General features: G+C 67.3%; 51 protein-coding genes and 6 pseudogenes (1 of these 57 running past the window's edge). 24 read left to right on the forward strand and 33 right to left on the reverse strand.

Translation table 11 applies throughout. The annotated features are described in order from the left end of the window. Positions 1–598: 598 nt before the first annotated feature. The 4 genes from ltrA to ACIQE0_RS00020 all read left to right on the forward strand — a co-directional run bounded on the left by ltrA (position 599) and on the right by ACIQE0_RS00020 (position 4,667). A complete protein-coding gene (gene ltrA / locus ACIQE0_RS00005; RefSeq protein WP_402327838.1) occupies positions 599–2,401 on the forward strand; it encodes a group II intron reverse transcriptase/maturase in 1,803 nt (600 codons plus the stop codon). 80 nt (positions 2,402–2,481) lie between these two features. After that, complete coding sequence (locus ACIQE0_RS00010) at positions 2,482–3,846, forward strand: IS1380 family transposase (RefSeq protein ID WP_402328608.1); 1,365 nt, start codon at positions 2,482–2,484, stop codon at positions 3,844–3,846. Between the two features lie 45 nt (positions 3,847–3,891). Beyond that, positions 3,892–4,329, forward strand: a complete 438-nt coding sequence (locus ACIQE0_RS00015; RefSeq protein ID WP_402327840.1) for a hypothetical protein — start codon at positions 3,892–3,894, stop codon at positions 4,327–4,329. Positions 4,330–4,334: 5 nt separating this feature from the next. Beyond that, positions 4,335–4,667, forward strand: a complete 333-nt coding sequence (locus ACIQE0_RS00020) for a hypothetical protein (RefSeq protein WP_402327842.1) — start codon at positions 4,335–4,337, stop codon at positions 4,665–4,667. A gap of 139 nt (positions 4,668–4,806) precedes the next feature. On the opposite strand, the gene ACIQE0_RS00025 is transcribed toward ACIQE0_RS00020, so the two are convergent. Further along, the gene (locus tag ACIQE0_RS00025) at positions 4,807–4,956 is read right to left on the reverse strand and encodes a hypothetical protein (RefSeq protein WP_402327843.1); all 150 of its coding nucleotides are present in this window, start codon (positions 4,954–4,956) and stop codon (positions 4,807–4,809) included. Positions 4,957–4,967: 11 nt separating this feature from the next. Between ACIQE0_RS00025 and ACIQE0_RS00030 the strand changes: the two are divergent. Then, a pseudogene (locus tag ACIQE0_RS00030) lies at positions 4,968–5,201 on the forward strand (transposase); the annotation flags it as partial. A 548-nt stretch (positions 5,202–5,749) separates the two neighbouring features. Here ACIQE0_RS00030 and ACIQE0_RS00035 read toward each other — a convergent pair. Further along, positions 5,750–6,121, reverse strand: a complete 372-nt coding sequence (locus ACIQE0_RS00035) for a transposase (protein WP_402327845.1) — start codon at positions 6,119–6,121, stop codon at positions 5,750–5,752. Positions 6,122–6,260: 139 nt separating this feature from the next. Between ACIQE0_RS00035 and ACIQE0_RS00040 the strand changes: the two are divergent. Continuing rightward, positions 6,261–6,700: pseudogene (locus ACIQE0_RS00040) on the forward strand (transposase); the annotation flags it as partial. A gap of 70 nt (positions 6,701–6,770) precedes the next feature. Here ACIQE0_RS00040 and ACIQE0_RS00045 read toward each other — a convergent pair. The 9 genes from ACIQE0_RS00045 to lxmA all read right to left on the reverse strand — a co-directional run bounded on the left by ACIQE0_RS00045 (position 6,771) and on the right by lxmA (position 15,525). Continuing rightward, complete coding sequence (locus tag ACIQE0_RS00045; RefSeq protein ID WP_402327846.1) at positions 6,771–7,772, reverse strand: LLM class flavin-dependent oxidoreductase; 1,002 nt, start codon at positions 7,770–7,772, stop codon at positions 6,771–6,773. 42 nt (positions 7,773–7,814) lie between these two features. After that, complete coding sequence (locus tag ACIQE0_RS00050) at positions 7,815–9,098, reverse strand: M16 family metallopeptidase (RefSeq protein ID WP_402327848.1); 1,284 nt, start codon at positions 9,096–9,098, stop codon at positions 7,815–7,817. Next, a complete protein-coding gene (locus tag ACIQE0_RS00055; protein ID WP_402327850.1) occupies positions 9,095–10,351 on the reverse strand; it encodes a M16 family metallopeptidase in 1,257 nt (418 codons plus the stop codon). The genes ACIQE0_RS00050 and ACIQE0_RS00055 overlap by 4 nt, the downstream gene beginning before the upstream one ends. Further along, the gene (locus ACIQE0_RS00060; protein ID WP_402327852.1) at positions 10,348–11,163 is read right to left on the reverse strand and encodes a class I SAM-dependent methyltransferase; all 816 of its coding nucleotides are present in this window, start codon (positions 11,161–11,163) and stop codon (positions 10,348–10,350) included. Before ACIQE0_RS00060 ends, ACIQE0_RS00055 begins: the two co-directional genes overlap by 4 nt. Before the next feature lies 1 nt (position 11,164). Next, positions 11,165–12,202, reverse strand: a complete 1,038-nt coding sequence (locus tag ACIQE0_RS00065; RefSeq protein WP_402327854.1) for a T3SS effector HopA1 family protein — start codon at positions 12,200–12,202, stop codon at positions 11,165–11,167. After that, positions 12,199–13,401: a class V lanthionine synthetase subunit LxmK gene (gene lxmK, locus ACIQE0_RS00070; protein ID WP_402327855.1), complete on the reverse strand. Its 1,203-nt coding sequence runs from the start codon at positions 13,399–13,401 to the stop codon at positions 12,199–12,201. The genes ACIQE0_RS00065 and lxmK overlap by 4 nt, the downstream gene beginning before the upstream one ends. Then, a complete protein-coding gene (locus ACIQE0_RS00075; protein ID WP_402327856.1) occupies positions 13,398–14,381 on the reverse strand; it encodes a hypothetical protein in 984 nt (327 codons plus the stop codon). The genes lxmK and ACIQE0_RS00075 overlap by 4 nt, the downstream gene beginning before the upstream one ends. Then, a complete protein-coding gene (gene lxmD / locus ACIQE0_RS00080) occupies positions 14,378–15,040 on the reverse strand; it encodes a peptide terminal cysteine decarboxylase LxmD (RefSeq protein ID WP_402327858.1) in 663 nt (220 codons plus the stop codon). Before lxmD ends, ACIQE0_RS00075 begins: the two co-directional genes overlap by 4 nt. A gap of 269 nt (positions 15,041–15,309) precedes the next feature. Continuing rightward, the gene (gene lxmA / locus ACIQE0_RS00085) at positions 15,310–15,525 is read right to left on the reverse strand and encodes a lexapeptide family class V lantibiotic (protein WP_402327859.1); all 216 of its coding nucleotides are present in this window, start codon (positions 15,523–15,525) and stop codon (positions 15,310–15,312) included. 282 nt (positions 15,526–15,807) lie between these two features. On the opposite strand from lxmA, the gene ACIQE0_RS00090 reads away from it, so the two are divergent. Next, positions 15,808–17,565, forward strand: a complete 1,758-nt coding sequence (locus tag ACIQE0_RS00090; RefSeq protein ID WP_402327861.1) for an ABC transporter ATP-binding protein — start codon at positions 15,808–15,810, stop codon at positions 17,563–17,565. A gap of 27 nt (positions 17,566–17,592) precedes the next feature. Next, positions 17,593–18,108, forward strand: coding sequence for a hypothetical protein (locus ACIQE0_RS00095; RefSeq protein ID WP_402327863.1), 516 nt, complete (start codon positions 17,593–17,595; stop codon positions 18,106–18,108). Between the two features lie 145 nt (positions 18,109–18,253). On the opposite strand, the gene ACIQE0_RS00100 is transcribed toward ACIQE0_RS00095, so the two are convergent. Next, complete coding sequence (locus ACIQE0_RS00100) at positions 18,254–18,571, reverse strand: response regulator transcription factor (RefSeq protein ID WP_402327865.1); 318 nt, start codon at positions 18,569–18,571, stop codon at positions 18,254–18,256. Positions 18,572–19,029: 458 nt separating this feature from the next. On the opposite strand from ACIQE0_RS00100, the gene ACIQE0_RS00105 reads away from it, so the two are divergent. The 5 genes from ACIQE0_RS00105 to ACIQE0_RS00125 all read left to right on the forward strand — a co-directional run bounded on the left by ACIQE0_RS00105 (position 19,030) and on the right by ACIQE0_RS00125 (position 22,972). Then, positions 19,030–19,479, forward strand: coding sequence for an XRE family transcriptional regulator (locus ACIQE0_RS00105; RefSeq protein ID WP_366330206.1), 450 nt, complete (start codon positions 19,030–19,032; stop codon positions 19,477–19,479). Between the two features lie 126 nt (positions 19,480–19,605). Continuing rightward, the gene (locus ACIQE0_RS00110) at positions 19,606–20,100 is read left to right on the forward strand and encodes an ImmA/IrrE family metallo-endopeptidase (protein WP_402327867.1); all 495 of its coding nucleotides are present in this window, start codon (positions 19,606–19,608) and stop codon (positions 20,098–20,100) included. Continuing rightward, a complete protein-coding gene (locus ACIQE0_RS00115; protein ID WP_366330203.1) occupies positions 20,097–21,446 on the forward strand; it encodes an MAB_1171c family putative transporter in 1,350 nt (449 codons plus the stop codon). The genes ACIQE0_RS00110 and ACIQE0_RS00115 overlap by 4 nt, the downstream gene beginning before the upstream one ends. A 133-nt stretch (positions 21,447–21,579) precedes the next feature. Further along, positions 21,580–21,930, forward strand: coding sequence for a hypothetical protein (locus ACIQE0_RS00120; RefSeq protein ID WP_366330202.1), 351 nt, complete (start codon positions 21,580–21,582; stop codon positions 21,928–21,930). A gap of 121 nt (positions 21,931–22,051) precedes the next feature. Then, positions 22,052–22,972 (forward strand): phytoene/squalene synthase family protein, encoded by a 921-nt coding sequence (locus tag ACIQE0_RS00125; RefSeq protein WP_402327870.1) that lies wholly within the window; start codon positions 22,052–22,054, stop codon positions 22,970–22,972. 391 nt (positions 22,973–23,363) lie between these two features. Here ACIQE0_RS00125 and ACIQE0_RS00130 read toward each other — a convergent pair whose 3' ends face one another. The 4 genes and pseudogenes from ACIQE0_RS00130 to ACIQE0_RS00145 all read right to left on the reverse strand — a co-directional run bounded on the left by ACIQE0_RS00130 (position 23,364) and on the right by ACIQE0_RS00145 (position 26,589). Continuing rightward, positions 23,364–23,642, reverse strand: coding sequence for a hypothetical protein (locus tag ACIQE0_RS00130; RefSeq protein ID WP_402327872.1), 279 nt, complete (start codon positions 23,640–23,642; stop codon positions 23,364–23,366). A gap of 331 nt (positions 23,643–23,973) precedes the next feature. After that, positions 23,974–24,540, reverse strand: a pseudogene (locus ACIQE0_RS00135) (site-specific DNA-methyltransferase); the annotation flags it as partial. 616 nt (positions 24,541–25,156) lie between these two features. Continuing rightward, positions 25,157–26,203: a hypothetical protein gene (locus ACIQE0_RS00140; protein WP_402327873.1), complete on the reverse strand. Its 1,047-nt coding sequence runs from the start codon at positions 26,201–26,203 to the stop codon at positions 25,157–25,159. 11 nt (positions 26,204–26,214) lie between these two features. Then, entirely contained in the window at positions 26,215–26,589 is a 375-nt protein-coding gene (locus tag ACIQE0_RS00145; RefSeq protein WP_402327875.1) for a WXG100 family type VII secretion target, read from the reverse strand. A 397-nt stretch (positions 26,590–26,986) separates the two neighbouring features. Here ACIQE0_RS00145 and ACIQE0_RS00150 point away from each other — a divergent pair, with 397 nt between their 5' ends. Beyond that, positions 26,987–27,295, forward strand: a complete 309-nt coding sequence (locus ACIQE0_RS00150; protein WP_402327877.1) for a hypothetical protein — start codon at positions 26,987–26,989, stop codon at positions 27,293–27,295. 92 nt (positions 27,296–27,387) lie between these two features. Here ACIQE0_RS00150 and ACIQE0_RS00155 read toward each other — a convergent pair whose 3' ends face one another. Beyond that, complete coding sequence (locus tag ACIQE0_RS00155; protein WP_402327879.1) at positions 27,388–27,927, reverse strand: hypothetical protein; 540 nt, start codon at positions 27,925–27,927, stop codon at positions 27,388–27,390. Positions 27,928–29,003: 1,076 nt separating this feature from the next. On the opposite strand from ACIQE0_RS00155, the gene mycP reads away from it, so the two are divergent. The 4 genes and pseudogenes from mycP to ACIQE0_RS00175 all read left to right on the forward strand — a co-directional run. Continuing rightward, positions 29,004–30,287: a type VII secretion-associated serine protease mycosin gene (gene mycP, locus ACIQE0_RS00160; RefSeq protein ID WP_402327880.1), complete on the forward strand. Its 1,284-nt coding sequence runs from the start codon at positions 29,004–29,006 to the stop codon at positions 30,285–30,287. 12 nt (positions 30,288–30,299) lie between these two features. Further along, on the forward strand, positions 30,300–34,253 hold the full coding sequence (gene eccCa, locus ACIQE0_RS00165) for a type VII secretion protein EccCa (RefSeq protein WP_402327882.1): 3,954 nt from the start codon (positions 30,300–30,302) through the stop codon (positions 34,251–34,253). A 1,580-nt stretch (positions 34,254–35,833) separates the two neighbouring features. Continuing rightward, positions 35,834–36,082 (forward strand): integrase core domain-containing protein, encoded by a 249-nt coding sequence (locus ACIQE0_RS00170; RefSeq protein ID WP_402327884.1) that lies wholly within the window; start codon positions 35,834–35,836, stop codon positions 36,080–36,082. A 40-nt stretch (positions 36,083–36,122) separates the two neighbouring features. Beyond that, a pseudogene (locus tag ACIQE0_RS00175) lies at positions 36,123–36,293 on the forward strand (AAA family ATPase); the annotation flags it as partial. Positions 36,294–36,604: 311 nt separating this feature from the next. Here the strand turns inward: ACIQE0_RS00175 and ACIQE0_RS00180 are convergent. Then, complete coding sequence (locus tag ACIQE0_RS00180; RefSeq protein ID WP_402327886.1) at positions 36,605–38,125, reverse strand: peptide MFS transporter; 1,521 nt, start codon at positions 38,123–38,125, stop codon at positions 36,605–36,607. A 394-nt stretch (positions 38,126–38,519) separates the two neighbouring features. Here ACIQE0_RS00180 and ACIQE0_RS00185 point away from each other — a divergent pair. Continuing rightward, a pseudogene (locus ACIQE0_RS00185) lies at positions 38,520–39,062 on the forward strand (TauD/TfdA dioxygenase family protein); the annotation flags it as partial. 415 nt (positions 39,063–39,477) lie between these two features. Here the strand turns inward: ACIQE0_RS00185 and ACIQE0_RS00190 are convergent. The 4 genes from ACIQE0_RS00190 to ACIQE0_RS00205 all read right to left on the reverse strand — a co-directional run bounded on the left by ACIQE0_RS00190 (position 39,478) and on the right by ACIQE0_RS00205 (position 42,914). Continuing rightward, entirely contained in the window at positions 39,478–40,881 is a 1,404-nt protein-coding gene (locus tag ACIQE0_RS00190) for an NAD(P)-binding protein (RefSeq protein ID WP_402327888.1), read from the reverse strand. A 302-nt stretch (positions 40,882–41,183) separates the two neighbouring features. Next, complete coding sequence (locus tag ACIQE0_RS00195; RefSeq protein ID WP_366330188.1) at positions 41,184–41,855, reverse strand: helix-turn-helix domain-containing protein; 672 nt, start codon at positions 41,853–41,855, stop codon at positions 41,184–41,186. 157 nt (positions 41,856–42,012) lie between these two features. Then, complete coding sequence (locus ACIQE0_RS00200) at positions 42,013–42,261, reverse strand: hypothetical protein (protein ID WP_402327890.1); 249 nt, start codon at positions 42,259–42,261, stop codon at positions 42,013–42,015. A 260-nt stretch (positions 42,262–42,521) separates the two neighbouring features. Continuing rightward, the gene (locus ACIQE0_RS00205; RefSeq protein WP_402327892.1) at positions 42,522–42,914 is read right to left on the reverse strand and encodes a nuclear transport factor 2 family protein; all 393 of its coding nucleotides are present in this window, start codon (positions 42,912–42,914) and stop codon (positions 42,522–42,524) included. 121 nt (positions 42,915–43,035) lie between these two features. On the opposite strand from ACIQE0_RS00205, the gene ACIQE0_RS00210 reads away from it, so the two are divergent. Next, positions 43,036–43,500, forward strand: coding sequence for a MarR family winged helix-turn-helix transcriptional regulator (locus ACIQE0_RS00210; protein WP_402327894.1), 465 nt, complete (start codon positions 43,036–43,038; stop codon positions 43,498–43,500). Here ACIQE0_RS00210 and ACIQE0_RS00215 read toward each other — a convergent pair. From ACIQE0_RS00215 to ACIQE0_RS00265, 11 genes and pseudogenes are all read right to left on the reverse strand, one after another. Then, positions 43,500–43,613: pseudogene (locus tag ACIQE0_RS00215) on the reverse strand (IS5/IS1182 family transposase); the annotation flags it as partial. The gene ACIQE0_RS00210 and the pseudogene ACIQE0_RS00215 overlap by 1 nt on opposite strands. 104 nt (positions 43,614–43,717) lie before the next feature. Beyond that, the gene (locus ACIQE0_RS00220; RefSeq protein ID WP_402327896.1) at positions 43,718–45,151 is read right to left on the reverse strand and encodes an FGGY-family carbohydrate kinase; all 1,434 of its coding nucleotides are present in this window, start codon (positions 45,149–45,151) and stop codon (positions 43,718–43,720) included. A gap of 119 nt (positions 45,152–45,270) precedes the next feature. Beyond that, positions 45,271–46,734: an FAD-binding oxidoreductase gene (locus ACIQE0_RS00225; RefSeq protein WP_366330184.1), complete on the reverse strand. Its 1,464-nt coding sequence runs from the start codon at positions 46,732–46,734 to the stop codon at positions 45,271–45,273. A 62-nt stretch (positions 46,735–46,796) separates the two neighbouring features. After that, positions 46,797–47,573 carry an SDR family oxidoreductase gene (locus ACIQE0_RS00230; protein ID WP_366330183.1) on the reverse strand — a complete coding sequence of 259 codons (777 nt, stop codon included), beginning with the start codon at positions 47,571–47,573 and terminating at the stop codon, positions 46,797–46,799. 50 nt (positions 47,574–47,623) lie between these two features. Beyond that, complete coding sequence (locus tag ACIQE0_RS00235) at positions 47,624–48,892, reverse strand: nitrate/nitrite transporter (protein ID WP_402327898.1); 1,269 nt, start codon at positions 48,890–48,892, stop codon at positions 47,624–47,626. Positions 48,893–49,159: 267 nt separating this feature from the next. Continuing rightward, positions 49,160–49,726, reverse strand: coding sequence for a glycerol-3-phosphate responsive antiterminator (locus ACIQE0_RS00240; protein WP_366330181.1), 567 nt, complete (start codon positions 49,724–49,726; stop codon positions 49,160–49,162). Positions 49,727–49,885: 159 nt separating this feature from the next. After that, positions 49,886–50,338 carry a DDE-type integrase/transposase/recombinase gene (locus tag ACIQE0_RS00245; RefSeq protein ID WP_402327900.1) on the reverse strand — a complete coding sequence of 151 codons (453 nt, stop codon included), beginning with the start codon at positions 50,336–50,338 and terminating at the stop codon, positions 49,886–49,888. 58 nt (positions 50,339–50,396) lie between these two features. After that, the gene (locus tag ACIQE0_RS00250) at positions 50,397–51,017 is read right to left on the reverse strand and encodes a hypothetical protein (RefSeq protein ID WP_402327902.1); all 621 of its coding nucleotides are present in this window, start codon (positions 51,015–51,017) and stop codon (positions 50,397–50,399) included. A gap of 6 nt (positions 51,018–51,023) precedes the next feature. Then, on the reverse strand, positions 51,024–52,112 hold the full coding sequence (locus ACIQE0_RS00255) for a WXG100 family type VII secretion target (protein WP_402327904.1): 1,089 nt from the start codon (positions 52,110–52,112) through the stop codon (positions 51,024–51,026). Between the two features lies 1 nt (position 52,113). Then, the gene (locus ACIQE0_RS00260; RefSeq protein ID WP_384094526.1) at positions 52,114–52,428 is read right to left on the reverse strand and encodes an ESX-1 secretion-associated protein; all 315 of its coding nucleotides are present in this window, start codon (positions 52,426–52,428) and stop codon (positions 52,114–52,116) included. 818 nt (positions 52,429–53,246) lie between these two features. Next, entirely contained in the window at positions 53,247–53,660 is a 414-nt protein-coding gene (locus tag ACIQE0_RS00265) for a hypothetical protein (protein WP_402327906.1), read from the reverse strand. Positions 53,661–53,705: 45 nt separating this feature from the next. Here ACIQE0_RS00265 and ACIQE0_RS00270 point away from each other — a divergent pair, with 45 nt between their 5' ends. From ACIQE0_RS00270 to ACIQE0_RS00285, 4 genes are all read left to right on the forward strand, one after another. Next, positions 53,706–54,155, forward strand: a complete 450-nt coding sequence (locus ACIQE0_RS00270) for a hypothetical protein (RefSeq protein WP_402327908.1) — start codon at positions 53,706–53,708, stop codon at positions 54,153–54,155. Next, positions 54,152–54,379 carry a transcriptional regulator gene (locus tag ACIQE0_RS00275; RefSeq protein ID WP_402327910.1) on the forward strand — a complete coding sequence of 76 codons (228 nt, stop codon included), beginning with the start codon at positions 54,152–54,154 and terminating at the stop codon, positions 54,377–54,379. The genes ACIQE0_RS00270 and ACIQE0_RS00275 overlap by 4 nt, the downstream gene beginning before the upstream one ends. 253 nt (positions 54,380–54,632) lie before the next feature. Then, positions 54,633–55,577, forward strand: a complete 945-nt coding sequence (locus ACIQE0_RS00280) for a phosphorothioated DNA-binding restriction endonuclease (RefSeq protein ID WP_402327912.1) — start codon at positions 54,633–54,635, stop codon at positions 55,575–55,577. Between the two features lie 417 nt (positions 55,578–55,994). Continuing rightward, positions 55,995–56,384: the 5' portion of a hypothetical protein gene (locus tag ACIQE0_RS00285; RefSeq protein WP_402327914.1), read on the forward strand. The gene runs 225 nt beyond the window's last position; 390 of the gene's 615 nt are visible here — the first part of the coding sequence; the start codon lies at positions 55,995–55,997; its stop codon lies beyond the right edge, outside the window.

Here is a 56,384-nt window from a genome sequence, read left to right on the forward strand (position 1 = left end):
AGCGAGTACTTTCTGGGGGCGGCCATGGTCAAAGGTCCTCTCATGAGTCCCATCTGACCCTCTGTCAACATCCTCCGCATCTCGGGGGAACCTCAGGGGGAAAGCCCAAGGGCCTTCGTTCCACCCGAGGGCAACAGGCAAGGGGAAGACCGGACGGGTGAACAACCGTGAACCCTCGATGACGTCTCGTGAGAGAAAGCCCCGCCGGTGGGAAGTGACAGCGGGGTGCAGGGCAGGCCGCTGGAACGCGGCAGGCGCCGGGCGGATGCTTCACGTCGCCCGGGAGGACACCGCCGCCCCGGGATATAGAGGGCACCCAACCCGGTCGCAGCTTAGGCACGCGGAACGTGGAAACCCCGACGGAAGCCGCCCGTCCATACCGGACGTGCGGTGGGCTGACCGTGAGGAAGGCTGATGTTTCCGGCGGGAAAGGACGGCTCAAGAAGCGAAGGCCGGCACGCCGAAAGGCCGGAGGAAACCAAGGCAGTTACGGGCGGTGGACTCTCCGCCGCCGCTTTGGTCAACTCGCCGGATACGGACCGATGTCCGAGTCCGAAAGGACGCTGACGTGAGCCGGGTGAGCCTGTGAGGAGGGGTGATGACAGCAGCGACAGCACCGAAGGACAAGTTGGACGCCCCGGCCCCGGCCGGGGTGAACGGACCGGAGGGCGGCTTCGTGGACTGGCCCGGCATCGACTGGGACCAGGCGGAGAAAGACGTACGCCGTCTGCGCCAACGCATCTTCACGGCATCGAAGGAAGGGGACCTGGCGAAGGTCAGGAACCTGCAGAAGTTGATGCTCCGGAGCCTGAGCAACACGCTGGTCAGCGTGCGGCGGGTGACGGAGATCAACGCCGGACGCAAAACAGCGGGGATCGACGATCAGGTCGTACTCACCGCCTCGGGCAAGTCGGAACTGGTGCGCTTCATCCAGCAGCGCGGCAGTAACTGGCAGGCCCGCGCGGTCCGGCGGGTGTTCATCCCGAAGGCGGGAGGACGCAAGCGGCGCCCGCTCGGCATCCCCGTCATCGTCGACCGGGCTCATCAAGCCCGTGTCTCGGCGGCGCTGGAGCCTGAGTGGGAGGCCCGGTTCGAGGCGAGGTCGTACGGCTTCCGCCCGGGCCGGGGCTGCCATGACGCGATCGGGGTCATCTTCAATACGCTCAGCGGCAAGAACCCGCAGCGCGTGTGGATCCTGGACGCGGACCTGGCGGCGGCATTCGACCGCATCGATCACGACCAGCTTCTGGCCGGGCTCGGTACTTTCCCCGCCCGGGGACTGGTCCGGCAATGGCTGAAGGCCGGGGTCGTGGAACGCGGGAGGTTCACACCGACCGAGGAGGGGACTCCCCAGGGCGGCGTGATCAGCCCCGTGCTGCTGAATATCGCTCTGCATGGGATGGAGATGGCTGCGGGCGTGCGGTATTACCCTTCGGGCCGACGGGCCGGAGAAATCATGCCGAACGCTCCTGTGCTGGTCAGATACGCTGACGACCTCGTGGCGATGTGCCACAGCCGCGCTGCGGCTGAGCAGGTCAAGGCACGGCTTGCCGAGTGGCTCGCGCCCCGGGGGCTGGTCTTCAACGAGGACAAGACTCAAATCGTCCACGCGGAAACCGGCTTCGATTTCCTCGGGTTCAACGTGCGCCGCTACCGAAGCGGCAAGCTGCTGATCAAGCCCAGCAAAGCGGCCGTCAAGCGGATCCGGGGCAGACTGCGGGAGGAAATCCGGGCCCTTCGCGGCGCGGAGCCTGCGGCAGTACTGCGGACGCTCAATCCGATCATTCGCGGATGGGCGGCCTACTACCGGACGGTGGTGTCCAAAGAGGTCTTCGCCTCGCTGGACGCCTGCCTATGGCAGCTCACCTACCGGTGGACGCTGCCCAGGCACCCGAAGAAGCCGAGGCGCTGGATCATGAGGCGGTACTTCGGCCGCTTCAATCCTGCACGTCAGGACAATTGGGTGTTCGGTGACCGCGACAGCGGCGCCTACCTGGTCCGGTTCGCCTGGACGAAAATCATCCGGCATCAGCTGGTCAAGGGCGGGGCGTCCCCGGATGACCCTGCCCTGGCCGACTACTGGGCCGACCGCCGTCGCAAGGGCGCCCCACTGCCGCTGGACCGGGCCACCATGCGTCTACTGAAGACGCAGACCGGCCGCTGCCATCGGTGCCGGCAACTGCTCCTGCACGCAAACAGGTCCCCGCAGTCCCCAGGAGAGTGGGAGCAGTGGCTCCGCACCACCCGGAAAGCGATCAAGACCCAACACATCGCTTACCAGGGGACGAAGACGCCGGATGGGGTTCAACTCCGCCTCACCCACGCCTCATGCCGCCAACGCCCATACGTGGACGGCGGCGAGGAAACCCTGCACACCGGAGAGCCTTTGGGGCTTGCTTGAGCCGTATGCGCGGATGACGTGCACGTACGGTTCTGAGGGGGCCGGGGTCCAGCAATGGACTCCGGCTACCCGACAAGCGTATCGGGTCCTATCCACGCGTTCGTGTTGAGGGCGGCGGTCATGCGGTGGTGTCCCAGGCCGGGGCTGTGCTGCTGGTCGAGACGGTCAGCAAGGCCGGGCTGGACCAGGCGATATCGGCGGCGCTTGCGCCGTGGCGCCGTCCGAGGGCGGTGCACGACCCGGGCAAGATCCTGCTGGATCTGGCCCTCGCGGTCGCGCTGGGCGGGGACTGTCTGGCCGATGTGGGCATGCTGCGGGCCGAGCCGGCCGTGTTCGGGCCGGTTGCCTCCGACCCAACGGTCTCGCGGCTGGTTGGCAAGCTGGCGTCGAGCGGAAAGCGGGCCTTGGCCGCGCTCCGCGCCGCCCGCGCCGAAGTACGTGAACAGGTCTGGCGGTTGGCCGGGAACGCGGCGCCGGACGCGGACAGGCAAGTGATCGTGGACATCGACGGCGTCCTCGTCCTGGCGCACTCCGAAAAGCAGGACGCCACCGCGACCTGGAAGAAGACGTTCGGGCATCACCCGCTGATGGGGTTCGTCGACCACGGTCACGGCGGGTCCGGCGAGCCGGTCGTGGGCCTGCTGCGGCCCGGCAACGCGGGCTCCAACACCGCCGCCGACCACATCGAGGCCACCAGGCTGGCCCTGTCCCAGCTGCCGAAACACCTCCGGCGGGGGCGTCAGACGCTGATCCGCACCGACTCCGGCGGCGGCACTCACGAGTTCGTCGCCTGGCTCACCCGGCGCGGGCGGTGGCTGTCGTACTCGGTAGGCATGACCATCACCGACGCCATCCACCAGGCTGTCCTGAAGATCCCGGCCTCGGCCTGGACGCCCGCCGTCGAACCCGACGGCGACATCCGCGACGGCGCCTGGGTCGCCGAACTCGCCGGCGACTGCCTGACGGGCTGGCCCAAGGGCCTTCGGCTGATCGTGCGCAAGGAAAGGCCGCACCCCGGAGCCCAGTTGCGCTTCACCGACGCCGACGGCATGCGCCTTACCTGCTTCGCGACCAACACGGCCGTCGAGGCGATCGCCGACCTCGAACTGCGCCACCGCCAGCGGGCCCGGGCCGAGGACCGCATCCGCGCCGCCCGTGCCACCGGCCTGCGCAACCTCCCTCTCCACGACACCGCGCAGAACCAGATCTGGCTCGAGATCATCCAGATCGCCCTGGACCTTCTGGCCTGGATGCCCCTACTCGCCCTGACCGGCGCCACCCGGCTCTGGGAACCCCGCCGCCTACGGCTCCGTCTCTTCTCCGCCGCCGCCCAACTCGTCACCACCGGCCGCCGCCGCTACCTCCGCCTCGCCAGGCACTGGCCCTGGACCGACGTGATCACCGGCGCCCTGGAACGTCTCCACGCTCTACCGAACCCCGGCTGACCAGCACCTTCCCGTCCCTGCGAGCAGCACCAGCCCACCGGAGCCGTGGAACCCGGCGCTCACCCGACGCGACAGCCGGGCCCTCAACCTGCCAAGACTCCGAAAATCCCCGTCAGAACCCATCACAAAGGGTCCGTCAGCAAGCTGACGGACCCTCATGAACGATCGAGGCTAAAGGACGGAAAGCCCCTCGGACGGGAAGACCAGAAGGGCGTTTTCCTGATCAGCGAAGAGCAGATCGAAACGATTCAGCAGGCAATTCGTAAAAAATTCGGCCCTCCGGACACCGTCTCTACGGTTCCAGGAAAGGGTACAGTGGAGACCTGGACGCTTGAGGGCGGCGGAAAAATCAACTACCGAAAGTTTAGCTCCTCAGGGAAAGAAGCCGGGCGCACGGTGGACCCGACGATCGACTTCAATAAGCCCCTGCAGAAAGAATACGGTTTCAAGCGCTACCACGTCGACCGCGAGGGGAGTGAGTGATATTCATGGAAGACGCTGAAGAATATGCCGAAGAAGTCGAATACCTGGTCGACTACGCCAGGATGACCCTCCTGAACTTTCATCCAGTTTGGGACTCGGCGGAAGGGCTAGCTGGCGACGGGGCATCTGTCGAAGTGGTGATGGATGTGACCCTCCGACTGATCTCGGACATGCTCGATCATGGGGTCATCCTGGGGGATATGAGCTCACGCCCAGACGAAGGTTTCATGCCCTGGGATACAGCCAAGGATGAATCACTTCGGAGGGTTTCCGAAAGAATGAGACGGCACCCAAACCGCTCCGATTTCCTGAAGGTCTGTTGGTTTAGTTTCTCCTGACTACCCTCAATAGGAAATAGAAGAGGTGAGGTAATATGAGCCGAAAGGCCCGCCAGTGAAGGCTGGCGGGCCTTTCCTGTCAGTGGCGCCCCACTTTGAGGGGCTCCGCGGTTTTCGGACAGGGATCCGGCTGTCTATTTCACGCGGCTGCTTGCAACTTCGCGTACTCGGCGTGGACTTCTTGTGGGGGGCGGTAACCAACCGCCGAGTGAAGCCGCTTGCGATTGTACCAGAATTCGATGTATCGGGTGACGTCCTCCCGGGCGGCTTCACGGGTCAGGTAAGTCACGCGGGAAACATGATGATGACTCCATGCGCATCTCGCACGAGGCGATCTACCAGGCCCTCTACATCCAGGGGCGCGGAGCCCTCAATCGTGAGCTGGTCGCCTGCCTGCGCACCGGGCGTGCGCTGCGGGTCCCGCGAGCACGCTCCCGGCAGCGCGCAAGCGGTCATGTCACCCCCGACGTCATCATCAGCGAGAGGCCCGCCGAAGCCGAGGACCGCGCGGTCCCAGGCCACTGGGAGGGCGACCGTGCGACACGAAGTTGCACGAATTTGAGTGGACTGACCGATTGGAGAGGCAGTTGATGAAGCTGTAGGTGCAGTCACGGGTCCGTGTCCGTATGACCCGTCCCCGCCCTTGACGTGCGATTCCGGTAACGGAGTGGTGCGAAGCTCAGGGGAAAGCCCAAGGACTTCGGTTCCATCCGGAAGTTACCGTCAAGGGGAAGACCGGACGGGTGAAGTACATGAACTCCCGATGATGCCTCGTGATCCCAAGCCCCGTCGATGGAATGCGTGAGTGGGGTGCATGGCTAGCCGTTGAGGAGCGGCAGGCGCTGGCCGGCAGAGGTCACTCCGGCCAGGTGGACACCGCCGCCTCGGGGTAAAGGGAGCACCCACCCCGGTCGTATCTCATTCGTGTTACGGGGCGTCCACCACTGGTTCGCTCTCGCTACACCTTCTGACCTCGCTGAACGGGCCCGCGCCGTCTGGCGGTTCCGGCACGTCCCGCCTTCGTCGGGGCCGCTTGCCACCCTCACCGGCGTTCCCCGGATCGAGCTGCCCCCAAGCTGCAGTCAGGCCGCTACGACGGCCCAACGGAAGTGGTCTTCCACCACCTCTCGATCAACATCGCGCCTCGTGGCGCACAGCTCCGCGGCGAAGAAAGCCGAGGCGCACTTCAATATCGCGTTCGCCCGCCGCAGTTCCTTCACCTCCCGCTCCAGCTCCGCGATCCGGGCAGCCTCCGCGCGGGTGGTCCCGGGCACGGCACCCTCGTCGATCTCGGCCCGTTTCACCAAGCCCCGCAGGGCCTCGGGGTGCACGTCCAGCTGTTCGGCGATGCGCTTGATCGCGCCGGCCCGGCCGGCCGGGTCCTTGCGGGCCTCGACGGCCAGACGCGTCGCGCGTTCACGCAGTTCGTCGGGGTACTTACGGGGAGCAGCCATGATCGGCATCCTTCCGGGGCTTGATGATCTCCATCAAACCCGGGGCGGTTCACCTCGTCGGCGGCCTACTTCACGCGGGAGGCGGCTCGGGAAAGCCCACCGACGGAAACGTCGGCAGGGCGCCCGGGGCCGACCTCACCTGGTCCCCACACGCGACCACACCGTCGCCGAGCAGTCGAAGAACCACCGGTACTCCACCAACCACAAGGTCGACATCGACGCCGACACCCGGCTCGTCGTCGCCATCGGCCGGCCTCTGCCCGGCAACCGCAACGACTGCAAAGCGTGGGAGCTGTCCGGCGCCAAGGCCGCTGTCGGCCAGACCACCGTCATTGCGGACGGCGGCTACCGAGGAACCGGCCTGGTCATCCCGCACCGCCGCGAACGCGGCCAGTCCGAACTCCCGGCCTGGAAGAGGAACACAACACCTCCCACCGCAAAGTCCGTGCCCGCGTCGAGCATGCCTTCGCCCGCATGAAGAGCTGGAAGATCCTCCGCGACTGCCGTCTCAAAGGCGACGGTGTCCACCACGCCATCCTCGGCATCGCCCGCCTGCACAACCTGACCCTCGCCGGATGACGGCGAAGACGCAGGTCATCGAGCCAGCCCTAGATCATTTACGGGACTACCCTTTGCCAGCCGGCATTTCTCAACTGTGCATGGTGCAGTAGGCGGAGATGATCTCCTCAAGATCGGCCACGGCCGCCGGGGTGCCCTCGGTGAGCAGCACGCCGGCTGGGTTGAGGACCACTTCGTCAACTCCCGCTTTCGCGTGGCGGGCGAGGCCGGCGGCGATGTCGGTCGGTGTGCCCGTCAGGAAGACGTTGTGGTCCACTAGGGCCGCAGCGCCGGCCTCGGGATCGGAGGGGTGAGCCGGGACGCCGGCTCGGCGGAGCATGTCCGTGTAGGCGGCGGCGGTCAGGTGTGTGTGAGCGCCGGCCATGGCCGCTCGCTTCGTGTTGCGGCCCGGTCGGGCGATGGCGGCGTGGACGACGGTGACGAACCGGGGGCGGGGGCACGGGACTTGGTGCGGGGCGTCGGTACCGGCTTCGGCGGCGGGCAGAAGAGTGTTCCTGATGTAGACGGGCGGGGTGAGCCAGGTGATCGCCGTATCGGCCGCGGCGCCGGCGACGCGGGCCATGCCTGGTCGCAGTACGCCCGCGCCGACCTCTACCGGAGGGTGGCCGAGTGGTGGCAGGCGGGCGTGCAGGTGGTGGTAGTCGCCCCGATGCTCGACGGGGCCACCGTCGAGCAACGCCCGTACGGAGGCCAGGTATTCGCGGGCCGCTGTGAGCGGGCTGGGGTACGGGCCGCGGCGTAGGCCGCTCACGAAGTCGGATGATCCGGTGCCGTAGCCCACCACGACTGGTTCGTCGGTGATCAGGGCCAGGGAGCGGGCTTGCAGTGCGGCCTCGTATGGGTGGCGCAGTGGCATCAGCGTCACGCTGATGCCGAACGGGATGCGGGGGCCTTTGGCAGCTAGGTAGGTGATGGTCTGGTGGGTCTCTGCGCCCAGTGACTGGCACAACCACAGCCTGCGGGCGCCGGTCCGGGCGACCAGGTCCACGAAAGGGAGCACGAGGGAGGGGTGGTCCGGCTGGAGCGGGAAGAGCACGGAGAGCTTCGGGGGGCGTGCGGACAGGGGGGTCATATGTGGTCCGATTGTGGTTGTTGAGGGTGGGGGATTTCCGGGTCATGGGCGGCGGCTGGGATGGTGGTGCGGGGGGGTGTCGAGGATGCCGAACGTGGCCTTGGTGGGCGTCAGATGACGGGCGGCGGCTTCGGTGATGTCGGAGCGGTGGGTGTTGGCCAGGCGGGCGGCGTAGGTGGTGAGCCAGCCGGGGGCGAGGCCCTGTGCGACGAATCCGGCGTAGGCGCTGGCGGCCTCGGCGCGCGTGGCGAGGCCGAAGCGGGTGAAGCCGATCGCGTACTGCCTGGCCCGGTCGGTCTCGACCGCGGTCGGGCCTGTTTCGGACAGTTCGTGCAGCGTGTCCACGATGTCGCGGGTGATGCGGTCGGCGGTGCCGGGGGCGCCCGCGCACTCGGTTTCGAGCCAGGCTCCAGCGCGGGTGTCGCGGATCGTCGTGGAGACCCCGTACGCGAGGCCGCGGCGGGTCCGAAGCCGGTCCATGAGCCGGGACGAGCCGTATCCGCCGAGCACGAGCTGAGCGAGGTGGAGGGCGGGGTGGGAGGGGGAGTGGCTGGGGACGGCTGGGCTAAGGGCCATGACGAGGGCCTGTGTCGGGTCCGGGTTAGCGTCGGTGAGGATCAGTGAATGGTCCGGTGGTGTGCGGTGGTTGAGGGGTGGGAGGACCAGGCCCGAGGGGCCGCCGGTCCAGCCGGCGAGGCGATCGGCCAGCAGGGTGTGCAGTCGGTCGGTGTCGGGTCCGGTGTCGGCCATGACCAGGAGGACTGAGCCGTACGGCACGATCGCGTCGCGGTGCAGGGCGTGCAGGTCATCGGTGGTGATGGCCTGGAGACTGCCGGTGGAGGGAGGTGCGGCCGTGAGGGGGCCCGGGCCGAAACGGTGGTGCAGCAGGCCCCGGTGTAGTCGGGTACGTGGGCCGTTGGCGGTGGTCCTCGCTCGTGCACGGGAGCGTACGAGGTCGAGTTCGTCGGCGCGGTAGGCGGGGTTCAGGAGCACCTCGGCCAGCAACTCCACTGCTTCCGGGAAGCGTTTGGCCAGCACGCTGACGGAGAGGAGCAGTGACTCCGCGGTGACCACCGTGCTCAGTTCGGCACCGATGTCGGCCGCGTGCTCGACGATGCCTTGGCGGTTGCGCCGGACCGTGCCCGTAGCCAGGCAGGCGGGCAGCAGTTCCTGGACGGGGAGGGCGAACCGGCCGGTACGGGCGTACGGGATGAGGAGTCGGATCTCGGCGACCGGCGCACCGGGGTCGGGGACGACGACGGTGTGCAGGCCTTGGGCCGAGCGGTCGTGGGTGGCGGCTGCGGGTCGGTGGCCGGTGTCCTTCATGCGGTGTTTCCTGGGGGCGCGAGCACGATCCATTCCTGGGCCAGCAGCCGGCGGGCGGCGACGGCCATGTCGTCAGGGGTGAGACCGGTGAACAGTGCGGGGAGCCCGGTCAGGCCAGGGCGGTCGGGGAAGAGGGTGGCGAACCGTCCGTGAGCGATAGCCCGTCCCAGAGGCGAGTCCATGTGTCTGAAGTGCTGCAGAAGGAAGGTGTTGCGCGTGCGGCGCAGCTCCTCGGGGGATGGCGGGCTGTCCGCCAGCTCTCGGAGCGGCTGTTGCCAGGCGTTGGCCGCGCTCGCCGGGGCGTCCGGGCGCAGCAGCACCGCGGCGAGCAGCAGGTCCGGGGAAATCGAGTTGAGCCACTGGCCGTGGTGGCCGCAGTGCAGTTCGGCGGAGAGCACCGAGGGGGTGCGGCGCACCAGGTACGGCATACGGCTGTTGTTGAGGAGGTGAGTGAGCAGCACATGGGCGGCGTAGTGGTGCAGTTCGGCGCGTGGATCGGGCATGGGGGTGGCGCGGATGGTGACAGGGCTATCGGTCTGTGCGGGGCCTGTGGGGTGCGCGGGTTGCACGGTGCGAGCTGCCGAGCACTGGGCGGCGGTGTCCATGGGGGGCCGGGTTGACCCCGCGGGCAGTGCACCGAAGAGGTTGTCGACGGTGTCGGCGACGGCTTGGGGGGTGGCGTCGGCGACGACGGACAGCACGAGGCTGTCCGTGGTGTAGTGGTCGTCGAAGAAGGCGCGAGCCTGCTGGGGCGAGATGTTCCGCAGCTGCGCGATGTCGCCGATGCCGTCCCGGCTGCCGGGGAACAGCGCCGCGAGGGCCGCCTCCCAGGGCAGGGCGCCGGCTTCCGCCCTCGCCTCGCGGATCTCCTGGGCCACCGCGCCGAGTTCGGTCCGCAGCACCGGTTCGGTGGGGGTGAAGGCGGTCAGTCTCCGGGCTTCCCAGGCAAGGACGGTGTCGAGCATTTCGGCCGGGACGATGCTGTGGTAGCTCGTGTAGTCGCGGTGCGTGGTGGCGTTGCATACGCCGCCGGCTCCCTCGATCCGCTCGACGTGGCCGCTGTCGGCGGGGCCACGGCCGCGCGGGAACATCAGGTGCTCGACGATGTGGGCCAGGCCGGAGACGTCCGACGGATCGTTGCGGGAGCCGGTGCCGACGGTGACTGCGACGGCCGCCAACTTCCGCCCGGGAAGCGGCTCGAAGAGGAGACGCAGCCCATTGGCGAGCCGGAACGCGTGGGGTGGTGCCGTCATCGCAGCGGGCGGTACGTGGACACGCACATCTTGCGGCTGTCGCCGCCGTCGAAGGGCTGCTGCCGCCAGCCCGCGTACCGGCTGACGAGTTCCAGGCCGGCGGCTCCGGCGAGCAGGTCCAGTTCGCTGGGCCACAGGTAGCGCATGATCGTCGAGGCCGACAGCGGCGGCTTCCCGTCCAGGAACAGGGTGTTGAGCATCATCATGTTCTGCGAGACGGGCAGCACATTGACCGTTTCGATCATGGCACCGCCGATGAGCGGGTAGGTGGTCACCTCGTTGCGCTTTTGGACGTGGTAGTCGCTCGGGTCGAAGGTCTCGACCACGACATGGCCGTCCGGGGCGGTGTGGCGCGCCATGGCGTGCGCCATCGCGATCTGCTCGTCCACGGTCATCGCGCAGCACAGTGCGTTGAAGGGGGCGAGGACGACGTCGAAGGTGCGCCCGAGATCGAGGGTGGTGAAGTCACCGAGGGTACTGGTGACGCGCTGATGCGGGTCCTTGGCGGTGAGCCGGGCGAGCATCTGCTCGGAGGCGTCCACGCCGTGCACCGCGAATCCGCACTCGACGAGCGGGAGGGCGATGCGGCCGGTGCCGACGCCGAGTTCGAGGACGTCGGCACCGGGGTGGGTGAGGGTCAGGAGGTGGTCGGCGATGTCGTCCAGGTCCGGGGTGGAGGGGTAGATCTCGTCGTACACGCCCGCGAGCGCGTCGCTGTAGGCGGCGGTCATGGTGGCGGTCGTGAAGCCATCCGAAGCATCGGGTGCGCCGGTGGCGGTGTCGGTTGCGGTGGGGGGAGTGGTGTCGGGCATGTCAGTGTCCTGGGGTGTCGGTGAGGTTGCGTGCTGGCCGTAGCGGGTCGATGTTCGCGGCGCGGAAGGATTCCGTGATCCGTTCCGCGACGCTTCCGGCGCCGTCGAGGGCGTGCTCGACCAGAGCGGTGGCCAGTGCGAGGCAGCGGTGCTGGCCGAAGCTGAGGCCGCGTTGGCCGGGGCGCGGGTCCTGGGGGTCCCAGGACGCCGCGATGCCCGGGGCGATCTCCTCGGTGAACACCGAGGTGTCGGTGGCGAGTCCGGGCATTTCGACGACGGCGTCCGCCAGGGCGCGCTCGCTGAGGGCGTGGTCCCCGTGGAGGTAGCAGACCAGGGCGTCGCGCCGTGGGTAGTCCTGCGGGTCGGACAGGACCTTCGCGTGGTAACGGGCTCCGGTCCGTTCCAGCACGGACAGGGCGGCGGCCCAGATGGCGACGGCGCTGTCCTGGTCCTTGAGGTGGAGAAAGATCCGGCGGATGGGACCGGCAGGGCGGGGCAGCGGACGGGATCCCATGACGTAGCAGAAGCCGGGGGAGAGCGCGGGTCGGGCCGCGTCAAGGGAGAGTTCGACGGTGTCACCGGGTGTCGGATCGCCGGCGGAGCACAGTCGGCCAGCGGAGATGCGGGCCGTGATGTCCGGGAGCCGGACGAGAAGTTGGCGACCGGCGTCGGTGTCCTCCACCGCGCGCAGCAGACCGCGCACTGGCGCGGTGCGGTGGGGAACCGCCGCGGTCAGCCGTCGTTCCACCTCAGGGTCCCGCAGGGTCCGCTTGAGGAGCGGAGCGGCCGCGTCGGCCCCGTGCGTGGTGTCCTGTAACTGGCGCCCAGCGTGCAGCCATTCATAGAGGGCCGTCGAGAGCTGACCCCGTAGGTCGCGCGGGCTGTTGGCCGTCAGGGTGCGGCCCGCGACCGAGGCATGCCGAGCGTCGGCCCGCAAGGTCACCGCGGTCAGGGCGTGGACCAGACGCGGCGCCAACTCATCGTCAGAGGAGGCGTGTTGGGTACCGATGGACTGTGCTGCCATCTGGTGCGTAGTCATCGGGGCACTCCTGGTTGCAGGTCGGGGGCCAGCCCGATCGCGGGCGCGGTGAGGTGCGGGGCGAGGAGGCAAATGCGTCCGATGCCGGCGGCGGCCCGCGCGAGGGGGTTGAGCTGGGCGTGGCACTGGGCGGTAGCGATGAGCCGGTCGAACATGTGCCAGCCGGCGAAGGACGTGGCCCGGACTGCCAGTTCGGGATCAGGGGTGCGCTGCCGGCAGTAGGCGTTCCAGAAGGCGGTGATGCGGGGCACGAAGCGGCGCAGGCTCTGCGCGCCGCGTTCGACGATCTCCTCGTGGCTGACGCCGAACTCGGTGAAGGCGTCGGCTTCGCCGTTCCGGGCGGGCGCGAAGACCGAGTAGATGGCGTGGAAGAGCCATTCGCCGGCGAAGGCGCCCACGTCCCGGGCCGGGTCGGCCAGCCGGAACTCCTCCCAGTCGCAGAGATAGAGCGAGTTGTGGTGACGTACGAACTGGTCGAACCGTAGATCGCAGTGCACCGGTGTCTTGGGCGCGTACTGCTCACAAGACCGCAACTGGCGCAGCGCGGTCATGACTTCGGCATCATCCTGCGTCAGTCGCCATGCCTCGATCTGGGCCATGCTCTGGTCGCGTACCACATGCCAGGGCAGAGCTTCGAGCCAGCGCAGTGGCGGCAGTGGCGGTTCCTCAAGCGCGTGGCCGTGGCGTTCGACGGCCTCGTGCGGTAGCGCGTGCAGTGCACCGACGGCATGGCCTGCCTCGGTGCAGAGATCCTCGTCGAAGGCTCCGTCCAGGGCGAGTTCGGAGCCCGAGTGGGAATCCTGAAGCAGTTCGAAGGCTATCAGCGCCGCGTCCCTGTCAGCGCCGAGGAGGGCCGGTGCCATGAGAGGAGAGCCGAGGGGCAGGTGTGCGGTGGCCCGCTGGAAGGACAGGCTGCGGTCGAGTTCGGGGACCGAGCCGTCGGACGCGCGCCGTACGGCCTTGACGAAGACATGCGTGCCGGATGTTGTCGGGCCGGCCCAGTTGTCGTTGCGGCCGCCGAAGGAGACAGTACGGGCCGGGTCGAGCGGTCCCAGCCCGAGGCGCGCCAGCAGGGCGTCGACCTGCGGGGCGCTGCTGAGGTCGGTCGGGCGGTAGCGCTGAAGGGCGGGCTCGACGGGCGTGCCCTCGGCGGAGTTGGCCTGCGCTGCGTGCTGCGTCGTTGGGTGCAGTGCGTTCATCCCGCCGCTCCCGGCAGGGCGTTGGCGCCCTCGCTGTCGATGAGCTCCGCCGCGAAGGCGCTGTAGGCGAGCAATTCGTCGGTCCAATCCATGTAGGCCGCGAAGTCGTGCAGATGGGTGATGACGCGGAGCACCGCCGCCCGAGCCACGGCCGGGCCGTCGTGCTCGGGCCCGTAGGCGTCGAGCAGCACGCGTTGCAGTGCTGTGTGGTCGTGCGGGACAAACTGGTCGAGCCCCGTGCGCCTGCCGTTCCAGCGCATCTCCGCCAGCTCTCCGACAAGCCAGCCGAGATCGGCCTCCGGGTATCCGGCGGACAGGTCCTCTCCAGTCAGCAGGGCCACCGCTCGTCCCCGGGACACCGGGGGGACGAGGGCCGCCAGGGAGGCTGCACCGTGCAGCAGACGCGGGGCGGACGCGGTGGCGTCCGCGCTCGTGCCCCGGAGTCGGAAACTCCAGTCCACGACGGTGTCGATGCGGCGGCTGCCCCACGAGGAGCGCAGATGGGCGAGCAGCCGGGTGGCCGCCGCCGAGCGGAGGGCGGCCCCGGTCAGCCAGGACCGGAGCCGGGCGGGACCCGGCGGGCCGTCCGGCACGGCGGACGTCGTGGGGCTCACCTGGTGCATCGCGCGTAGTGCCCGCCCGGCGGAAGTAAGGGCATCGGCCATGAGGGCGCCCACTTCCGGCCGGGGGTCACCGAGCCAGCCCGCAGCGGACCGGGGCCCGTGAGCGCGGTATAGGAGGCCGTCGCCGACCGCCGTGGGCAGCAGCAAGTGGGCTGCACCGATGGCCGGTTGCACGGGGGACAGGGCGGCCGTGGGCGTGGTGAGCGGGCCACGGCGGCGGGCTCCTGGACGGTGCCACCACAGGAACGAGCCGTCCGGCACGCGGTGCACCGTCGTGCGCTGCCACCCGGTGGCGTGTTCCGCGACCAGCTCCGCCGCGGCGGGAAAGGACGACGGGGCGAGCACGTCGGTGGTCATGTCCGGTGCTCCTGAGGGACGGTGGGCGCAGGCCCCGCGGCCGCGGTGAGGACGCGGTGGCGTTCCGTGACGAGGGTCATCAACTCGGGTAGCGGCGCCACGCCTCCGTTGGAGGTTTCGCCGGTGGTGGCGCTCCGCGCGGGGACAGTGGGCGCCACCACGACGCGGGGGCAGGCGGCAAGCACGTCGAGATGGGCGCGAAGCGTCGGGCTACACTCCGCGCCGGGCGGGAAGGCCGGAGCGATGCCCACCAGTGCCCGGGTGGCCTGGAGCGCCAGAAGCACCGGGGTGTCCACAACGCCGAGCGCGAAGCGACTGAAGAAGTGGGCGGTGGCCGGGTGCACCAGGACGACGTCGGGCCAGCGCGCGAGGGTGATGTGCGGGGCGTCGGGCGCGGAGACCGAGTTCCACTCGTCGATGACGACGTGCTGTCGGGACATCGCGGCAAGGGCGTCGGCCGAGACGAAGCGGCGGGCCGAGCGAGTCAGCACCACCCGTATCTCGCCATCCGGAGCATAGTCTTCCAGCCAATTCAGCCAGAATGGCAAGAAGGCCACACTCAGTGCTCCCGTTCCAACCAGAAGCACTTTCCGGAAATCCGGACCGGAGTTCTTCTCGGTGCCGACTTCGCCGGCGTTCGACGGCGCCGTGCTTTCCATTCGAGAACCTTCTGAAAGATAGGTATGAGCTGCCGCCCGCCGACGCCCCGTGCTGGTTGTCGTCGGCAGGCGACCAGGAAATTTTCCTGGGAACTCGTGCTAAGGTCCCAAGCCGCGGCGATCTCGCGCGCGGCCAGCCGAGGGTGTTCTCCCCGCCCGGTCGTGGCCAGTGCCGCCGCACGGAGCCGGCCAGTCTCTTCCTGGCCGGCTCCGGCGTATTCCTCCGTCATCCCACGGCGGGCATCAACAGCGCGCCGAACGGGATGTGTTCAGCACTTTGTCTCCAGCGTCCGGGCAGCGAACGAACCCAGTGCCGCCGCGCACTGCTGCGAGGACCGGGCGGTGATCAGCCCGGCGCGAATGGCCCAGGGGATGGTCGGGCTGAAGGCCGGTGCGGCGGTCTTGCCGTCGTACAGGCCGAGTTCCTCGGCCGAGGTGTACGCGGTGTAGCCGCTGAACAGGTCCTTCTCTGTCACGTTCTGCATCGTCCTGCTGTTCCTCTCTCGAATCGGCCGGCTGCCAAGGGAATTGGCAGAGATCGGCCTGCGACGAGAACGACAATGCCATTCCTTGCCCCAAATGCGCGATTGCCTCTTGCGGCAATGCCCGTTCAGGCAATGCCGCAAGCGGCAATCCGCGCCACTGGCCAGGTCTTCGACGAATGCCGGTAGGGTTCACAGTGCGCAGTTATCGTCTCGCCGAGGCCAGGTAAAGTCGGCCATTCTCAAGAGGCTGCACGCACTTCCAAAAAGCCGGAAAGGGAAACCATGGACACGCAGGAACCGTCGACAGCGCAACGTCCGCTGCGTGCCCTGCTCGCCTACGCCCGCCCGCACCGCAGGATCCTGATCCTGATCCTGGTGCTCACCTTGCTGGGGAGCGCCGCCGCCCTGGCCCAGCCGATGGTCATCGAGTCGGTGCTCGGCGCACTGATGACGCAGGGCAGCATGCGCAACACGCTCTTGGTGCTCGTCGGGCTGCTCGTCGCCTCCACCGCGCTCACAGCCGTGCAGACCTGGCTGAGCGAGCGCACCGCCGAGCGCGTTGTCTTCCAGGCGCGAAGAGGGCTGATCCACCGTCTGATACGCCTACGCATACCGGAGTTGGACCGCACCGAGCCGGGCGGCCTGACCACCCGCGTCACCTCGGACAGCACCCTGGTGCAGCACGCCGCCACCAACGGCGTTATCCAACTGGTCGACGGAAGCCTGCATTTGGTTGCCGCCATCGTCCTGATGGGTCTGACCAGTCTGCAACTACTGGGCATCACCTCGGCCGTCCTGGTCGTGGTCGGCCTCGCCATCGGTGTGGTCATGCCGCGGGTCCGTCGGGTGACGACGCGCGCCCAGGAGTCCGTCGGCGACATCGGAGCCGCGCTCGACCGCTCGTTGGGGGCGGCCCGGACGGTCAAGGCCAACGGCGCCGAGGGGCGGGAGACTAGCCGAGCGGTGGCCGCCGCGCACCGGGCCTACCAGGCCGGCCTCACCGGTGCCCGCTACCACGCGGTGATCGCGGTGCTGTCCGGCATGATCGTCCAGATGTCCTTCCTCGCCGTCATCGGATTCGGTGGCGCGCTGGTGGCGACCGGAAGGCTCGACCTCGCCTCGCTGATCGCCTTCCTGCTCTATCTGTTCAACCTCGGCGGCCCGATCATCTCGCTCGTCACCGGAACCACGGCACTGCAACAAGGGCTCGGCGCCCTAACGCGGATCGAAGAAGTGGACCAGATGGGGACCGAGGACGACGTCGACCTGACGCCCAGACAGCCGACCGGCCCGCCACCTGCCGTTGAGCTCCGGAACGTCACCTTCGGTTACGCCGACCGTGCCCCCGCGTTGGAGAAGGTCGCCTTCGTCGCACCGGCCGGCGCGTTGACGGCGGTGGTCGGGCCGTCCGGCGGCGGAAAGACCACGGTCTTCTCGCTCCTCCAGCGGTTCTACGACCCAGACGAGGGTGAAATCCTGTTGGACGGGATGGACATCCGCTCCCTCACCCGTGCCGAGGTGCGCCGCCGCATCGCATACGTCGAGCAGGACGCTCCCATGCTCGCCGGCACCATCCGGGAGAACCTGCTGTACTCGGCGCCGGACGCGGGCGAGGAAGAGGTGGCGGAAGTGCTGCGCCAGACCCTGCTCGACAAGTACGTCGCCGGACTGCCCGACGGTCTGGACACCTCCGTCGGAGCGCGGGGCGTGGTCCTCTCCGGCGGTGAGCGCCAGCGCTTGGCCATCGCCCGCGCGCTCCTGCGCCGCCCGCAAGTCCTGCTGCTGGACGAGGCAACCGCGCATCTCGACGGGCGGAGCGAAAGCGCGCTGCGCCGAACCGTGGAGCGCGCCACCGAACAGTGCACTGTGCTCCTGATCGCACATCGGCTCTCGACGGTCACGTCGGCTGATCAGCTGCTTTTGTTGGACCGAGGGCAGGTGCGAGCGGCGGGGAGCCACAGCGAACTGATGGACAGCGACTCCCTGTACCGCGAACTCGCCGAAACGCAGCTTCTCACCCCGGCACCCACTGGCTCCTGACCACTCCCGACCACATGGAAAGATGCCATGACCACACCTCCAACTCCCACTCAGGACCTGCTCTTCGACGACATTCGCGTCCTGCTCGACGGAGCGGACGGGACGCTGACCGTGAGCGGGGAGAAGATCCCCACTGTCGCCCTGGTGCGGGCCGCGGACGCCGACGTCGACGACCACATCCCCATCGGAACCCGTTCCGCCCGGCAGCTGTCGCTGACGGTCGACGGCCAGACCGCACGGATCACACCGGCCCCGGGACGCCTGCTGCGGCGTTCCTACCGGGTGGACGTGGAGTGCGCCGGCGTCCAGTACCGGTTGACGCCGAACAGCATCGACGGCAGCAAACTGCTCAAGGGCAGGCGCGCCATCGCGGAGTTGTCCTCCTCCGGCGACGGCCATGTTCTGGCCGACTGGCCGGAGGACTCCAATGTCTTGCCCCAGGACGCGGCCGTGGGATACGCACTGGCGGCGGCCTTCGGTACGGGAGCACAGCCCTTCTGGATGACCGCGATCGAAGCGGTGAGCGCCGCTCTGATGCCCTGACCCTCACAACTCCGACCGCCGGCAGGGCGCGGCGCAGAGGCGAGCGAGGAGCGGGATGCGCCAAATAGTGACGGGTGCGGGGCCGGGGCAAGGCCTGCACCCGCGCTTCGCTCTGCCTCAGCCATTGCCCGGCCAGCGGCTCTCGTTACCCGGCCTCCGCCGCGCCCTCCGGCTCGGGCAGTATGGCGTCGGTATGGAGGTTGGCCAGGAGCGCGGCCTCCATCTTGGAGCGTATGCCGAGCTTGCGCGTCAGGTTGGTGATGTGGGCCCGGACGGTGCGTTCTGAGATCCCGAGCTCGCGCGCGAGGATGCGGTTCTGCTCGCCTGTTGCAAGCAGCAGCAGCACCTCCCGCTCCCGGTCCGTCAGGAGCGAGAAATCAGGGGCCAGGCGGTCCTTCATACCGACCATGGTGCGCCGCGTTCCCCCGCTGTCGCTCCCCATGTCGCGCTGACGCACATACATCGAACCTCCACAGTCTGGTCATTGGCTGGTCAAACCCGCAGGCGATGGTCCCTGCTCGGACCCATGAAGGCAGGTCCGTGCGCCTGCGCGCGCCGGTGAGGTGAGCTGAAATCGCAAGCGGATCAGCGGATTTCAGGGGCTGACCGGTGGGCTGTCTCATTTCCCCATGAGCGCCCGGTGAGTTAGATCGAGCCTGCGTCAACGGCTGCGCGAGGCCCCTTCGTAGACTTCCCCGTACGGCAGGCGCGGAGCACCGCAGTCATGCGTGCGCGCGTACCGCACCGAGAGAACCATGGAGGCGACGCCGACCTCTGCGTATTTCTGTTGAAAAATGGAAGACACGCAACCCCCCCCATGGTCCCCGGTGCGTATGCGTAGCGATCGGCAGTAGTCTATACACATGCTGTTTCCAGTGGGAAATGGACAGGTGTCTGTGTGCCAGTACTGAAGGAGCTTCGATGACAGAACCCGCCCGTCGATCGGGGGCGCGGTCCACCACGCTGGCGGAGAAGCTGGACCGCCTCATCACGGCGCTCACACCAGTCGGCGGCGCCCCGCCGTCGTACAACGAAATCGCGCGGGCCATCGACGAAGCGGCGAGCGAACGCGTCATCTCTCCCAGTTACATCTGGAAGTTGCACAAGGGCGAGGCCACCAATCCGCGCGTGGGCCATCTTGAGGCCCTCGCGGCCTACTTCGACGTCCCTGTCGCCTACTTCCTCGACGACGACGTCGCCTCGTACATCGACGAACAGCTACGCTTCCTGGACACGTTGAAGACCGGTGCCGTGCGCAATCTGGCACTGCGCGCCAACGAGCTCTCGCCCGAGAGCCTGCGCGCGCTCAACGACATGTCGGAGCGCCTGCACACACTGGAAGCTCGGGGCGAACCCCGGCAATCGGACTAAATCCGCCCTGCATAGACTTTGCCTGGCCGCAATAACTGGGTGGGAGTACCAGCCGTCGCGAGGGAGGGAGCGGGCGTGCGTGGTCCAGGAAGCAGTCGGGGGTGGGGGCGAAGGGCACTGCGCCAGTTGGAAGCATCGTGCCAGGCGCTGCTGGACACCCTGCCGATTCCACCGTCCTTCGACCTGGAGACGTTCCTGGCTGGCCTCGCCCAGCAGCGCGGTCGCCCCATCAAACTCCAGCCGTGGCCCGGAGCCGGTGGTGGCGGCGCCCCGTGCGGCCTGTGGTTCGCCACGGAGACCGCCGACTACATCTGCTACGAACCCAGCACGTCCCCGCTGCACCAGGAACAGATCATCCTCCACGAGTGTGCGCACATACTGTGCGACCACCGCCTGGGCATCGACCTGTCCGAGGCCGGGCGGCTGTTGCCGGACCTCGGCTCCTCGTTGATCCGCCGCGCGCTGGCCCGTACCTCGTACACCACCCGACAGGAGCAGGAGGCCGAGATGTTGGCCTCCCTCCTGGCGCTGCGGACGACCCGGCCGTCTCCGCAGCACGACGGCATGCTCGGCCGGCTGACCGACAGTCTGGGCTCCCCGTTCCACGGCGGACGGTCATGAGCCGGCACCTGGGTGTCGTGGCGGTGGCTCTCGTCTGGACGATCGTGCTCTGGCGCGCCCCCGCCGCCGTTAGGGTGCCCACATCACGTGCCCTGTGGGCGGGCTTCTGCGCCCTGGCCGCAGCGCTGACGGTACGTCTGCCGCCGGTCAGGAACGCGATCGAACTCATGCCCAGCGCACAGAGCCTGTCCCTTCTGTTGATGCATCTGCTGGGTCTGGCGGCGATCGGCTTCCTGCTCCGTTGGATCCGACTGATGGGCTTCGGCGACGGCGTCCCCACCCTCCCCCTGCGCTTGGACCTGGCCCTGACCACCGGCGTCGCCGCAGCCATGACGGCCCTGTTCTTCCTGACCGGCCGCGCCGGGCGACAGTCCCCGTTTCCCGTCCACGCCGCGCACAGCGCTCCGGCCACCGCCTACCTCTGGCTCTGGTTCGCCTACCTCGGCGTGGCCATGGTCCGGGCGGCCGTGCTCTTCTGCAACGGCTACCTGCGCTCGACGAAAGGGCTGCTGCGCGCCGGACTGGGCATCACGGCCGCGGGCTTCCTCGTCGGTGTGCTCTACGCACTGCTCCGCATGTTCCTCCTCACCGGGTACCGCCCGGCCGTCCTGCCCTCGGGTGCCGCGGCCGAAGAGGTCGCCCACACCGCGCAGTTCACCGCCGTTCTGCTCATCGGTCTGGGTACCTCCTTGCCCGTCGGCAGCGCACTGTTGCAGAGTCTGGAGCGGTACCGCCGCCTGCACCGGCTTCGAGCCCTGTGGCACCCCCTCACCGAGGCTGTCCCCCATGTTGTTCTGGGCGTGCCACCGACGCGGCTGGACGACTTCTTCTCCGGCGGCAGCCTGGAACTCCGGTTGCACCGGCGCATGATCGAGATACGGGACGCATGCCTGGCGCTGCGGGAGCACATCCCGCAGTCCCTGCCCGATCGGGCCCAGTCGGCCGCCGCCGCCCTCGGCCTGTCCGGCCCCGAACGGGAGGCCGTGGTGGAGGCGTTCTGCCTGAGTAACGCCGTACGGGCCCGACGCGTCGGACAGCCGCCGTCCCGTACGCCCGCCCCCTATCCGCCCGGCGCCCGGGATCGTGACGCGGAGTCCGCCTGGCTCACCCGCGTCAGCATCGCCTACCGCTCCTCCCACATGAGTACCCTCGACCGACTGCTCGAAGCCCCCACCACCCCGCCCTCACCGACCGGCCCCGCCAGGAGACCGCATGACCCTCGCCACCCGGCCAACAACGCCCCAGGCCGGGGCTACCCCACCTCCATGCGCGGCGCGGCGCCTCACCGACACCCTAGATCCGAAGAACGTCATCCTGGCGCTGGTCGCCCTCATCGGCTGGGGTAACCATGGCCTCCCCGGCCTGGGTTGGGCCCTGATCGCGGCCCTGTTCTGTGCCGTCCTCCCGGTCCTGGGCATCAGGTACGGCGTCCGTCGTGGCCGGTGGAGCGACCGCTATGTCGGCAAGCGCCAACAGCGCTTGATCGTCATCCCACTGGTCATGGTCTCGGTCGTGACCGGGCTGCTGTTGATGCTGCGGGCCGGGGCACCCCGGGAGATGACGGCGATGGTCATCGCCATGCTCATTACGCTCACCGTGATCCTTGCCATCACCACAGTATGGAAGGTCAGCGCGCACACGGCCGTCTCCTCCGGAGCCATCGTCATGCTCGCCACGGGGCTCGGACCGTGGTGGCTGCTGGCCTACCCCCTCGTCCCCCTGGTCGGCTGGTCCAGAGTCGCCCTCAGGGATCACACCACTGCGCAGACCATTGTGGGCGCCGTGGTAGGTGCCGTCACCGCAGGCATCGCCTTCGCCGTACTGCGCTGACGCGGCGCCGGTTCGACGTCCGCCCTGCCAACGATCCCGCCAATCAGCCCTCGCACACGCACGGTTGAGCATCGCCTGCACCGCTCCTCGCCCCGCCCCAGCACCACAGAAGGAACTCCAGATGAGCACGTGGACCATCGCGCTGGATGACGCGGGCATACACGATCCGCAACTCCGCGCAGACTTCACCCGGCAACGCTCGCTGGTGGCCCGTTACAAGCGCTCGGCCTACATCGCGGTCCGGCTGCTCCTGCCGCGCTCCCTGGGGCCCCACCTGATCGCTGCCATCGCCTTCATGCACCACACCGACAACCTCCTCGACCGCGGCCCGACGGTCCAGCGCGTCGATGCCTACACAGCATGGGAGAAAGAGGTACGCCAGGCCCTTGCCGCCGGTAGCAGCGAAAACCCTGTCCTTCGGTCCCTCTTGCACACGTGCGCACGCCACCCCTGCCTGATCACCCACGTGGATGACTTTCTGGCCACCGCCGCGACTGACCTCGAATTTGCGGGATTTGACACGGAGTTGGACTACCAGCGTTACCTAGACCAGTACTCACTGCCCGCTTTCATGATGGTCGCCTCCCTGCTCGCACCCGATGCCGAACCGACCGAATATCGCGCCGCCTGCCACACCTACATCGACGGCAGCCAACGCCTCGACTTCGTCAACGACCTCGCCGAAGATCTGGCCAATGGACGTCTGACCATCCCCCAAGAGACCTTGCTGCGCCATGGTGTGACCCCGGCCGACCTCACGCATACTCAGGAGACTGCGGCAATCCGCGCGCTTTTGCGGCACCTTCTCCACCAGGCCCGCACTGCCCTGGTCGGCAGCCGCCATGTGATCGCTCTCGTACCGCCCGTCAACCGCCCTTTCGTTCGGGCCTTGATCGCTTTGGAAGAGGCCACCGTCGACGCTGCTGTGTCCAAGGGCCCAGGCCTCCTCACTGCTTCGGCACGGCCCGCCGTTCCCACCGTGCTGAAGATCCTCACGCGTGAATACCGCCACACGCGACGCCTGCGTCGCTCCCATTCCTGACTTTGTCACGGTGAACCAGACCAGTAGGGTGAAGCGCAGCGACAATTCGTCCAGTAGGTCTTCTCCAGAGCGGCTCTGCCACAGCAACCTGCAGAAGCCGGCGGCGCCAGGGGGAATGCCCGGATCGCGAGTTGTCCCTCACTGCGGGTGAATCTCCCTCTTCCCGTGCCCCTGCGCCTCCGCCCAGGGCTCGGACCGACAGCTACGGCAGTTCCAATTCACCCCGCATCACCGGCATGTGCGTATGGTTCAAGTACCCCCTCAGACACGCAATTAGGCACATTTCAGCGGGTTGTGACCGTCCGGTCACAACCCGCTGATTTGCGTGGTGCTCCAGCTCGAGCCCGTAGTTGGCGTAGAGCTTCGGGGGCCGCGGCCTGGAGTCGGTCGGTCATGTCGCCGAGGGTCTTGGTGATGTGGTGGATCTGGTCGGCAGCCAGGATTTCTGGCCTCGTGCGTGACGCTGCGGCGAACTGCTGTCGGGCGGCGGCTTGGGGCGGCGTTTCCAGGGCAGTGCGCGGGAGTGGCCGGCGTCGAAGTACTCGGCGACGATGTCGCCGCCGACGGGTTCGATGAGGGCGCGGGCGCGGGTGAGCTGGCAGTTCCGGGACGTTCCGGGGTCTTGGAGGTCCTCGGTGGAGCAGCATCCGGCGAAAGCGAAGCGGGTCATGGGCGGTTCCGGGGGCGTGCGGCGGGCACGGCGGATGAATCGTGGTCCGTGGTACCTCCTGCTCTGCGAAGAGGGCCAGCCGTCCGCCGTGCCCACGCTTCCTACGGGTTTGTGTGCACTGTCGCCATGAGGCGGTGGTACTCGCCACGGACGAAGCGGAGGAGGGTTGCTGCCGCCATCTCGGTGACGTGTGGGGACTTTTCGGGTAGACGCACCGTCAATTCGGGAGCGCCGGCCGCAGGAGCTCTCCGCGGCGCTGTCTGGGGAACCATCGCGTCATGTGACGGGTTCGCCGTCGTCACTCCCCCCGCGGCCACGCGCCGGGCTGGTTTCACGCTGCGCAGACCCGGGAGCGGCAGCCAGTTGCAGAAGCCGGTGTGCTGCTCCTGGAACTCCTGGAACTCCTGGAACACGGCACCCTGTTGCCTCTTCGGGGGCGGGTGAAGACAAGCACGTCCTCGTGCTGCACCACTGAGAGGGGGTGCCTTGGCGGCGGGCGTCGCGGACGTTCTTCATCTGGAAGAGCGCGGGGCGGGTGACCAGGCGGCTGTTGCGGATGCCCGCAAGGAGGGCGACGCACCGTTCGGCGGGGATGAGCCCGGCTGTCTTGTCGGCGGCGAGAGCGGCGGAGGGCAGGTCGACGAGTTCGCCGCGTTCGCGCCAGGGGCGGGTGGTGACGACGACGGTGCCGCCCGGGGCGGAGCATGGTGCGGCACTGGGTGAGGATCTCGGTAGCGGCTGCCAGGAGGTGGGCGGTGGAGACGTGGGCGAGGTCGGCGCGGTCGTGGCCGTAGCGGAAGTCCTTCTTGACGACGCCGGGCTCACCGGTCTCGCGGGAGGAGCGGACCTGGCCGTGGACGCTGGGTCCGTAGGGCGAAGAAGTGACCACGAGGGCCACTTAGCGAACCGCGTGACTGTGTCGGCGCAAGTGGTTCTGGCTGCGATTCCGTGATTGTTCACGATCGAAGCAGGATCCGGGTGCGGAGGAGTCGGAACGAAACCCGATCAACAAAGCATTCGACCTCAGAGGAGATTTTTCAAGGAGTTGCGAAATGGCGGCTCGCAGCTGTTGGTATCGCTCCATAAAGTCACACTCCTTTACTTCGGGAAAGCGGTATGGACTTTGCCGGTAAGTGGCTCGTACCGAACCTCGATGGTAATTCCTCGCACCACTCCCGTGATCGCTTGGACGGCAGGTTCGCCCAAACTTCGAGGCTAACATTGCCTCACTTGATGAGGCGAACCAAAAGTGTCGGCTAGGGAGCGTATCGACTTACTTTTTCGAATGCTCCAGAATGCAGGCTAGGACCAGGCTCACTCCGACGATGCCAATCGCAATACTGGCGAGAGCGCTCGGGAAACTGCGCCCCTCAATAAGGCCCAATGCGAATCCACCAATACCTGCACAGGCCGCAAGGCCGCCAAGGATGACCACGTGGAACGATCTGAGATTCAGGAACGATCCCAGCAACTCGTTCAAAGCCCACAGAGGACCGATCCCCCTGCGGTGAGATCTACGCGATCGGTCTGCTTCCTCCACGAGCTTTCCCCTTCCCGTACTCCTGGTTGAACTTATCAGGCCCTATATTTCGGCTCTGCTGTTCCTTCTTCGCGGCATCGTCCTCGGGGGTGTAGGCGTAGTCAACGAATGTCGCAACCACGGCAACAGGCACCCCGAGGATCTTCTCCGCACCCTTGAAAATCCCATTACTGATCTTATTGAAAGCAGGCCCTCCACCCGTGCCGATCTTCGTCTCCGCCGTTTTTGCCATCCCGGCGAGGGCATTCGGCGGGGTACCGCCTATGAAATAGTCCCAGGCTTCTCCGAATCTGCCGTGCAATGCTGAATTTCCCGCATTTATCCACGATTTGTAGCTGAGGAATTCCGCCACCGGCTTGATGGTGCCACTTCCCCAGGGCGTAGCATCTAGCCTGTGCATGCCAGCTTCGGAAGGTCTCTCTGAGGCTTTCTTGTATGAGCTGATCGAGGTATAGACCTCACCTTTGAAGCCATCCTCCGGCTTTCCATCAGTGTTACTGTGGAGAGCCTGAGAGGCGAGTGAATCCGTTTCGCCCGCGTTGCTGAGGATCTCCCCGATCCTGCCTGCGAAGTCTTCAATCTTCTGTTCCTGCAGGGCGCGGATTTCTTCATTGTCGGGATCTCCCGCATTAGGGAGATCCTTGGTCATGTCGTCGCGGGCCTCGACATAGCCAGTGCTGCTGACCACCAAGCCCCGGTCCGGTGCCTCGACATCGACGAGCTTGTGGAGATCCGCCTTGTGCTTCTTGAGCCTGGTGTGGGCGTCACGCAAGATGTCTCGGATGCCCTTGGCCTCTGCGGTTGCGTCCGTGAGTTCCTGACCGGAGTCCTTGATCTGGCTGGAAGCGGTGACCGATGTGACGTCGAGGCTGTGCCACCCGGCTTGTGCGAAGGGTTTGGAAACGTCGCGAGCGAAGGTCTCGGCCAGCGATTCGAGGTGGCGGATCTGGGTGTCCCACGCCTCGATGGCGCTGTTCAGCCTGTCCAAGTCGAGATGGTAGAGCTGTTCGTACGTCACCATGCGATGTCACCTCATCCGAAGGGCGTGGTTTTGGGCAGAGACTTGAAGTTCGCCGCGTTCTCATGCTCCGTCCGCTCGTAGTTGTCAGCGGTGGTGGTGCACTTGGCGTGGATCTCGCGCAGCTGCTTTGCGAGCCGCGCGATCTGGTCGTCCCAGGTCTTTGTCGTCTGCTCCATGGTGCTGCCCAGATCCCCGTCCCAGGAAGCTCCTTTGAGGGCGGTGGCCGCGTGCACGGTCTCGTCCTTGGCGCTACGACCCTTGGCGCGCAGTGCACCCGCGAGTTCCAGGGAGTTGTTGCCGGACTGGCGCAGCTTCGCTGGGCTGTCGATCCGGCTAGCGCCGCTTCCTCCTGTGCTGGGAGGGTTGGGCGTCGTACCCCAAGCCATCACATGGTCCCCCTTCATGCTGATGCGCACTGTGCCGGCGCAGCCATACTCTCCACGGAGAGCCGTCGATCATACAGACAGGGCCGATTACGGTCAGTAGCGGATGTCTCAACGCCGCCTTGTCGCCTAGATCTTCCATGATGGGGCAGGCAGCTTGCCGACCCCATCGATCGAAGCTGACCCCACTGCGCCGTGCGCGCTTATTTCAGGCCAGGTATAGCGAGCGGTGCGAGCCTCGTTGATGGTCTCTCGCCTGCGTTTACTCAAGTATCAAGCCATTACGCGTCAGCCATTGGTTGGCACAGCTCCAGGGTCGAACGTTAGATTGCGCCGGTACGTTGGGTGTCGTCCGTTGCGTTTCCAGGCAGGGGAACGGCGCGGGCAGGGGGGAGTCGGAGTGGCTGACGGCTACAGCGTCGATCTAAGTGCGTTGGAACAGGTCATCAAGCGCCTCAACGGCCTGGTGGACACGATGGATAGTGTCAGCGGCACGGCGGAGTACAAGACGGAGCTGCCGGAGGGGTACCTCGGTCGGGGCTTCGCCGAGGAGACAGCGCTGCGCAATGCACATGTCCACATGAAGCAAGCCATCGCTGACATGGTCACCGAACTCAAGGACATGATTGCCGAGACGGGCCAGAAGACTTCGACCGCGCACAGGAGCTACGACAACCGAGAGCAGGAAATCAAGGGCTCGATGCGCTGAGCTGCCAGCGCGGTTGATGCAGCGGGGAAACAAGAGGACTGAACGGGGAGACGTGCGCGATGGGCAAGAGTGGCGACCACACCACTGACTTTTCAAGCCACACGCTGCAGAGCTTGAAGAACATGGTCCAGGATGCTCAGCCGGCCAAGGTCGAGGGGATCGCCAGTCACTGGATGCACGTCCACGACCAGTTGGCCGGCGACGCGCCGGACGGCAGCGTGCAGGCCCTGCTCGACAAGGCCGTTGCGGATGTCATGGAGTACTGGCACGGCGATGCCGCTGACTCCTTCGCTGCCCGCGCAAAGGACCTCAGCGTGAGTCTCAAGAACGGTGCGTTGTACGCCAAGAACACCTGCCATGCCCTCCAGGGCGCAGCGGTTGAACTTCGCGAGGTCCAAAGGGCGGTCATGGCGCTCCAGGACACCGCCTCTGAGCAGAAACACGGCAGCTACGTGGATGCCTTGATGTCGGGGGTCAAGGACGGCGCAAACTGGCTGAGTGATCTCGGCGTTCGAGACGACAGCGGGCTGAAGCGGGATGTGGCCAACGGCATGAGCACCAGTGATGCTTTGGCCAAGCATCAGGACACGCTTTCTCGAGGCCGGGAGATCGCCCTGCAGGCAGCTGTCCATATGGAGAGGCTCGGCGCCGCGTACACCGTTCGCACCGGCCAATTGGGCACACCGCCTCCCATCAAGGAGCACGGAAAGGTCATCCCTCCGCCGGACACGATTGTGCCACCGCCCGTCGTGGTGACCTCCGGCACTGCGTCGGCTTCCGCCCCGCGTCAGGTCGGTCGGCCGTCGCTTCGCAACACAGGCGGGCATGGCGCCCCCACCTCTTCGTATCCGTCAGCCCCTCGCAGTTCTGGCGCGCCAGGTGGGGGAGGGCGGGATCCATTCCATGGGAAGGGTCCCTCTGCTACTCCAAAGGCGCCGACGCCGGGCACAGCGTTGGACGGTGTCCGCGGTGGCCTGCCCACACCGGTAACGCCTGCGTCGCCTGGTCCCGCGGGCGAAATCAGCGGAGGCGTGCCGGGGGGAGGCAGTGGTCCCGGCACTCTCACTCCTGGAGTACCCGGTGCGTTCCCCGGCCGAGGGACGGTTGGAGGGGGACAACCATTCCCAGGCGGCAGGTCAGCGCGTCCCGGAGCGCCAGAAGGGCCGAAGGAAGGCACGGGAACACGCAGGCCCACCGGGAAGGTTCGCGGTTCGGAACCGGAGGTGCCCGGTCGATCAGGGCCGGCGAACCGTCTCCCCCTGGGACCGCCGGGAGCCCCCGGGGCGTCAGGTGTCGGGCGCTCTCCGGCGTCTGCCGGCAAGCAGGGAGGCTTGGCACGGCGCGGTGGGGGCGTCGTTGGCGAGCCCGGCTGGCCTGGTACTCCTGGACGCGACGGTGGGCAGGGTGGTTCGGGCTTGCATCGCAGTCGCGGAGGGGCGCTCGGTGGCCGTACGGGAGCGAATTCAGCCGCTCTGGGACCAGGAGGTGTACCGCCGCACGGTCGTACTTCTCGCGAAGACGATCGTCGCAGAGGAGCCAAGCGTCCCGACTATCTAGTGGAGGATGGGGAGACCTGGCTTCCCCTACGGGAGTTGGTGCCGGGTGTGATTGGTGACGTAACGCCTGCGCACTCCACGTCGGACGGTGCTGTACCAGAGCCACCCGTCCAGGAGCCGGAGACAGGCACAGCGGAAGGAAAGAGCCAGGCATGACGATCGGTCGGCGGCCGAAGAGCACTGTCTGCACGGCGTTGCTTGCTGCGCTGTGCGTGGGAGTAATCGCCCCGTCATCAGCCGCCGACTCGATTCGTGATCGGCAATGGCCCTTGTCCGCTTACGACGTTGATTCGGTATGGAAGGTCTCCACAGGTCGCGGGGTGACGGTCGCGGTCATCGACACCGGCGTGGACGGCACACACCCTGATCTTGTGGGGAACGTGCTGCGCGGCAAGAACTTCCTGGAGGGAGGGACAGCTGACCACGTGACGAAGGATGACCACGGGACCTCGATGGCCGGGATCATCGCGGGGCACGGACACGGCAAGGACGACGCCGCTGGAGTCAAGGGTCTGGCACCTGAGGCCAAGGTCCTCCCCTTGAGAGTCACCGCGGACCATGCCTCGTTCGTCGTCGCACGCGGCACGCCTGTCGCGGACGCGGTTCGCTACGCAGTGGACCATGGGGCCACCGTGATCAACATGTCTCTCGGAGGCTCCGAAGAAGTCCCCGGCCTCGAAGCTGCCGTCCGTTACGCACGGCAGAAGGATGCTGTGATTGTCGCGGGCACTGGCAATGACGGCACCGGCTCACTTGCCTATCCCGCGAGCATCCCGGGCGTGATCGCCGTGGGGGCCGTGGACTCGTCCCGCAAGATTTGGGCGAAGTCCAACTACGGTCCCGGTGTGCTGCTGACTGCGCCGGGGGTGGGCACGATCAGCACAAGCATCGATCACATGTACTCGACCGGCGACGGAACGTCCGTAGCCACTGCCTACGTATCCGCCGCGGCTGCCCTCCTACGCTCCAAGTTCCCCAACCTGTCTGCGGGGCAGATCGCCAACCGGCTGGTGAATACCGCGAAGTTGCCCGAATCCGCGAAGGGACTGAAGGTTCCGGATAAGCACTACGGTTATGGGTTCATCCGGCCGTACAGCGCGCTGACGGAGGACATTCCGGCCGGCTCGAAGAACGGCCCGTTGCCTGCTCCGTCGCCGTCAGAAGCCAGCAACGCGCCCGCCGCGTCCAACGATGCCCCTCAGGCACCGTCGCGGAGTCAGAGCGCGTTGGTACCGCTGGTCATCATCGGCTGCATCGTTGTGGTGGGAGCGGCCCTGGGTGGGCTGATGTGGTGGCGCCGGCGGCAGGCTGTGGCGCCCCCGGCCCCACCGCACACATCGGGCGCGCCGACCACGCCGGACGCGCCTCCGCACACCCGCTTCCCGGGCGGCCAACACGGCAACGCACAGCAGTCCGATCGCGGCTCTCGTCCCTAGTCAGGGCTGCTGTTGGGAACAATTACCATCAAGCGTCGGCCGCGAAAGTGGCCGGACGAGTATTCCAAGGACGCCGTACAGCTGAAGGCGCCGCCGGCCCTCCCGCGGCAGCCTGACGGTTCGTTGGCGCTGATGCTGCTGCCCGCCGCGGGTATGGCAGGCACCTCGGCGTTCTTCTTCCTGCCCGAATCCCCGGCGTTCATGAAGATGATGGGCACCCTCATGGTGCTGTCCTCACTGGGTATGGCGCTGGCCCAGGTCGTGCGTGCTCGACGCGGACCTACTGCGTACATGAGCGGGGAGCGACGGAGGTATCTGTCGTATCTGGCGCGCACGCGGGAGCAGGTGTCCGAAACCGCCCGACAGCAGCAACAGGCGGAGCGTTATCTCTTTCCCGAGCCGATTCATTTGTGGGCACTGGTTGCCCAGCGAACGCGGTTGTGGGAGCGACGGCCCGGCGATGCGGATTTCGTCGAGGTTCGGATCGGTGTGGGGCCGCAACGGCTGGCCACTGAGCTGATCGGACCGCCGTCGGCTTCGACGGAGGAGTGGGAGCCGCTGACGGAGCGAGCGGTGCGCCGCTTCGTGGCCGCCCACGCCCACCTCGACGGCCTGCCGCTGGCGATCTCGCTGCGGGCCTTCCCGTGGTTGACGGTGCGCGGGGAAGCCGAGGCGGTCTACGGCCTGGCGCGGGCCGTCGTGGGCCAGCTGGCGGCGCTGCACTCGCCGGAGGATTTCCGACTGGCGGTGGTCGCCGCGCCAGGTGCGGCGCCGGAGTGGGAGTGGATCAAGTGGCTGCCGCACGCGTACCTCGGCGGTGACCCGTCCGGCCCGAAGACCGGACTGCTGATCTGCGACTCCCTCGATGAGTTGGAGGAAGTACTGGCGGAGGACCTGGCGGCACGGCCCGTCTTCCGTCGCGATGAACAGCCACTGTTGGACCGTCCGCACCTGGTCGTCCTGGTGGACGGCGGAAACCACCCCCCGGCCGAGGCACCGGCGGAGGAGGACGCCCTGCACGGGGTGACGGTCATCGAGATCGTTCCAGGGCACCAGCCGTCGTCACCACTGTACGGGCAACCGGTGCTGACCGCGTCCGCGAGCACACTGCGGTTGGAGACGGGTACCGGGGCCGCCTACACCGGGATTCCGGACGCGTTGTCGAGCACCGAGGCCACGGCACTTGCCCGGGCCCTGGCGCCGTTGCGTACGCGTGCGCAGGAGGACGAGGAGCCGCTGCTGCGCAGCCTGGACTTCACCGAACTCATGGACATCGCGGACCCCGCCGCCTTGGACGTGGCGCAGATGTGGCGCCAGCGACGGCCCGCTGACCGGCTCCGCGTCCCGATAGGCGTGGACAAGGACGGGGCTCCGGTCATCCTCGATCTCAAGGAGGCGTCCCAGGGCGGCATGGGGCCACACGGGTTGTGCGTGGGAGCCACCGGCTCGGGTAAGTCCGAGCTGCTGCGGACGCTCGTCCTCGGTCTGGCCACCACCCACTCCCCGGAAACGCTGAACTTCGTCCTGGCAGACTTCAAGGGCGGCGCCTCCTTCACCGGCCTGGCCGACCTACCGCACGTCTCGGCCCTGATCACCAACCTGACCGAAGACCTCGCCCGCGTCGACCGCATGCACGACGCGATCACCAGCGAACTGCTGCGCCGTCAGGAACTCCTGCACATGGCAGGGAAGTTCACGAGCGTCAGCGACTATGAGAAGGCGCGGCACGCCGGCGCCCCGCTTGAGCCGCTGCCGACCCTGCTGATCATCCTGGACGAGTTCAGCGAACTCCTGGCAGCCAGACCCGACTTCCTGCACGTCTTCCTCCAGCTCGGCCGCATCGGCCGCTCGCTGGGCATGCATCTGCTGCTCGCAACGCAACGTCTGGAGACCGGACGCCTGCACGGACTGGACACCTACCTGTCCTACCGACTGGCGCTCCGGACCTTCTCCGTCGAGGAATCCCGAGTGGTCCTCGGCACCCCCGACGCCTACCACCTGCGCCGACTCCCGGGGGCCGGACTCCTGCAACATGGCACCGCACCGATCACCGAGTTCCAGGCCGCCTACGTCTCCGGCCCCCACCGCGCCGCCGACTCCCTGGTTCCCGGGCAAGTACCCGCAGATGCCCCAACCCTGTTCACCACGGACTCCGTCCGGGCCACCCCCACCTCCACTTCGTACACTGAGCCTGCGGCACTCGAAACGACGGATCCAACCACCGTCGACACCGTCCTGGACGTCATCGTCCGACAGCTCACCGAATACGGACCGACAGCGCACCCCATCTGGCTAACGCCCTTGGAAGCGTCCCCCGCGCTCGGCCAGCTCCTGCCACCCCTGACCAGCACCCCCGAGCGCGGCCTGCACCACACCGGCAACCGGGCCCCAAAGCTCGCCGTCCCTCTCGGCGTCACCGACAAACCTCTCGAACAGCGCCACGACACTCTCACCGCGGACCTGTCCGGAGCCAGCGGCCACACACTGGTCGTCGGCGGCCCGCTCACCGGCAAATCAACCCTGCTGCGCACACTCATCTTGGCGCTCGCGCTGACCAACACACCCACCGAAGTGCAGTTCTACGGACTGGACTTCGGCGGTGGCAGCCTGTTCCCCCTCGCAGACCTCCCGCACACGGGAGGCATCACCTCCCGGCTGGAGGCGGACCGAGTACGCCGCAGCGTCGCCGAGGTCCGCACCATCCTCAACGACCGGGAAGAGTTCTTCCACACCCGCCACATCGACTCTATGGCCACCTACCGCGCACGTCGTGCCGATGGCCACTACCCGGACCACCTCTGGGGCGACGTCTTCCTCGTCATCGACGGATGGGCCACCTTCAGACGCGACTTCGAGCACCTGGTCCCCGACATCGAAGCGATCGCCCTCCGCGGGCTCGCCCACGGCATCCACCTCGTCATCACCGCCACCCGCTACAACGAGCTTCGCCCCGCGCTCAGGGACCAGTTCGGCACCCGCCTGGAACTACGCCTGGCGAATCCACTCGACTCCGAACACGACCGTCGACGCGCCCGCAACGTCCCGACCAACCGCCCCGGTCACGGACTTGCCGCCGGTGGCTTCCACTTCCTCACAGCCCTTCCCTATCCCGAAAACACCGACACCACAGCCGCCGAGCCGGCCAAGCACACCAACGAACTCATCACCCAGATAGCCACCCACTGGTCCGGACCGACCTGCCCGCCCGTCCGGCTGCTCCCCACCCACCTCTCCGCGCACGACCTACCCAAGGCAAACCAAGCACCCGAACTCGGCTACGTGATCGGCGTCGACGAGACCACCCTTTGCCCCGTCCATCTCAACTTCGAGACCGATCCCCTCCTCGTCGTCTACGGGGAGAGCGAATCCGGCAAGACTGCCCTCCTGCGCCTGCTCACCCAACGCGTCGCCGAATGCCACCAGCCCCGCGAAGCTCTCCTCATGGTCGGTGACTACCGCCGTGGCCTGCACGGGCAGCTGCCCGAGAGCCACCTCCTGCACTACGCTCCCACCCCACCCGCACTCCAACAGGGCCTGGCCCGACTCGCCCCGCTCCTCCACGCCCGCATCCCCTCATCAGGCATCACCGCCAACCAGATGCGTACCCGCAGCTGGTGGCACGGCCCTGAGGTCTACGTGATCATCGACGACTACGACTTGGCCGCCCTGCCCTCCGGCAACCCCCTTGACCTTCTCACCGATTACCTCCCCTACGCCCGTGACATCGGACTGCGCATCATCGTCGCCAGCAACACCGCCGGCGCAGCCCGCGCAGACTTCGAGCCCTTCACCCGCCGCCTGAAGGAACTCGGCGCCCAAGGCATCATCTTCTCCGGCGACCCAGACGAAGGACCGCTCCTGGGGAACGTCAAGGCCGCGCCCATGCCCCCAGGCCGGGCACAGTTCGTGCCCCGGAAACACGCCCCCGGGCTCATCCAGATCGGATTCCTGCCGACGAGCCCTTGATCCAGGGCAACCGGGCCGCCCATCTGGGGACTACGAGTGGACGAGGCTGCACACCGGCGTATTGCCGCTGGGGCCGACCAGTGCGATTCAGCGGCGGCCACCGCACCTCGCTTGGCCGCAGCCACCGCAAAAGCCCCCGCTGCTGCCTGGGCACGGGCAGGGGCCTGTCGTGCGACGCCGCGATGAAAGTCGATCCGGTGCCGGGGTGACGGCGATGTGGCGGGTGCGGTGTCCGGGAGACGGAGAAGTTCGGGCAGCGGGAGACAGCCGAGTTCGCTCAGCCGATCGGCCAGGTCGCCATTGAAGGGCCCCATCACGCGATGAGGCGTGGCCAGGTTCAGGAGGCAGGAAGCGGCCTCGTCTGCCGTGCCGCCCAGCGGGGCCGGGTGGTCGCCGAGCAGATCGCGGTCGTTTAACTCGACGACAAGCTGGGCGTACGCCCCTCGGCGGGAAGCACCACCACACGCGGATGCTCCGTTTACGCCGGGTGCCGCGCAGCAGCGGTCTCCACCAGCACCGTGATGACCCGCGGCACATCCGCCGAATCTGGCGCGCCCATCCCCGTCTTTGTCACCACCGCTGGCTCCTTGCCCCCCTGTGCCGCAGCGCCTTCGGCCGGCCCCCGGCAGAACACCGCACACGCCCCGCACGAGAGCGCCGGTGGCGCGCCGCCTGGTTCCACCGCGAGCGGCACCTGTGACGAGCCCGCCGGCGGGAAGGTCGCTCTCTCCCACCTGCCCCGGCGCCAACAACGCACCGGCCACAAGCGGCGCCATTGCCAGCCGCCCCAGCACGGCGCCACGATCCGCCACCGACACCACGCCAGCCTCCGTAGCCACCCCCGCCACCCGCAGATCAGCTGGTTTCAGCACCTGCCCCACCGGCACGTCACGCGCCAGCGCCAGCACCCGGTGCCTCACCATTTCGGCGACCGCCACGAACCCGACCGCCGAGACCACCACCGCCCCCAGCCCGGCCCACACTCAGCGCAGCCGGCGCCGCCGACCATCAGCCACCACCGGCTTCCGCTCCGGACCTGACCGACGCGCCCCCGGCATACCCGCCCCAGCACTCTTCGAGGTTGAAGAAGACAGGGAGGTGCCCACAATTCACGACACAGAAAGGAACATTGACTTCAACGAGCGCCGCATCCGGCCCAAGCCGCTCGCTCAATCCACCCGTCAGCGCGTCACGACGGCCTGCACCTCGTCCACCACCAAATGGCGCTCAGCCGACATCACCAGCCCCGGCACCACCCCGGACCTTCCACCCCCCTCCCACTCCACGTCCCAGACCACCCGCACCCTCAGGGGAAACGTCCTACCGGGCTCCGACGCCGACGCCCTCCGGTACGTGTAACCGCAGTCAGGCGACGAAGCCTTGGGATCGAACCGGGCTGCATAGGGGGTCCCCGGCCCCCGACAGACCACGCTGCCGCCATCGCCTATCGACCACACCGCTCTGCGGGGCCGGGCCACCGCCGTCACCTCGACCCCGTCCACGGCAGCCGATGTCGAATAGCGCATTCGGACCGCGGCAGCGAATATACGAGCAGCCAATTCCAGTTCAAAATACGCGAGTTGGGCCTCCGGCAAAGCTGCGGACGAACCGGATCTTGCTTCGACAACGCCGCCGCGGAGAGCTTCTGGGCCCTGCTCGAAGAAGAGATCGGCACCCGAATCTGGCCCGACCGAGCCACCGCCCGCGCCGAGGTCTTCGACTTCATCGAGACGTTTTACAACCGCCGCCGACTGCGCAAGCACAAAGTCTTCGGCTACCTCACCCCAGCCGAGACACGGCAGCGGCACCAACACGACCTCGCGGCATAGAGATCGAGTGTCCAAGATCATGGGGAAGCTTCAAGGGCTTCTCCCCGGTATGCGTCAGCGGCTCGGTGTCGCAGCGGCCCTCCTCGGGGATCCCGCCGTCCTGCTCTTCGACGAGCCGGTCAACGGCCTTGACCCCGAGGGCATCCGGTGGGTGCGCGATCTCATGCGCGGCCTGGCCGCCGAGGGGCGCACGGTACTGGTCTCCAGCCACCGCGCCCGGCCCCTCGGCCCCTGGCCGGGCTTCGGCGTCCTGACGCTGTGGGTGGCCATGGGGCGCTGGCGGTGGGTCATGCGACGCTGCGAGGGAGGGACGTACGGCAGGGCTGAACGAGGTGGTGACGCTGGCGGCCCTGACACGGCGGATCTCGTCACGGCCGTGCGCCGTGGCGCGGGTCTCGTCCGACAGCGGTATCTCCCGCCGGGCAGGCTTCTTCGGGTTCTGGTGCCCCAGCGCTCAAGGAACCGCCGCACAGGGTGGTGCGGCGGTTCCTCGTTTCTCCGAGCGGTTCGGGGAGTGCGACGTCAGCGGACGTCGCCCATGAGCGACCGGACTTTCTTGCGGGACGCGTAGAGCGCGATGGCGGCCGCCACGGCTGCTGTGGCCTCCAAGGCCACCATGCCCTGGCTGTTGAGGTCGAGACCGGCGATGGCGAGTATCCCGGTCACGCTGTCGCCGGCGGTGACAGCGAGGAAGAAGACCCCCATCATCTGGGAGGCGTACTTGGCCGGCGCCATCTTCGTGGTCAGGGACAACCCCACCGGGGACAGGCACAGCTCGGCCACGGTGTGCATGAGGAAGATCAGCACCAGCCACCACATCGTGACCTTCGTTTCGCCGGTGGCCATGCCCATCGGGATGAGGAAGACGAAGAAGGACACGCCCCCCACCAACAGGGCCACGGAGAACTTCACGATCGTGCTGAGCTCGCGGTTGCGGCGGGCCAGGGCCAGCCACACGGCGGCGAAGACCGGGGCGAGCAGCATCACGAACAGGGGGTTCAGCGACTGGAAGAGGGTGTTGGGCATCTCCCAGCCGAGGATGTCCCGGGAGGTCTTGCCGTCGCCGAAGAGAGAAAGCGTCGACGCACCCTGGTCGAAGATCATCCAGAAGATCGCGGCAGCCACGAAGAACCAGATGAACGCGGTCATCTTGGTCTGCTCTTCGGCTGTGAGGTCCTTGTCCCGCTTGATCCGGGCCAGCACCGCGACCGGGATCAGCAGGCCGGCCACGGTGATCGGGATCAGCGCCCAGTTCAGGGTGAGCCGGAACATGCCGGTGACGCCCACAAGGAGGTAGAACGCCGCGACCGCGGCGATGACCGCCAGTGTCTTGACGACGACAGCGTTACGCTCCCTCATCGTGATCGGGTTCGGGACGCGGTTGCTCGCCTCGCTGAGGTGACGGGAGCCGAACAGGAACTGGGCTGCACCGAGCGCCATGCCGGCCGCGGCCAGACCGAAGCCGAGGTGCCAGTTCACCGTCTCCCCGAGGACGCCGATGACGAAGGGGGCGGCGAACCCACCGAGGTTGATCCCCATGTAGAAGATCGTGAAGCCGCCGTCGCGGCGGGGGTCCTTCGGGCCGTTGTAGAGCTGGCCGACCATCGTCGAGATGTTGGCCTTCAGCAGACCCGAGCCGATCGCAACCAGGGTCAGACCGACGAAGAACATCAACGAGGTCGGAACCGCCAGGCACAGGTGACCGGCAACGATCACGACGCTCGCCACGGCCACGGCCTTGCGGGCGCCCCAGACACGGTCACCGATCCAGCCACCGGGCAAGGCCATGAGGTAGACCATCGCCACGTAGACCGAGTAGATGGCCGTCGCGGTGGCCGCCGTGTACGCAAGTCCGCCGCCCTGGCTTCCGGTGGCCGCGTCAGCTCCGCCGGAGACCAGGTAGAGGACGAGTAGGGCTCGCATGCCGTAGTAGGAGAAGCGCTCCCACATCTCGGTCATGAAGAGTGTGGCCAGGCCACGGGGATGGCCGAAGAAAGTCTTCTCGCCGGGCGGGGCGGAAGGCTTCGTCAGGCTGGATGCCATCGGTGTTCCTTGTTCGCTCGGGACGCGCCGCACCTGCGTGCGCGCCCGGATGGGGTTGGCCGGCACCAGCGCTGCACGGCTCGCCCCACGACCAGGGGGCCTTCACTCCGGATGGGCGCGAAGCAGGAAGAGCGGTGCGTGCCGGGATCCACGCCGCGTGCGCCTCGTCGCGCACGGGCCCGGCCCACAGGTCATTCACTGGCTGGAAAGCCTGACAGACCCGACCCTTCCGCCATAAGGGACTTTCGGCAGGAGCAGAAGGACGAAAGTCCTGACATTTACCCTTGGTGTGTGAGGGGTCCTACCTTGTTGATTCCGCCTCGGACTGCGGGTCGAAGGCTTCACACCAAGACGCTCCGACCACGGAACCTTGGCCGGGTCTACCGTCCGCGCATTGCTGCGGGAGTTCGGAGTCCTTCATTTCGCAGGCTTCCCGCTCGACAACGACGTCTACGGCGACTTCGCGCGCTGGTTCGGCCAGCCGGAGCCGGTTTTCCCGGCGGAGCATCGGGTGCCCGGTTACTCGCAGATGCGGCTCCAGACGAACATACGCGGCCTCGGCGCGGACGCGGGTGGCCAGTACTGGCACGCCGACGGCTCGTTCCTCAAGATCCCCACGTCGGTGACGCTTCTGCTCTGCGAGGAGGCGCCGGCGGACGAAGGCGAGACGCTCTTCGCGGACATGCGCAGAGCGTATGAGCAGCTGCCTGACCCGGTACGGGAGTCCGTGACCGAGCTTCGGGGCAACTACCCATGCCGGCAGATCGCCGATCGGGACATGCAAAGGGCCGTCGCGATGAAGACAGCTTCTCTCTCCGAGGAGGAAAGACGCCGGAAGCTTGACCAGATGTCCGACGTCACCCGCCCGTTGGTCACTGAAGACACGGTCACTCATCGCAGGGCCCTCCACGTGAACCAGCACTGGCTGCGGAGCATTCAGGGAAAGTCGCAGACCGAGAGCGCAGAGACGCTGGACCTTCTGTACAACACCGCGACAGCGGGCAGCTGCTCACCCCCACAGGTGCCCCGGCGGGCTCGACCTGTGCCTGTACCTGATCCGTCGCGGCTTCGGCTCCGCGGTGGTCGCCGAAGCGGCCCGGTTGGCGGTCACCCCGCTGGAACACGAAGGGCCAGGCCCAGTTCATCGTCCCTCCCCAGTCGCCGGTCCCGCAGGGGCGAGGCTCACTGCACCGCTCGTCCGTTCAGCCTGCCCCGTGACTCTTCATGGTCGAGGGGCAGCTGTCAGGTGGCTTCGGCGCAGATCGCCACAGTCCGGCGGAGCCGTCTGTTCGCACGCCGACGTTCGGCTTGGGGCCCCGGCAGCGTGGTCGGCGTGTGGGGCGTGGAGGCGGTCAGTTCATCGCCGTGGCGACGTTCGCCTGGTGGAGAAGCTGCTCCAGCTTCAGCTTCTGGGCTTGGAACATGGGCAGGAGTGCGGTCCGTTGCTCGGGGGAGATCTCCGGGAGCCGCCGGCCCAGGAGCCGGCAGGTCCCGAGCCATTCGAGGAGTGCGGGGTCGGCGGTCCATCGCACGATCCGCTCCTGGATGTCGCCGAAGAACTGGAGCCAGTCCAGGGCGGAGTCGGGGTGCTGGGAGGGTGCGCACAGCGCGTTCTTGGTGTCGTCGTCGGCGTAACCCGCCTCGACGTGGGCGATGAGTGCGGCGCTGAACACCTGCTGGCAGGGGATCACCGCCTGCAAGGTGATGCGTGCTTGGTCGAAGACCGGTACCGTCGGCCGTCGTTCCAGGCCGTCGGCGGTGCAGTCGATGTAGAGGGTTCCGGCCTGCGCGGCAATGGTGGCCTGGTCGAGTTCGATGGCGTTGTCGTCGATGCGCTTGACCCTGCCGTGGCGGACGATGTCGCCGATGCGGCGCAGCTGTTCGAGTTCGGCGCGGGCGACCGTCGCGCAGCGGTAGGCGGTCGGCTCGATGTCGGGCGACAGCCGCAGCAGCAGACCGCCGTCCTCCAGCCGTGCGAACAGCTCTTGGGCCGTGTCGGCGCCGGCCAGGGCCTCGCGACGGGCCGCTTCCTTTTCGAGGTAGGAATCCCCGGGCTGGGTGTGGGCGCGGTCGATCAGCCAGGAGTCGCGGGGCATGATCCAGGTGATGTCGGACGGATCGGCGCCGCGGCCGAGCAGCCACAGGCAGGCGTCGATGCCTGTCTTTCCCGCCCCGACGACGGTGTAGTGGGACGGCTGGTCCTGAAGTGCGGGCAGTTGGTTGGGGGTTATGAGGCGGACGCCGGGAGCGACCTCGTACTTGGGCGGCGCCATGGCGGGCACGGTGACGTTCATGTAGGTGGCGTCCACGGTCCGTCGTGCGACGGTCACCTCGAACTCGGCTCCGCTGACGAGGGAGTGGAAGCGGTGGATGCCGGGCCGCTGTGAATCGGGGCCGTCGTAGAACGACTTGGGGAAGTAGGAGACCCGGCCGGTCGGCAGCAGTGTCCTGCGCATCACCTGGTCGAAGTAGGCCAGGATCTCGCTGGCCGAGGCCAGCTCGTGCAGTCCGGCGTTCCAGCCGTCCTGGTCCACCGCGCCGCTGCCCAACTCACGTGAGTTGACGCCGTAGTAGGCCGACGGCTGGTGCAGGTGCACGAAGGGGTAGGAGACCGTCCAGTGACCGCCGGGCTGGTCATAGCGGTCGACGATGGCCACCGTCGCGTCGGTTTCGGCGACGAGGGTGTCGGCGAAGGCCATGCCCATGGCCCCGGCCCCGACGATCAGGTAGTCGACCTCAAGAGCTGTCGGTTGCATCGAAGAGCGTCCTTTCGCGGTTGCATTTCGAAGGTGGAGAGCCGGTCGTACGCAGCGCGGTCCGCGGTTACGGGTGGAACACCGCAGCACGGCCACGGCGTGTGAGGACCCTTCGTTCGCGCGGCCTCCAGCTGTCCGGCGCAGTGCGCAGGACCGCAGCGGAAGGGCATGCCGGCAGGGGCCCTTGACCGCACGCGGTGGCTCACGCCACTGCGGTCAGGGCCACCGCACGCGGACTCCGTGCCCGGCAGGGAGCGGGACATCGGGCCCGGCGCGGAGCACCTCGTCGTTGATGAAAACCCTCAGGAACGGGGGGCGTTCAAGCCTGCGACATGCTCTTCCTCGGCGGTCGTGAGGGCGACCACCGGCATGTCCGTCAGCCCGGGGCGGGCCTGCAGGCCGTCCAGGACGATCGTCAGGCAGCGCCTCCACACCGTGCTGGAGACCGGCTGGGTGTGCTGGATCACGCAGCTCACCATGTAGAAGATGAGGGGCAGGTCGGTCATCGCCAAGTCCGGACGCAGCCGGCCGGCGTCCTGGGCGCGACGCATGACCGCATCGGCCGCGGGCATGAACCTGCGGCGAGCCTGCGCCACGAGGGGACGGCCCCCGACCTCGGAGAACACCACTTCCCGCAGTCCGCGATCGGCTGCCATCAGTTCCAAGATCAAGGTCAGCAGGTCGACGAACCCCTTCCACGGGTCGTCATCCGTCAGGGCCTGCTCGGCGGCCACCGCCAAAGCATCCACACGCTCTTCGAACAGCTCGTTGATCAGTGCTTGTTTGTTGCCGAAATGCCGGTAGGAAGTCGCCACTCCGACACCGGCATGGCGAGCGATGTCGTCGAGGTTCACCCCCAGCCCCCGCTCGGCGAACACCTCCCGAGCGGCCTGGAGCGTCCGCTGTCGGTTGGCCTCGGCATCGCGTCTCAGGCGCCGTGCGCCACGGGACGCGGATGAATCCGTTCCGTCCATGAACCCACCCTAGCACTATCTGGAGTTGTCAACTCCAGATAAATTCCCTTCTCCCTCCAGGGCGGCGGTGCGGCAGGCGCGCTCTGTCCGGGGAAGCGAGTCTGGGCGGTACTGGCCCCGGCCGCCGAGCGGGCCCGCTCCTGGGATGTGTATCGAGTCACTGTGGACGGTCGACCAGGCGCCAGGCGCCAGACGCCAGACGCCAGGCGCCAGGCGCCAGACACCAGGCACCAGGCGCCAGGCGGCAGACACCGAACTCCGTCGGCGTCTGCCGCCACTGCCAGCCCGCCCTGAACCGCCAGATCGCGCCCTCGAACCGCTGCCGCGGTCGCTCGCGGTACGGGCCGTACTCGCCGATCGGCAAGTACGGCCCCATGAACTCCCGCTTCAGCACGGTCAGTTGCACTCGCGTCGCGCAACACGGCCTATCGGGCCAGACCGTGCCACCCATGCGCATCCCGCAAATTGATCACGACGCGATACGTGCCCTTGGTGCGTAGGTGGTGGCGACCAACCGGTGGCCCGGACGGGGTCGTTGATCCGTACTGTCACGGCGCGAAGGTGGGGATCGCAAGGCAACTTGCAGGTGCCCTGTCCTGGACATTGATCGCGCGAGGCGTGAACTCGCCGGACCGCGACCGCTTCGACCGGCTTCGTGGCGCCGGCTCAGCGAGCGCTGCCGAGATTGCGGTCGTCTGCGGTGCCTTCGAGCATGAGGGTGGTCTCCTCGATCCGGCGAAAGCGCCCGTCGGGCGCGAACTCCCCGAAGAGGTAGACCTCCATGCGAACGGTGGCTCCGTCGTTCTTGGTGGCGTTCACCGTGTGCCGGTGGGCGTATCGGTCGCCGTCCACGAGTTCGTCGTGCACCTGGACCGAGCCGCCTGCCACGACCTGGCGCAGGTGGGCGATGTGCGCCAGAAACTCCTGCCGATCGTCCCACCGGCCGTCGGTGCGCTGACGGTAGTCAGGGGCGAAGTGGCGGTCGACTGCCACCTCCAGGTCGAGTCCCGGGGTGAAGAGGAGGTCGGTGATGGCCGTGCTGATGTCGGTGTGAAGCATGAGCCTTGCCTTCTGTTGCGGTGACCGTTGACGTGGTGCGCCGAACACATGATGCGTGCCCGAAGCACGCACTTACGGTAGCGCAAGAAGCGTGCTCGGTGCACGCTAATCTGGAGGCGTGATGAACGAGACCGGGAATGAGATCGCCGACGCGCTGGGACTGCTCCTACGACGGAGCACCCGCGACCACCTCTACGCGCAACTGACCGAAGGCCTGGGGGAGGGGGTCGACGACGTCACCTATCCGGTGCTCAGCGGCCTGGCCCGAACCGGCGCCTATAGCGCCGCCGATCTCGGGCGCGAGATCGGACTGGACCGCACCACCGTCACCCGGCGGGCCGACCGGTTGGAGCGGGCCGGCCTGCTGCGGCGCGAACCGGACCCCGCGGACGGCCGCGCGACCCTGCTCGCTCTCACCGAAGCGGGCCGCGATGCAGTGCGCACCACCAGGCAACGCCTGGCCTCCCGCATCGAAGACTCGCTCGACTCCTGGCCTCGCGAGGATGCCCGTACCTTCGCCCGCTGTCTGCGGCGATTCGTCGACGAGGGCCCCTTCGCCCCCGGCGACACACGGGAGACCGACTGACCGGCACCTCCCCTGAGCGAACGATGCCGGTCCTTCCACGCGATGATCACGGGCTCGATCAACGACCACTGCTCGCCCGACAAGTCACTGGGATCCGGCGTCCGTTCACTCACCCGGCCAACCCCAGCAGAAGGCGCGCCGCGGACCGAGCAGCCCGCTGATCCGAACGGAACCGCCTCGGCCACAGCACGACGAGGAGTTGCGGTGTTGCAGGGAGTCAGCCGAAGATCTCGTGACTCTGCCGGTAGATCTTGTCGGTGTGTTCTCGCACGCTCCGGTACACCTCGCCAAGCCGCTGGTAGGTGGCGTGGTGTGCTGCGTTCGGCATGAAGACCGGGCCCGGGCGGACCATGTGTGCGACGGCCTCGTCGGTGTCGGCGTAGATGCCCAGGCCGACCGCCGCGCAGATCGCCGCGCCCAGGCCGGCCGCGCTGGAGGCTTCGGCGCGGCGGGCCGGGACGCCGTAGACGTCGGCGTGGATCTGCATCATCACCTCCGAGCATGAGCCACCGCCCGAGACGATGACCTCCTGGAACGGCGTGCGGAGTTCGGCGGCCATGCGCGTGGAGGTGTCGTGGACCGTCAGGGCGAGGGCTTCGAGGATCGAGCGGTAGATGTGGAAGCGCCCTTGCCTGCCGTCGAAGCCGAGCAGAGTGCCCTTGCGGAACGGGGCCTCGGCCGGGGCGAGCCAGTCGAGGACCGTCATCAGGCCCTCGCAGCCCGGCGGGACCTTCTCCGCCTGCGCATTGAGGTAGTCCTCGATCGAGAGCCCTGCCGCTCGGGCGTGGACCGCGGCCTCCTCGCCGAGCAGGTCGCGGTACCAGCTGACGGTCCACATGCCGCGCCGCACGCCCGCCGACTCATACAGGTAACGGCCGGGCTCGCTTGCGTAGTTGGTCCAAAAGTCGCGAGCGCCGGTCACATAGCGTGGCCCGGTCGCCATCCCGGCGACGTAGGTGCCCAGTGACACCAGCAGCGTTTCGGGGGCGCGCAGCCCGCTCCCCAGCGCCTCGACAGCCTTGTCGTTGGCGGTCGCCACGACGGGGACGCCGGCGGGGATGCCTGTCTGCGCGGCCGCCTGTTCGGTGACCTCACCGAGGATCTCGCCAGGCATGACGAGGTCGAACAGCATGGAGCGCGTGACCCCGAAGGCGGCCAACTCCTCGGAATCCGGGGACCATTGCCAGGTCGTGGGATCAACGGGCCATATCCCGGCGTAGTTGGCGGCGGTGTCGCGGAAGGCGCCCGTCATGCGGTGGGTGATGTAGCCGGACGAGGTGGTCACGTACGCCGCGTCCGGTGCCGCGTGCGGCTGCGAGACGCGTGCGTCCATCCAGCTCATGACGGGCTGTGCCAGCGTGCCGTCCGCCTTCAGCACCGCGCGGCAAAAACGGATCGTGCACAGACCAACCCCCACGATGTCGGCCGGGTCTCCGGGGAAGGCCGCAAGTGCTGCCTGGCTCGCCTGGCCGATCGTCGTCCACAGGTCGTCGTCGGGATGCTCGACGACGCCGGGGCGCGGGGTGTGATACGGGCGCAAAGCGGCGCGGCCCTCGCTCACGGCCCGGCCGTGGTCATCGAAGACAGTCACCTTCGAGGACTGGGAGCCGTTGTCGATGCCGATGAAGTAGCGGGGACGGGTGCTGGTCATGCCCACTCCGGGGTACGGGCCGGACTGCACTGTCCGGCAAGGGGAGGTAGAGGAGGCCGCCCCGCCGCGTGGGAGACGCAACGGGGCAGCCGGCGGACGCCTTCGGCCTGTTAAGCGGATCAGCCCTCGATCGGGAAGATCGTGCCCTTGTTCATGATCCCGTTCGGGTCGAACGCCTCCTTGAGCTTGGCCAGCATGTAGTAGGCGCTGCCGTGCTCCTGCCGCGTCCACGGTGCCCGGTACTTGCCGATGCCGTGGTGGTGCACCATCGAGCCACCGACCTTCAGGGACTCTTCGACGATGATCGCGTTCAGCGGGATGTGGTAGGTGTGGATCTCTTCCCGCGGCTCACAATTGATCTTGTAGTCGTAGACGAAGTACAAGTTCGTGCCGGTCTGGTAGCTGTGCGAGGAGTGGGCACCCAGCATCACCAAGTCTTCCGCCGCCGGGAACTCCGTGCGGATGCGACGCATGACGTTGTCGTAGAGCTCGACAGTACGCGACCAGTCGACCGACACCTCGGTGGTGTAGCCGAGCTCGGCCTCGTCGAGCATGTGCTGCTTCTCCGCCTCGATCTTCTCAACACCCCAGTTGAGGTTCGCAAACCACGTCCCGATCAGCTGCGGATCAACCTTCGTGTGCGGGTGCTGCGCCGCGACCCGCTCGATCTCCTGGCTCGTCGCGCGCACCAGCCCCTTGGGGCCCTCGGCGACAAACACGACGACGACCTTGCCCTGGTAGAAGTGCGCGAAGTGCTGGCGGGCGTCCTCGGGGGAGTAGACCCGCACCACGGAGGGGTGGTAGCCGTTGGTGATGACCTCACGGATGATCGCTATGCCGGTCGCCATGTCCTCCACGAGGAAGCCATGGAACTCGTCGTTCTCCGGCTGGTACTTGAAAACCTTCACGGTGACTTCGGTGATGTAGCACAGGGCGCCCTCGTTGCCGATGACGATGTGCCGGATGTCCGGGCCCGCCGCGCGACGCGGAACGTTCTTGATCCGCGTGACGGTCCCGTCAGGGAAGACCGCCTCCAGACCCACCACCATGTCCTCGATCGCGCCGTAGAGCGTGGAGAACTGGCCGATCGAACGGGTGGAGACCAGACCACCGTACTGCGCCAGCGGCTTGGACTGCGGGGAGTGCCCGGTGGTCAGACCCTGCTCGCGCAGGCGGTCCTCCAGGAACTGCAGCGGCACCCCGCACTGGACGGTTACCTGCATGTTCTCGGCATCGATCGCAACGATCTCGTCCAGTCCCGAGCCATCGAGCACGATCGTGTCCTCGACCGCGGTCTCCAACCCGCCCTCGGTACCGGTGCGACCGGTGCGGGCGACCACGTTGATGCCGTGGGCGTTGGCGAAGGCCAGAACGCGCGAGACGTCCTGAGAGCTGCGGGCATTGACGATCGCCGCGGGGATCGGGCCGTCGTAGATGCCGTGCACGGACTGGTACTTCTTGAAGCGGTCGACGCTCGCCTGCTTGAGCTGCTCCTCGTCCGTGACGATCTGCTCGGCAGAGACGAGGTCCTTCAGACGGGCGATGATGTCTTCGCGGGTGAGCTTCGAGGACGACTGGGCCATGATGATTCCACCTCGTGGTGTTTCGGTATCAGGTGCGGTGGGAGTGCGCGGGAGACGGCGGGTCAGCGGACCAGATAGCCTCCGTCCACCGGCAGCACATGGCCGTTGACATAGTCCGACGCGCGAGAGGCAAGGAAGACGGTCGTCCCCATCAGGTCGGCCACATCCCCCCAGCGCCCGGCCGGAATGTGGTCCAGGACCCGCTGATTGGTCTCCGGGTTCGCCCGCGTCGCCTCGGTGATCTTCGTGGCGAAGTAGCCGGGAGCGATCGCGTTGACCTGGATGTTGTACGGGGCGAGCTCGTCACAGTACGCCTTGGTCAAGCCCGCGATGCCATGCTTGGTGGCCGCGTAGGCGGGGGAGTACTGGCCGCCCAGGAACGAGAACAGCGACGCGATGTTGATGATCTTCCCCGAGCGTTGCGGAATCATGAACTTCGCCGCCTCATGGCTGAGTTCGAAGGCCGCCGTCAGATTGATCGCGACCATCGGATCCCACTCCGCACGGCCGAACTCCTCAACGGAGGCCAGGTTGCAGATGCCCGCCGAGTTCACCAGGACATCCACGGAGCCGAACGCCTCCACACAGCCCTGGACGATCTGCCGCGGCACGCCCGGCGCCGTCAGGTCCGCCTCCAGGAACTCCATACGGCGTCCCTCGCCCTCGATCAGCCTGCGCGTCGTGCCGTCGTCCTCGGCGACCGACGGGATGAAGACGTTCGCGCCGGCCTTCGCAAGGGCGAGCGAGAACGCCTGCCCCAACCCTGTGTTGCCGCCCGTGACAATGGCGTTCTTGCCGTCGAGGGAGAAGAAGCCGCGGTGGAATGCGGTGATGTCCATAACAAATCCTGCCTTCAAGGGGACGGTCTCGGGGAGGAACGAGCCGGGAGTCAGCCCGTCACGGCGGCCACGGGCGGCGCCGCATCGGGGGAGGACACGGCGCGGGAGGCCAACTCCCGGGCACGAGTGCGGGTCGTGAGGGTCGTGACGAGGAGGCCCAGCAGCGCCATCGCCAGCAGGAAGACGAACATCGCCGTGTAACCGCCACCGTGCTCAGGCACCGCCGGGGACGCCGAGGGGTCCCCGATCCACCAGGCACACAGCGACGGCAAGAACGCATCCGGCAGGAAGGCGATGCCAGAAGCCAACCCGATGACACCGCCGCGCTCGTTCTCAGGGATCTCCACCTCGCCGACGGTCGCGAAGTACACGCCCCGGCTGGTGAAGACGAACAGACACAGCAGGAACATCAACGCCAGGGCCACCCACATGTACGCAGGCTCCTGCGGCAGCACCAGGAAGATCACCGCGACGAGGGCACTCCCGGCAAACATCCACCGCAGAAGACGCGGCGACGACTTGGTGACCTTGTCGACCACGATGCCGCCCGCAGGGCCGGCGACGAACTGGAAGACGTAGGTGCGGATCACCCCGATGACGCCGATGAGCCCAGCAGCCATCCCAAAGCGGTGCTCGAGAAGCGGCGAGAAATAGCCGAGCGTCGTGTAGAAGCAGTACATGAGCATGGCCGTGATGCCGATCAGCCACGTGTACTTGTTCCGCACGGCCAGCCACAGCTGCCGCAACGTCACCGACGACGAACCAAGGTTCGCCAACCTCTCGGCATCACTCTTCACCCAGAACCACACCATGGCGGCAAAGGCGAAGCACAGCACCCCATAGAGTCGGATCAACCAGATGACCCCGGCAGACTGCACAACGGCCGTCGCGACGATTCCGGTTCCGACAAACCCCACCACCGTGGAGGTAACCCCACGTGTGCCTTCCAGGAACCCAAAGAGACGCCCTTGCTCAGAAGAGTCCCCGAGCATGCCGATCGCCTTGACCAACGCCGGCCAGTAAAGACCCATGCCCATCACGGCCATCACCACATGGGCAGCCATCGCACCCCAGTACCCAGGCGCCTGTGCCAGGTACAGATCGGCCACACCGGTCCCGGCCAGCGCCGCCACGATCAACGCCCGCGGCTCGAACCGGTCGGCGAACCAACCGCCGAGGAAGTACATGACCACCGCAACGGCGCCGAACACCGAGATGATGTTGCCGTAGTCCTGCGCCGACAGGCGCAGCGCCTCGGCGGTGGGGCCGAGAAAAACGAAGCGGATGTACGCGACCTGGAAAACGATCCCGCCGGACATGGAAAGGATCAGAAAGCTGACCCATCTACGTGATGTGGACAACGCACAACCACCTCTTCGTGGAAGCTCAGAACCCGAGAAATCTGGAAACAAAAAAGAACAGCACTCCTCGACGGTTGAGGAGTCACTGTTCTCTGGTCTCTAGTAACTGCTCCGGCACTGGGTCGGAGCCAATGTGAAGTTGTGCGGACCCTCTCGGTCCGTTTGCGTACCGTACGAGTCAGGGTTTCCCGATGTCAACCCCTTCTTTGCCTTCTGCAGGGCAGGTCACATGGCCCAGACGTCCCGATTGGACGAGGCGATGGCGCACGCCCCCGCCTTGAGCGCCGCGAAGACGTCGTCACGATCACAGACGAGCCCGCCGGCGATGAGCGGCACGTCGATGTCTGTCACGGCCCAGGAGATGACCCGAGGGATACAGCCAGGCAGGATCTCCACGCAGTCTGGCTGTGACATGCGTACCTGCGGGGCGAGATTGCGGTACGACAGCGAGTCGATGAGAAAGAAGCGGTGCACCGCGAACAATCCCAGCTCACGAGCAGCCCGCACCATGAACGCCTTCGAGCTGAGGATCCCGTCCGCAGCGGTTCTCTCCTTGATGAACCGCACGACGATCTCTTTTCCCCCGAAGCCGTCGAGCAGGTCGACGTTCACCAGGACCACACGCCCATCGTCCTTCAGGGCCTGCACGATCTCGGGGAGGTCCAGCAAAGAGCCGTAGAGCAAAAACACGATCTTGCAGTCGGAACGCAGCACCGCCCGCAGCCCGGACTCGTCCAAGACGCTGGCGACGACCGGGTGCTCCTCAAGCAGCTCTGCCAGAGCAGTATCCATAGCGATCTCCCGAGTGAACCGCTCCGGGTTCGTTGGAGAAGTGTGGTGTGTGAGTTTCAGGTGTTCTGTGCGGCTTGGCGCGAATAGTAGTACATCGCCTTGTATTCGAGAGGCGAGAGGCTGCCGATGCTGCTGCGGAGGCACTGCCGGTTGTGCCAGTCAGCCCAGGTCAGGGGCGATCTCGACGTCGCCGAGGGTCCGCCAGAGTCCGCCGGGCTCGATGATCTCGGTCTTGGACAGGCCGATCGGGGATTCCATGAGCCCGTTGTCGTAGGCGTCGCCGACGGTGCCGACGCTCAAGGCAGCGTCGGCTTCGCGGAGCCGGTCAGTGTAGCGGAGGGACACGTACTGGCCCCCGGCGTCGCTGTGGTGCAGGAGTCCGTGCAGGTCAGCGGTCCCGTCGCGGTCGCGGGACCAGATGGCCGTCTCGAGTGCGTCCAGGGCGAGATCGGTGCGTTTGCGGCCGGCCACCCGCCAGCCGACGATGCGCTGGGAGGAGATGCCGAGGACGAAGGCGACGTAGACGAAGCCGGCCCAGGTGGCGATGTAGGTGAAGTCGGTAGCCCACAGCCCGTTCTTACGGGGCGTGGATCCCGGGCCGTCCTGGCACACCCTGGGCCACTTCCGCGACGCCCGGAGGTGACGGTACGTCAGTGAGCCTGCGGCCCCCTTACTCCGGCCAGCGCCATGCCTGTTCGGGGAAGCCGTCGATCAGGGCCACCAGAGTTTCGGCGAGGGACAGCAGGTCCTCGTACGTCTTGCGTCCGGATGTCCACCCGATCATGCGGTTTCCCTCGATGCGCCAGCCCATCCGGGCGTCGTGCATGAGCCGTTCCATGGCGTACGTGCTGATGAGAGCCGCGAAGTCGGGATCGTCGGCGCAGTAGCGGACCAGGTGGCTGCCGAGATCCGGCAAGTCCCTGCCACGGCCCGTGACGCGGTTGAGCGCGGGAATTCTCCGCTGCCATACGGACGATGCCAGTCGTCGGTCCGTGACAGCGGTCGCGGGGAGCGCCCGGGGCAATGGGAGGACGGCCGCGGAGTATGTGTGTCCGCCTGGTGCGCTGTTGCCGCCTCCCCCCGTGCGCTTCCATGCCAGGAGGTGGAAAAGACTCGCCTGACGGCCCTGGATGGTGCCCTGGAGCAGGTCACGAAGAGCAAGGCCATCGACGCCGAGGCTGAACGGGTATCCGAGGCGGTCGAAGGTGTCGAGGTGGTCCCGGCCATGCTTGCGGTATGTCCAGGCCGGATCGTCACGGAAGCGTTTGATGCTCTTGCGAACCTCGAACACGATCGATCAATCGTCCGTTGCCGTGTTGGCGCCGTTGAATTCGCCGTAGATGATGCCGTCGATCGCGATCTCCTGAAAGGCGGGGAGGGAGGCAGGCCCGCCCTTGCGGTGCTTGCCGCTGATGGCCTCGTAGAGTTTGTCTCCCTCGTGGTTGGCGGCCCCGGCAGCGGCTCCCCCCGCACCGCTGAAGGCTATGTCCCGTAAGACGTCCTTCTCCTGGTGGTCGATCACTATGTCCGCCTCGTCCGCCGCGGCCTGCCCGCCCGCACTGCCCAGCCCGCCCATAGCGATCTTGCCGGCCGCATTCTCGCCTTGGAGTGTTGCGGCGATGGTCCCTCCGGGGGCCCAATCCGTTCCGTGCTTTCCAGTGCTCTCTGCCCACGTGCCCACTTTCTCGCCCAGCTTGCCCGCACCTTGCGAGATCCCGGCACCAACGCCCGCGGCCAGGGCGGCATCCCGGAGGTCCTGTTTCCAGGTGATCTCCTGCCCGGTGAGGGCCTGTCCGCCGACGTTGCCGATGAAATTGGCGCCGGTCCCCTTCCCGAACTCGATAGTGAACTTGAGCAGCTTGCTCGTCTCCATCGCCTTCTTCACCGTCTCGATCGCCTTGGCAGCCCTGATCAGAAGCTGTCCGAGTCGGGTGACCTCGCCCGCAGCCTCGGCGATCTCCGCTGCGGCCGCGCCCGCCGCTATGGCATCGGAGAATCCTGCGGTCAGCACTGTCAGGCCAATGCCGATCGCCGCCGTCGCAGCGATCTCCTCGACCACACGATGCACCTCGTCGTTGGCCTTCTGGATGGCATCGGCGGTGGTGTCCAGTTGATGAGCCACGGACTCGAACTGCGGCAACACCTTCTCCACCTGGCCCCTGGTGTGCGCCCAGTGCGAGTGAAAGGCGTCCGCTGCGGCTCCGGTCCAGTTGTCCCCGAGCCGGGCGACCTCCTGGTCCTGCTCCTCGACGGTGCTCTTCAGATCATGAGCCATGTACCGCCATGCCTCGGCACAGGACCGCAGCACGGACGGATCCCCGCCAGGGTTGAACAGGTTGAAGCTCTTCTCGATCTGCGGCTGCTGCTCCTGCTGCCGGCCGGTCATGTCACTTCCCTCCGAACTGCTGCGCCTGCGCGGAATCGACTTCCTGATAGGAGGCCACGGTGTGCTGCAGGCCTGCGGCATAGTGCTTCAGCCCGGCACTCAGCTGCCGCAGGGAAGTCACTGTGTGACGGGTCATCTCCACGTACTGGGAGAGGACCTCAGTGGACTCGGACATCACACCGAAGGCGTCATCCACGTTCTCCGCACGGGTGGCGAAGGTGCTGATGCGGCCGTCCAAGTGGTCGGAAGAGGAAATGAAGTCCTTGGCCAGCGCTTCAACCGGCTCGGGATGCAGGGAAAAATGCTCGTGTGCCATGACAGTCCCCAGGGCGAAGCCGTACTCGATCAGTTCGCCCGGCCAATGTAGGCAGACCACCGCCGCAGATTCTGGTCAGCAGCTATCGATTTGACGCCCCATTGATGCGATCCCCAATCCCGCATACGAGTTCGTGTCGCTGACCAGATTGGCCCGACCAGAGTGAGCACAGCCACGTGACCAGCAGACCTCAAGATCACGGATGGGCGGAGCTGTCGCCCTCGCCCAAGAGCGAGGGATGCGCATGGTTCGTCACTGCGGGCTGATGTCCCCGAGTACTGCTTCGTTCGGATTGGAACGCGCACACGAAGCCGTGCTCTTCGAGCAACGTCAGCGCCGGTCCCAGTGACGCGAATGTCTTGAACCGCCGGGAGCCGCGACGACGCCGTCGCATCCGCAGCGTCCGTCGGCGCGTTCGAGGCGGTCGGGCGGCTGATCTGTGACCAGTTGCTTGCGGGGTTCGGAAGACGACGAGTGGTGTCTGCTGCCGCAGGGTTGCGGTCAGCTCCTCGACGATGCTCCCTCTCGGGACTCGAAATACGCACACGCAAAAGAGAGTTGCGACCCTTGCGTGGTACGCGCACAGCAGGGCTTGGGTGGTCTGCTCGGGTCGGTTCCACGCCCACCGGGTGCATGCCGAGTCGGTGCCTGGCCCGCAGCGCGCTCGGACCCGGGGAAGTGGGCGGGGCGTAGGTTCTTCCCGGCTTCCAGCGCGGCGCCTGCGTCTCCTCTGTCTGTCGGTCGGCCGCACCGGACAGTGCTTCGTAGACCTGACGCTGTCGACGGGCAGAGCGCCCAGCTGTCCGACCGGCCTGCGCTCATTTCCGATCCCCGGCGGGCTCGCGATCTGCGGCCTTGGTGCTGTGGGAGTGAACCCGCCCGTTCCGGTCGATGATCGGCCACTTCGGGCCGAGTTGCCCGCCGGTGTGCTCCTCGACGCCTCGCCGGACGCGGGACCAGCCGAACTGCATGATCAGCGCCACGATCGGGACCCTGATCACTACCGCGATGAAGTCGGTCTTGCCCCAGAAGTCGGGGCTGGACTTCCAACCCTGGATGACGACGCCCAGCACGACGAGGGCGAGGAAGGCCGGGCCGACGTAGCTGCCGTAAGGGTGGAACGGCATGCGGAACGGGCTTGCGGGGATGACCCCGGCGTCCGACAGCCGGCGGAGCCGCAGCTGGCAGACGAACAGCGAGAACCAGGTGACGATGGTCCCGACCGTCGACACCTCAAGCGCGATGACGTCGGCGACCTCGGCCTCGCGGGAGACAAGGTGCGGAAACTGGAATTTCTGCTCGGCGAGGCGGTCGAGGCAGGAGCAGATACCGTCATCACTCTCGGCGCCCTGCAATCGAATCACGCCCGGCTGACCGCCGCGGCGACGGCCCGACTGGGGCTGCGCTGCGAGTTGGTGCTCTACCGTTCGGTGCCCCGGAGCGGTGCCGCCTACGAGGAATCGGGCAACATGCTCCTCGACCGCTTGTTCGGGCCCGTGATCTACACGGCGACACGTCCGGTGCTTGCCCGCCACCACCGGACTCTGTATGTCCTCGCGACGACGGCAGGCGCAGCCGTCTACACACTCACTGTCACGCTCGGCACGGTGTTCTTCTCCGGCGAACCGCTGTGGTGGGGACCGAGTGCCATCCTGTGTGCCATGCCGTTTTTCGTGATCGGCATCCTCGACCGCAAGGCGGCCCGCACCTTCGGAGCCAGGCCGTGACGCATCCGCGCAAGTCCCTCGACACCTTGATCCACGCCCCGGTGCGGTTCTCCATCGCCGCCGTGCTTGCCGCGGTCGACGAGGCCGACTTCAAGACGCTCCGCGACACCATCGAGATCACGGACTCGGCCCTGTCCAAGCAGATCGCCCTCCTGGAGCAGGCCGGCTACGTGAAGGTCCGAAAGCCTTTGTCGGCAAGCGTGCGCGTACCTGGCTCTCCTTGACAGGCAAGGGGCGCGTGGCCTTCACCCACCACTTGGCCGCCCTTCGCGACATTGCCGGGTGGGAGCCTGGGCAGGCGGACGAACGGGGGGACTCGGCGACGTGAGGGCAAGGATCCTGCGCTCACCAGGGCAGTGGGAAACGATCAGCATCAGTGTGGGGAGCAAGGTTCCCTGGCATTCGTAGAAACGCCCTCACCAGCGGGCTCCGGCGCCCGTGATCCGGTGTCCGTGATCCCAACTACCCTTGCGGGTCATGGATTGGCTTGATCGGGTTGCGCAGTTGAGGCAGTGGAAGAACAACGACGTCCGGGCTCCGCACAAGCCGTTGCTGCTGCTGTACGCGCTGGGTAGCTATCAGCAGGATGCCGACGGCGAGTTGCGCTTCAGCGCGGTCGAGGACGAGCTCAAGCGGTTGCTCGTCGAGTACGGCCCCTCGCACGCGACGACTCCCGCATACCCCTTCCACCACCTCGTCAGTGACGGTGTGTGGGAGGTCAGGACCGATCAGGGGCCGGGAAGCCCCGGAAGCGGGGTCCGGGTCCTTCGTTCCAGCGGAGGCGCCGGTCGTCTCGCTCCCGGCCTGCGGGCCGCGCTCGCAAGGGACTCGTCGCTGCTGGGCCGGCTCGTCCGACTGCTGCTGGACACCCACTTCCCGCCGTCCCTGCACATGGACCTGTGCGAAGCCGTCGGTCTCGACCTGGAGATCGCCGAGATCGGACCCGTGACCGGCACGGGCGCCCCAGCACGACGGCAACGTGATCGCCGGATGCGTGAACTCATACTCACCGCCTACGAGTTCCAGTGCGCGTTCTGCGGTTACGACGGGGTGCTCGGCGGGAGCGCGGTCGGGCTGGAGGCCGCGCACGTGCGCTGGTGGTCACACGCTGGGCCGGACGCGGTCGACAACGGCCTGTGCCTGTGCTCGCTGCACCACAAGCTCTTCGACAAGGGAGTGCTCGGCCTCGGGGACGACCATCGCATCCTCGTCTCCCAAGGCTTCGTCGGCCGCAGCGAGGCCAGCCGGCAGCATGTGCTCGCCCTCGCCGGCCGACCGGTCATCGGCCCGCAGCCAGGCAACGCGCCGGTTGCGCAACGACACCGCGAGTGGCACGCGCGGCAGGTCTTCCACGGCGCACCCCGCAAACCCGCAGGCACCCCGTGCACATCACGTGAGGTCAGCCGCCCAACTCACCGATAGACGGCCGGCCTCGACCGAACTCGGGCCTGCCGCTTGACCGCCTGCCCCGATCAGGACCGAGCGGATCAAGCCCATCCGGTTCCTTCCCGGCCTTCCCCGTTCCTCCCGTCCGGTGTCCGGCCGGCACCCCGGCTTTTATCGGCAGTGATGCTGCCCGGCCTCAGGGTGGGGCGGGGCGCTTCACCAGCGCCGTCCATGCCCTCATCTGCTACCGCCGACGCACCAATTGGGCTGACTTGGCTGCAGGAATCGGCAATTGACGGTCCCCCATATCAATTTCGGCCAGGTTGATGACAAATCCTTCCCTGTGATAACTAACCGCACCGCTTCCCACTAAGGTCACTTCAGCTCCGCAACCCAAGCGCCGCACGGTCATCGTGCGGCGCCTCGTGGATCCGTCGATTGGACCGGTGTGAAGTGAACATCAAGTACCGTCATCTGCTCGGTCGTTCATTGGTGTCGGCGGCCCGGAGCCGGCTCGCCGCGGCGGTGGGGGTGGTCGCGCTGCTGGTGGCCGCCCTGACCGGCACGGGCGCCGGCGTGGCCAGTGCGGCACCCCAGAGATCGGTCGCCGCCGCGCCCCAGGAGGCCCCTGGGTGGGTCTGCCCCGGCACGCCCATACCGTCGGGTTACGTGGTCACCGGCCGCGCGCCGAACGGGTGCAATGGTGCCGGCGCCTGGTACCTGCAGCCCGTGCAGGACGGGATCTGGACCTGCGCCACCTCGCCGATCCCCCCGGGCTACGTGATCACCCTCCACAATGCCGTCGGCTGCAGCGGCATCGACTCCTGGTACCTGCAACTGGCC

This window comes from Streptomyces sp. NPDC093097, assembly GCF_044754325.1.
Taxonomy (GTDB): Bacteria; Actinomycetota; Actinomycetes; order Streptomycetales; family Streptomycetaceae; genus Streptomyces.

Bases quoted from the DNA above. Each gene is read 5' to 3' on its own strand.
- ltrA (WP_402327838.1), top strand. From the start codon at position 599: ATGACAGCAGCGACAGCACCGAAGGACAAGTTGGACGCCCCGGCCCCG.
- ACIQE0_RS00020 (WP_402327842.1), top strand. From the start codon at position 4,335: ATGGAAGACGCTGAAGAATATGCCGAAGAAGTCGAATACCTGGTCGAC.
- ACIQE0_RS00035 (WP_402327845.1), bottom strand. From the start codon at position 6,121: ATGGCTGCTCCCCGTAAGTACCCCGACGAACTGCGTGAACGCGCGACG.
- ACIQE0_RS00045 (WP_402327846.1), bottom strand. From the start codon at position 7,772: ATGACCCCCCTGTCCGCACGCCCCCCGAAGCTCTCCGTGCTCTTCCCG.
- ACIQE0_RS00050 (WP_402327848.1), bottom strand. From the start codon at position 9,098: ATGAAGGACACCGGCCACCGACCCGCAGCCGCCACCCACGACCGCTCG.
- ACIQE0_RS00055 (WP_402327850.1), bottom strand. From the start codon at position 10,351: ATGACGGCACCACCCCACGCGTTCCGGCTCGCCAATGGGCTGCGTCTC.
- ACIQE0_RS00060 (WP_402327852.1), bottom strand. From the start codon at position 11,163: ATGCCCGACACCACTCCCCCCACCGCAACCGACACCGCCACCGGCGCA.
- ACIQE0_RS00065 (WP_402327854.1), bottom strand. From the start codon at position 12,202: ATGACTACGCACCAGATGGCAGCACAGTCCATCGGTACCCAACACGCC.
- lxmK (WP_402327855.1), bottom strand. From the start codon at position 13,401: ATGAACGCACTGCACCCAACGACGCAGCACGCAGCGCAGGCCAACTCC.
- ACIQE0_RS00075 (WP_402327856.1), bottom strand. From the start codon at position 14,381: ATGACCACCGACGTGCTCGCCCCGTCGTCCTTTCCCGCCGCGGCGGAG.
- lxmD (WP_402327858.1), bottom strand. From the start codon at position 15,040: ATGGAAAGCACGGCGCCGTCGAACGCCGGCGAAGTCGGCACCGAGAAG.
- lxmA (WP_402327859.1), bottom strand. From the start codon at position 15,525: ATGCAGAACGTGACAGAGAAGGACCTGTTCAGCGGCTACACCGCGTAC.
- ACIQE0_RS00090 (WP_402327861.1), top strand. From the start codon at position 15,808: ATGGACACGCAGGAACCGTCGACAGCGCAACGTCCGCTGCGTGCCCTG.
- ACIQE0_RS00095 (WP_402327863.1), top strand. From the start codon at position 17,593: ATGACCACACCTCCAACTCCCACTCAGGACCTGCTCTTCGACGACATT.
- ACIQE0_RS00100 (WP_402327865.1), bottom strand. From the start codon at position 18,571: ATGTATGTGCGTCAGCGCGACATGGGGAGCGACAGCGGGGGAACGCGG.
- ACIQE0_RS00105 (WP_366330206.1), top strand. From the start codon at position 19,030: ATGACAGAACCCGCCCGTCGATCGGGGGCGCGGTCCACCACGCTGGCG.
- ACIQE0_RS00115 (WP_366330203.1), top strand. From the start codon at position 20,097: ATGAGCCGGCACCTGGGTGTCGTGGCGGTGGCTCTCGTCTGGACGATC.
- ACIQE0_RS00125 (WP_402327870.1), top strand. From the start codon at position 22,052: ATGAGCACGTGGACCATCGCGCTGGATGACGCGGGCATACACGATCCG.
- ACIQE0_RS00130 (WP_402327872.1), bottom strand. From the start codon at position 23,642: ATGACCCGCTTCGCTTTCGCCGGATGCTGCTCCACCGAGGACCTCCAA.
- ACIQE0_RS00140 (WP_402327873.1), bottom strand. From the start codon at position 26,203: ATGGTGACGTACGAACAGCTCTACCATCTCGACTTGGACAGGCTGAAC.
- ACIQE0_RS00145 (WP_402327875.1), bottom strand. From the start codon at position 26,589: ATGGCTTGGGGTACGACGCCCAACCCTCCCAGCACAGGAGGAAGCGGC.
- ACIQE0_RS00155 (WP_402327879.1), bottom strand. From the start codon at position 27,927: ATGGACAGCTGCCTGCAGGGCGATCTCCCGGCCTCGAGAAAGCGTGTC.
- mycP (WP_402327880.1), top strand. From the start codon at position 29,004: ATGACGATCGGTCGGCGGCCGAAGAGCACTGTCTGCACGGCGTTGCTT.
- ACIQE0_RS00180 (WP_402327886.1), bottom strand. From the start codon at position 38,125: ATGGCATCCAGCCTGACGAAGCCTTCCGCCCCGCCCGGCGAGAAGACT.
- ACIQE0_RS00190 (WP_402327888.1), bottom strand. From the start codon at position 40,881: ATGCAACCGACAGCTCTTGAGGTCGACTACCTGATCGTCGGGGCCGGG.
- ACIQE0_RS00195 (WP_366330188.1), bottom strand. From the start codon at position 41,855: ATGGACGGAACGGATTCATCCGCGTCCCGTGGCGCACGGCGCCTGAGA.
- ACIQE0_RS00205 (WP_402327892.1), bottom strand. From the start codon at position 42,914: ATGCTTCACACCGACATCAGCACGGCCATCACCGACCTCCTCTTCACC.
- ACIQE0_RS00210 (WP_402327894.1), top strand. From the start codon at position 43,036: ATGAACGAGACCGGGAATGAGATCGCCGACGCGCTGGGACTGCTCCTA.
- ACIQE0_RS00220 (WP_402327896.1), bottom strand. From the start codon at position 45,151: ATGACCAGCACCCGTCCCCGCTACTTCATCGGCATCGACAACGGCTCC.
- ACIQE0_RS00225 (WP_366330184.1), bottom strand. From the start codon at position 46,734: ATGGCCCAGTCGTCCTCGAAGCTCACCCGCGAAGACATCATCGCCCGT.
- ACIQE0_RS00230 (WP_366330183.1), bottom strand. From the start codon at position 47,573: ATGGACATCACCGCATTCCACCGCGGCTTCTTCTCCCTCGACGGCAAG.
- ACIQE0_RS00235 (WP_402327898.1), bottom strand. From the start codon at position 48,892: ATGTCCGGCGGGATCGTTTTCCAGGTCGCGTACATCCGCTTCGTTTTT.
- ACIQE0_RS00240 (WP_366330181.1), bottom strand. From the start codon at position 49,726: ATGGATACTGCTCTGGCAGAGCTGCTTGAGGAGCACCCGGTCGTCGCC.
- ACIQE0_RS00255 (WP_402327904.1), bottom strand. From the start codon at position 52,112: ATGACCGGCCGGCAGCAGGAGCAGCAGCCGCAGATCGAGAAGAGCTTC.
- ACIQE0_RS00260 (WP_384094526.1), bottom strand. From the start codon at position 52,428: ATGGCACACGAGCATTTTTCCCTGCATCCCGAGCCGGTTGAAGCGCTG.
- ACIQE0_RS00280 (WP_402327912.1), top strand. From the start codon at position 54,633: ATGGATTGGCTTGATCGGGTTGCGCAGTTGAGGCAGTGGAAGAACAAC.